The following is a 55,679-nucleotide window of genomic DNA, read 5'->3' as shown; positions in this document are numbered from 1 at the left end:
GATGACACGCCGGTGTGACCTGGGTCGCGCTCGACGCCGGCCCTACAGGTCCTCGGGGGCCAGCAGGAAATCGGCCTCGTCCGCGATCTCGCCGCCCACGGCGGCGTGGATCGCCACCGCCATCTTCCCGACGAGGTCGGCGGCACGCCGGCGGGCGACGACGTGCGCCGCCTGCGGGAACTCCTGGTTCGCCTCGTACAGGTCCGGCGGGTCCCAGCGCACGTGGTAGCAGACGGCGCCCGCGGCGGCCCACGGCAGCTCGCGCACCAGCAGGGGCAGCGTCTCGTCGCCGATCACCTCGACGGTGACGGAGCCGTCGAGGCCGAGGTCGGTCGTCAGGCCGTACGCGTCGAGCACCATCGGCGCCTGCAGGGCCTCGATGTCGACGTCGTCGGCACGCTCGTGGATCGCCTTGCGCACCTCGGGGTCGAGCGGCTCGCCCGGGTACAGGGGCCGGTCCGCGATCCCCGCGGGCGGGCCCTGGTACGGCCGGCCCTCCGTCGCGAGCCGCACCCGCGGGTGCGTGGCCTGCAGCACGCGGTGCGCGGCCTGCGGGTCCAGCCAGATGTCGGAGTACACCGTGAGGTCCACCGCCCGGTCGGGGTCGGGGGTCAGCACGACGCCCGGGCCGGCCGCGCGTCGGCCGCCGTCCGCGTCGTCCCACGCGCCCGCGACGTCGAGCCGCACCGAGCCGCCCAGCCGGCGCGCCGCCTGGAGCAGCCAGGAGACGACCCGCTCCTCCTCGCGGTTCGGCAGCGCCGCGGGGAACGCCCGCCCGAGGCCGTCGCGGTCGCCGCCGAAGCGGGCCGCGTCGTCCCAGCGCTCGCGCGGGCACACGACGTCGAACACCAACGCGGTCCCGCCCGGCAGGCCCGCGTCCACACCCTTGCCCGACGGCGCGTACGGGCCGGAGACGACGCTGTGCCGCGACAGCCGCAGCACCCCGGGCTCCCCCGGGTTCGCCATGCGGCCCACGGGGACGTCCGCGCCGGGCAGGTCCGCCGGGACCACGTCCCAGCGTGTGCCGACGAACCGCGACATCGCGAGGACCTCGATCTCGTCGACGACGACGTCCGACGGCACCCCCAGCAGGTGACGCGCCTGATGACCCTGCGCCGCCACCTGGGGCAGCGGCGGCAGTGCGGGCTGGTTCTGGGCCACTTGGCGGATCTCCTTCCGGGACCGGGGCGCGCCGGTGCCGGCGCGGCGGGACCGAGCGTAGCGACGTCCCGCCCCGTCGCGGAACGGCCCGTCAGGCGCCCCGGTGCCGCGTCCGCGCGCGGCGCTCAGACCTCGCTCCGGTGGAACGACTGCCACGACCGGCTCGCCGTCGGACCGCGCTGCCCCTGGTACCGCGAGCCGTACGCGTCCGAGCCGTACGGGTGCTCCGCCGGCGACGACAGGCGGAAGAAGCACATCTGGCCGATCTTCATGCCCGGCCACAGCGTGATCGGCAGCGTCGCGACGTTGCTCAGCTCGAGCGTGACGTGCCCCGAGAAGCCGGGGTCGATGAACCCGGCCGTGCTGTGCGTGAGCAGTCCCAGCCGGCCGAGCGACGACTTGCCCTCGAGCCGCGCCGCGACGTCGTCCGGCAGCGTCACCGACTCGAACGTGGACCCCAGCACGAACTCGCCGGGGTGCAGCACGAACGGCTCGTCCGGCGACACCTCGACGAGGCGCGTGAGCTCGGGCTGCTCCTGCGACGGGTCGATGAACGGGTACTTGTGGTTGTCGAACAGCCGGAAGTACCGGTCGAGGCGGACGTCGATGCTGGAGGGCTGGAGCATCGTCGGGTCGTAGGGGTCGAGGACGACCCGCCCGGCGTCGAGCTCGGCCCGGATGTCGCGGTCGGAGAGCAGCACGGGGACACGGTAGTCGCGTCGGCGGGCGGGTGCCCCGTCGTCCGGCGCCGGAGCCCGGCCGCGCCTCGTGTACCATGGAGGCCGCGCACGCCGCGGGATCCGACCCCGGCACTCTTCGGTACCTCGCATCGAAGCCAGGTCCGCGCGCCGACGGCGAACCGCCGTCCACGACGATCTCCGCCCGACGAACACCGGGTCGCGCGGAACGAGAGCAGAGCAGAGAGCATCACTTCTTCCACCATCGCAAGGCCCACGTCCGCATCCGCGGCGGAGGGCAGCACCCGACCTACCCCCGTGTGGCGCCGGGCCGACGACGACCTGTGGGTCGCGACGGTCGACGGCGAGTACGGGGGCATGATCACCCGACTCCCGGACGGCTATCACGTGCACGACCGCTTCTCGCGGCCCGTCGCCGTCGTCCCCACCCTCGCCGAGGCGACGGGGCTGCGCGCCCCGTCCCGCCACGGCGTCCCGCGTGCTCGCCGAGCCCGCGCCCACACCGTCCGCACCCGCCCGGGTGCGACGACCGGACCCCGGTTCGCGGGTCCGTCGCATCAACGAGAGAAGACACCATGACCACCGGAACTGTGAAGTGGTTCAACGAGGAGAAGGGCTTCGGCTTCATCGCCCCCTCCGACGGCACCGCCGACGTGTTCGCGCACTACAGCGCCATCGTCGCGGACGGCTTCCGCTCCCTCAACGAGGGCCAGCAGGTCGAGTTCGACGTCACGCAGGGTCCCAAGGGCATGCAGGCGTCGAACATCCGCCCGCTCTGACACCGCCGCCGGCACGCCGTCCGCGGCGTGCCGGCCACCGGTTCGGAGCATCACCCCCGGTTGGGTATGATCGGGGCGCGCACACCGTCAGGGTGCTGCTGCGCGGGTGTAGTTCAATGGTAGAACTTCAGCTTCCCAAGCTGACAGCGCGGGTTCGATTCCCGTCACCCGCTCCACCGCGAGGCCCGGACCGTTCGGTCCGGGCCTTCGTCGTTCCCCGACCGGATGCTCGGCGCGGCACTCTGTGCTCACGACGGCAGTTCGAGCTGCCGCCGTGAGCCCGAACTGCCGCGCCGACGGGACGACGACGGACGGCGACGATACGTTCGCGGGCATGAGTCTCGCGTCCCGCATGCTGCACACCCGCTGGTTCGTGCGCGCTCCGATCGGCCTGTTCCGGGCGGGACTGGGCTTCCTCGCCGGCGGACGGCTGCTGATGATGCAGCACCGCGGGCGCAGCAGCGGGGAGCGGCGGTACGTCGTGCTCGAGGTTGTCGCGCGGCCGGCGCCGGACCGCGCCGTCGTCGTCGCCGGGCTCGGGCCGCGGTCGCAGTGGTTCCGCAACGTGCAGGCCGACCCGCGCGTGCTCGTGTCGATCGGGACGCGGCGCGACGTCCGGTCCCGCGCCGTCGTGCTGGACCCGGACGACGGCGCCGCCGTCCTGCGCGCGTACACCGACGCGCACCCCGGGCCGTGGGCGCAGCTCGGCCCGGTCCTCGCCGAGTGGGCCGAGCCCCTTGCCCGCGAGCGGGGCGAGGCGGACTGGCTGCAGGCCGTGCCGGTGGTCGAGCTGCGCCTCGGGTGAGCGCCCTGGGCGACGATTTCACCCGTTGACCGACGCACCTCACCCCCGGTCCCACGGGCGGCACGACAGGACCGGTGCCTACGCTGCTCGTGCCGATCGCGCCCGCCCGGCGCGCATCCGGAGCCCGGGGGGAACCATGCAGGCACGCGCGATCACCGTCGTCGCCCTCGTCACCGCCGCGCTGCTGGCGGAGCCGCTCGCGGCCGTCGGCGCCCCGGCGACGGCAGCCGCCGTCGTCCCGAGCGCCGCGGTCCCGAGCGCCGTGGCGGACACCCCCGGCATCGACGACGCCCCGCCGGGCGACGTCGTCGACGACACGGTGCGCTGGCAGTCGGCCGTCACCCGGCCGGACCTCGCAGGCACCGCCCTCCGCGCCCGGACGGACCGCACGGTGCACCGGGTGGACGTCGCGGTCGCGACGCCGCGCTGGATGTCGAAGACCCGGGCGGCGCGGCTGGTGCGGGACGCCGACGTGGACGCCCTGCTCGCGAAGGTGTCGGCGTACTGGTCGGAGCAGTCGGGCGGCCGGGTCAGGTTCGTGCGCTCCTCGGCGGTCGAGCGCGTCGACACGGGCGACGGCCGGTGCACCACGACCGGCCGCATCCTCACGCAGGTGAAGCGCGGCGGGCGCGCGCACTACGGCGCCGGGTGGTGGGACTCCACGACCCGCGGCCCGGGCACGCGCGAGCACCTCGTGGTGCTCTTCCCGTACCTCCGGGGCGACTACCCCGGCGGCTCGCGCGAGTCGGAGACCTGCGGCGGCACGCTCGGGCTCGGCTCGCTGCCGAGCAAGGCGAGCCGGGACAACCCCGGCGGCTGGTCGTTCTCCCTGTTCGGCGGCCCGGGCGGTGCGGCCCGCAGCTCCCGATTCACGCACCCGCAGTACGCGACGGCGGTGTCCACGCTGGCGCACGAGCTCGGCCACAACATGGGCCTGGAGCACTCGGGCGTCGGCTGGTGCACGGGGGACGTCCCGGACCGCACCTTCACGTCCTCCCGCTGCGGTGCGGTCGAGGGGCTCGACCCGATGGACCTCATGGGTGCCGACTTCGCCGCCGTCGGCACCGCCCCGCTGTCGGGCGCCCAGAAGAAGCGCCTGGGCGTGCTCCCGTCGTCCGACGTCGTGACCGTCACGAGGAAGGGCGGCGCCCGCACCGTCACGCTCGACGCCCGGCACCGCAGCACCAGCCGGCCCACGCTGCTGCGCGCCGTCGACCCGAAGACCGGGCAGTACTACTACGTGGAGCTCCGCCGCCCGTCGGGGGCCACGTACCGGTACCTCGGCGGCATGCCGTGGCGGGTGGCGAGCGACTACACGGTCTCGTACGGCGTCACCGTGAGCCGTCTCGGGTGGCGGGGATCGACCTGGGCCTATCCCGGCGAGCACCTGATCGTGCCGATGGGCAAGGAGTCCGCCCGGCGCTCGAACCTGCGCGAGGGCTCGTCGTTCACCACCCGCTCCGGCGCGATGCGCCTCACCGTGCGCTCCACGTCCGACGGTGTCGCGAAGGTGCGCGTGACGTTCCCCCGGACCTGACCCGACGCCCGTCGGCGCGTCAGCGACGGGTGCGCGGCCGCAACCGCACGTCGGGCAGCACCGGCGCGCGCAGCGGGCCGCTCGCGTACCCGTGCACCTCGCCGAACCGGCGGCCCGCGGCGCCGTCGGCGTACCGGGTCGGGGTGCCCTCGCCGGAGTCCGCGACCTGCGCCATCCAGTCCGCGCGGGCCCGCGCCACGTCGTCGTGCGTGCGGCCCACGAAGTTCCACCACATGACGACGTCCTCGGTGAACGGCTCGCCGCCGATGAGGACGGCGCGCACGGGCGTGGCGCCCGCCGTCACGACCAGCCTCTCGCGGCCGGGGGCCACGTAGCCGAGCGCGGCGGGCGGCACGGTCTCGCCCTCGAGCGTGACGTCTCCGGCGTCGACGAGCAGGGCGTGCTCGAAGCCCGGGTCCGTCCCCAGCGTGACGCTCCCGCCCGCGGGCAGGTCCAGCTGGGCGCCGACGATCGGCGTGTACGTGCGGGCCGGGGACACCAGCCGCTTCCCCGCGACCTCGAGCCCGCCCATGAACACCTGCACGCGTGCGCCGCCCGGCGTCGCGACCGGGAGGTCGCCGTGGTGCTCGAAGTGCGGCGCGGAGGTCCGGTCGGCCTCGGGCAGCACGGTCCACAGCTGGACGCCGTGCAGCTGGGGCGGGCGGCCCTCGGCGGGCGACTCCTCCGAGTGGGAGATGCCGACGCCCGCGGTCATGAGGTTGAGCTCCCCGGGCCGCACCGTCTGCAGGGAGCCCACCGAGTCGCGGTGCAGGATCTCGCCCGCGAACAACCACGAGACGGTCTGCAGCCCGATGTGCGGGTGCGGCGGCACCTGCATGCCCGCGGACGCCGACACGTCGTCCGGCCCGTAGTGGTCGCAGAAGCACCAGGCGCCGACCAGCGAGCGCTGCCGCTGCGGGATGGTGCGCCGCACGGTCATCGCGCGGGGACCGCCGAGCGGGACGTCGCGGGCGGTCAGCAGCTCGACGCCGGCCGGGCGGTCGCCGGCGGTGCAGATGCGCTCGGCCGGGCGGGTCTCGAGGTTGCTCATGGCCCGAGCGTAGGCCGCGCGGCGCGACGGCGAGAGCACGCGGTCCGGACGTGCCGAGGCCCCCCGGGGCGGCCGGGGGGCCTCGGAGAGAACCGCGTACCCCTGGTCGACGGTCCCGGGGACCAGGGGTGCCGTGGCGACGTCACGACCCCGACCGCTCGCCGTGTCCCGTCGAGGCCTGGTGCGTCGTCGCCTCTGCAGAACCCGTTCTCCACGAACAGCCGGACGCGGGTGGTCTTCCGGCCCCGTACAGACACCTGTGTCGTCACCCACAACCCGCACCGCGGTACGGGACGGCCCGTCGTTCTCCGGTCGACCGTGTCCCGTGGAGCGGGCGGGCGACCACCTTCTCAGGTGATCTCCGACCCGATCTCCGCAAGACCGGTACGCACGTTTCTAGACCTGCTACGGATGCGGTGCAAGGGGTGTGGAGCAGGTTTTCCGGGTGGATCCTCCGGCCACAGGCTCGTCCACAGGGTGACCCACGGATTCCCCACGTCACCCACAGGCCTGTGGAAGAAATTTGTGGACGACGCGCCGGGCGCGACACGCCCCCACCCGCCCGCCGGGACCACGGACCGCCCCTCACCGGCCTGACCCCACACCGCCCGGACCGTCGCGCGACCCGCAGGATCTCGCGGTTTCCGCGGGCATCGGGTCCCGCCGGCCCCGCACCTCCGTACGGCCCCCGGCGAGCGCCCTCACACCGTTCCACCGTGGAACGTCGCAGGTGAAGCGCCACGGGAGAGCGCACCACCGTCCACCCCGCCCTGTGGACAGGGGCTGTGGACAGGGGCTGTGGACGACCCCGCCTCACACCCAGGCGCGCGCGCCCGGCGTCGGGGCCGCTCGCCGCAGCTCCAGCTCGGGCGCCGTGACCTCGAAGCCCGCGTCGTCGACGACGGCGCCGCCCGCCCGGCCGTGCAGCAGCGTCGCGGCCCGCGCCAGCAGGGCACGCGCACGGTCCCGGGCGATCACGTGCAGCCCCGACGGGTCGGAGACCCCCAGCTCGTACGGGTCCTGCGGCCGCCATGCCAGGCGGACGACCGTCGCGGGAACCTCGTCGGGCCACGACCGGTCCGCGAGCGCGCGCGGCAGCCGGCCCGCCGCCTCCTGGGTGACCACGAGGTCGCCGTCGTACGGCGTGCGGGCGAGCACCCGGTGGCCGGGGCCGCCCGGCACCGCCTCGAGGGTCGAGGTGGCGACCACGGCCCGCACCACCTCGAGCAGCTCCCCGGCGGGCACCGGGCGGGCCGGCCAGACCGCCAGGTCGACGGCGGCGCCGGGGTCGGGGTGCAGCACCTGCCGGCCGTCGGCGAGCAGCAGCCCCGACGCGCGTCGGGCGACCGCGACCGCCCAGCCGACGACGCGCAGCTCCTCCCCCACGGGCAGCGCCGCGGCGAACGCCCGCGCGATCCCGTCGCGGTCGTCGTGCACGCCGGGCCGGCCGCCCCGGACGTCGAGCGCGCCGTCCGCGCGGCCCAGCGCCCAGGCCTCGGCCGGGTGCGCGCACCCCAGCGCCGCGGCCGCGTCGGCGTCGAGAGGGAAGGGCCCCGTGGCCCGGTGCTCCTCGCCGAGCCGCAGCACCCCCGCGGACGGCCGGGCCGCGGCCCGCACCCCGTGGAACCGCGCCCCGCCGCCGGTCCGGGACGGTCCGGCGGCGGACGGCGGGGTCAGCCAGCCGACGTCGTCGAACCAGGCCGCAGCCAGCTCGGGCAGGTCGTGGCCCGGGCCGCCGCCGTCGCCGGCCGGACGTGGCACGACGAGCACGTGGTCGGAGGTGTGCTCCGCGGGGACGAGCGCCGGGACCCTGGCCATGGCGCGGACCGTACCGGCCCCGCCGTCACCTGCGTGTCACGACCGTGTTGCGAACGTGTGACCTGCGCAGACGCGAGACGAGGTCCGTCAGGCGCGCACGTCGTGCAGGTGGTGCACGACGTCGTGCAGGAAGTACTGCCCCAGCGTGCGGACGGTGAAGACCGAGCCGTTGGACCGGCGCCCGGTGCGCCCCTCCTCGCCCGGCGCGACGGCGTCGAACGCCGCGGCGACGGCGGCACCGTCGGCGTCGAGCTCGGCGACCAGGGTCGCGACGTCCTGGTGGGCGTAGTCGCCGTCGAGGGCGGCCACGTCCTGGTCCCAGTTCGCGAACGCCGGGTCGTCCTCGGCGAGCATCAGCGCGAGGCGCTCGTCGAAGATGCGGAAGACGTCGCGCACGTGGGCGGCGTACTCGAGCGTCGACCAGACCTCGGGGCGGGGCCGCGCGGCGACGTCGGGGCGGGCGAGGGCCACGCGCCAGCGCGGCAACGTCTCGCGGACGGCCGGCCCGACGTCGGACGGCGCGATCTCGGAGGCCGCGAAGCCGCAGTCCGGACAGGGGCGCTCCAGCACCCAGGTCCAGTCCTTGGTGTCGGGGACGATGCCGTCTGGCTGAGCGGTGGGGTCGGTCACAACCGCACCCTAGCGTCCAGAGGTGCTGACAACGGATGCCTATGATGTCAGCATGCCCAAGATCATCGGGAAGAGCCTGCACGAGCACCGCCAGATGACCCGGCACAAGCTGTTCACCGCCCTCTCGACGCTGATGTCCGAGCGAGGGTTCGACTCCGTGACGCTGGCCGACATCGCGACGGCGGCCGGCGTCGGTCGCACCGCGGTCTACAACCACTTCCCCGACAAGGAAGCCCTGCTGCTCGGGTTCATCACCCACGAGACCGAGCAGTACGCGCAGACCCTGGAGCGGGCGCTCGCCGAGGTGGCCGACCCCGTCGAACAGCTCCGGACGTACATCCGTCAGCAGGCCCAGCTCACCCGCGTCTTCCACCTCGCGCCCGGCCCGGACCTGCGCACCGTGCTCTCGCGCACCACGCAGGCGCGGCTGCGCGAGCACGCCGAGATCGTCGAGTCGATCCTCAAGCGCATCCTGCGCGCGGGGATCGCGGAGGGCGAGTTCCCCGAGCAGGACATCGAGCCGACCGTGCAGCTCGTCAACGCGTGCCTGTCGGGCAGGCTCATCCCGGACGACCCCGCCGCACGGGAGCGCGCGATCCGCGCCACCGAGGCGTTCGTGCTGCGCGCCGTCGGCGCCCGCGTCGCCGTGGCCTGACCGCGCCGCCACGACACCGCGACGCCACGACCGGCGGCGCCTACCAGGCGTCGGCAGGCAGGTGGTGGTGCTCCGGCGGGGGCGGCTGGTACGGCTCCGGAACCGGGGCGAGATGCGCCCGCGCGAACTTCAGCGCGGCCTGCAGGTCGGCGTGCCGCTCGCTCGCGGTGCGCGCCTTGCGCGTGGAGATCTCGACGACGACGTCGCCCGCGTAGTCGCGCCGCGCCAGCTCCTCGAGCACCTTGTCGCACGCCATGTCGCCGCGGCCGGGCACCATGTGCTCGTCGCGGCCGGACGCCGTCCCGTCGGCGAGGTGCACGTGCCGCAGCTTGTCGCCGAAGCCGTGCACCAGCGCGAGCCCGTCCTGACGGGCGATCGCCGCGTGGGAGAGGTCGAGGGTCACGGCGTCGTAGTCGTGTTCGGCCGGGTCCCAGCCGGGCAGGTAGGCCTTCAGCTCGCGGTCGCCGCGGGAGCGCGGCTTCCAGGGGTACATGTTCTCCACCGCGACGGTGACGCCGTCGTCCTGGTGGAGGCTGGCCTCGTTGAGCTCGTGCACGAGGTCCTGGAACTGCCGGGCGTACTTGTACTGCCAGCGGAACGGCGGGTGCACCACGACGGTCGGGGCGCCGAGCTCACCCGCCATGTCGACGGCCCGGCGCAGCTTGTCGGCCGGCGACCGGCCCCACACCCGCTGGCTGACCAGCAGCGTCGGGGCGTGCACGGACCGGATCGGCACCCCGTGCTCGTCGGACAGCCGCTGCAGCTGGGCCGGGTCCTGCGTGGCCGGGTCGGACCACACCATGACCTCGACGCCGTCGTACCCCAGCTCGGCCGCCACCTCGAACGCGAACGCCGCGCGGCGCGGATACACCGAGGCGGTCGACAGCGTCACGGGGACTGCCTGGGCTTCGCGCGGTTCAGCCATGCTCCGCACGATAGCCGCAGGATCTGAACGGACGCTGACAACAGGCTGTCCTCCGGCAGCGCGGAGGATGCCAGGGCGCGTGCCCGATAGGGTCACGGGCATGGTGCGTGCGGTGGTGTTCGACGTCGGCGAGACCCTCATCGACGAGACCCGGATCTGGACCCGCTGGGCCGACCGCCTGGGCGTGCCGGCCCTGACGTTCCTGGGCGTCCTCGGCGGGTGCGCGGCCCTCGACCTGTCGCACCGGCACGCGTTCGAGATGGTCCGCCCGGACCTCGACGTCCCCGCGGAGATCGAGCGGTGGGCGGCGGACGACCCGGCCGGCCTGCGGGAGAACTTCGACGCCGACGACCTCTACCCCGACGTGCGCGAGGCGCTGGCCGCGCTGCGCGCCGCGGGGCTCGCCGTCGTCGTCGCGGGGAACCAGCCGCCGCAGGCGCGCGCCGCGCTCGAGGCGATGGACCTGCCCGTCGACGCCATCCGCACCTCTGACGAGTGGGGCGTGCAGAAGCCCGACCCGGGGTTCTTCGCGAAGGTCGCCGAGCTCTCCGGCGTGCCCGCCGCCGAGATCGCGTACGTCGGTGACCGCCTCGACAACGACGTCCTGCCTGCCGCCGACGCCGGCATGATGCCGATCCTCGTCCGCCGCGGCCCGTGGGGGTACCTGCACGCCGAGCGGCCCGAGGCGGCGCGCACCACCGTCGTCGACTCGCTGCTCGAGCTGCCCGCGCTCCTCGCGGGCTGACCGGCCGCTACGCTCACGCGCGTGCTCACCAAGGCGGCGGTCACCGACGAGCAGGTCCTCGCGCTGCTCGCGCCGCTCGGCGACGTGCGCCGCGTGGCTCCGCTGAGCGGCGGCCTGTTCGCGAGCGTGGTGCGCGCCGACCTCGCCGACGGGCGGACGGTGGTCGTGAAGGTGACCGGCGCGGACACCTCCCGCCTGCTGCGCTACGAGCACGGCGTGCTCGGCACGGAGGCGGCGGTCGACCGGGTCGCCCACGCCGCCGGCCTGCCCCTGCCACGGGTGCTGCACCACGACACGACGCGCGCCCACGTGGACGGCGACGCGCTCGTCACGACCTTCCTCGACGGCGACCTGTGGAGCACCCTCGAGCTGGACGAGGCGACCGCCGCCCGGGCCCGCCGCTCGCTGGGCGGCCTGATGGCCCGCCTGCACCGCCTCGACCGCGACGACGACGCCCCCGACCCGTTCGGCTACCCGGCGCCCGAGGCCGGCCTCGCCGCCGCCACCTGGCCGGAGGCGTTCGCGCGCATGGTGCGCGCCGCCCTCGACGACGCCGCACGCTGGGACGTCGAGCTGCCCGCCGGCCGGCTCCTGGCCGCCGTCGAGCGGCACCACGAACTGCTCGCCGCCGTCACGACGCCGCGGCTCGTGCACGCCGACCTGTGGCCCGGCAACCTGCTGCTCGACCCCGCCGACCGCACGGTGGTCGGAGCGTTCGACGCCGAGCGGGCGCTGTGGGGCGACCCGGTGTTCGAGCTCGTCGGCGCGGACCAGCTCGGCGCCGGCGCCGTGGACGCGGAGCTGCTGGCCGGCTACCGGGACGCCGGCGGGGACCTCGGCGTCGGCCACGGCACGCCGGGTTCGGGCGACCCGGACGCCTGGCAGCGCCTGCGCCTCTACCGGGCGTACTTCGCCTGCCTCCTGGTCGTGGAGATCGTGCCCCGCGGGTACTCCGGCGACTGGGTGGCCGGGTACCAGCGCACTGCGCGCGCCAACCTGCAGCGGGTGCTGGACGAGCTGGAGGCCTGATCAGCCCGTCCAGCCGAGCCGGCCGAGGGCGTTGAGCGTCAGCAGCACACCGAGGATGCCGAGCGCCCAGCCCGTGAGGTCGGCGGCGTTCCTGGACAGCCACCTCTCCAGCCGGGCCAGCAGCGGCTCGACGAACCGGGCTGCGGCGAGCCGCCCGCCCAGCAGGAGCAGCGCCGGCAGCACCATGACCACGCAGTACGCGGCGAGGACGCCGACGCTCGTGCCCGTGCCGAGGTCCGACGTCGTGATGAGGCCGATCGCCGCCAGGTACGGCAGCATCGTCCCCACCTCGAGAGCCACCGCGCCGAGCGCCAGCCCCAGCAGCGGCAGCAGCGACGCGTTCGGTGCCGCGACCGTCGACGTCGGGACGGTCCCGGGCAGCAGGCCCGCCACGGCGCCGTCCGGCGTCGTCGTGCCCGCGGTGCTCGCGGTGCTCTCGGCGCCCGCGGCCGACTCGATCCCCATGGCCCGTGCCCGCCAGCGCACCAGCCGCCCGGGCTTCGCGCCCTGGCGCGCGGCCCGCGCCTCGGCCTTCTTGCCGTCGAAACGCCAGCTGATCGCGAACAGGAAGACGCCGAGGGCGAGCTGCAGCAGCATCACCGGCCGCGAGTCCAGCACGTCGCCGTACCGGTCCAGCAGGGCACCCGCCCCGAGCATCACCGCGATCCCCACCGCGAGGTAGAAGCCCGCGACCGTTCCGAGGTACGCGAGCAGCCGCGCCGGTCGGGGCCGACCGGGCGCCATGAGCAGCCACACGGGGATGAGCAGGGTGCCGAAGCTGGTCGAGTCGATCAGCGCCAGCACGACCAGCGCTCCCGCGAGCACGCCGAGGCCCGCGCCTTCCAGCCCGCCGAGGTCGATGAGGTCCATGCCGACGATCCTCGCGGCCGGCCCGGCGGCCGTCGTCGCCCGAACGACTGATCCTGCACGGCCGACCGGGGGTACACCCTTCGACCGATCCCCCGTCGGGCTCCCTGTGCTGGGATGGTGCGGTGACGACCGACCGCACCGCCCCCACCCTCCTCGGGAGGCTCGTGCGGGTGTGGGGCGGCGACGACCGGCGCGGCGACGTCGCCACTGCGCTGACCCTGTTCGCGCTGGGCTGGCTCCTGCTGGAGGTCGGGCTCGTCGACCTCTTCCGTGGCGGCCCTCTCGGCGCGGTGGTGCCGGAGCCGTGGTGGCGGGTCGCGCTCCTCGCCGTCGGGTGCGCCCTCACGCTCGTCAAGCGCTCTCGCCCGATGCTGGCGCTCGCCGGCGGTGTCGCCGTCACCCTGGTGGACCTGGCGTGGGGCGGCAGCCTCGCGATCCTGCTCGTGCTGTGGGACCTGCTGTTCGCGGCAGCGATGTGGTCCGGCCCGACGGCGCGCCGGTGGCTGTGGGGCACGGCAGTCGCGCTGACCGTCGCGGGGGCGGTCGCCGCCGGCGAGGCGACCCGCGACGCGCGCGCCTTCGTCACGACGGGCCTGAACCTGAGCGCGATCCTGCTGGTCCCGATGTGGTGGGCGGACAACGTGCGGCAGAAGTCCGAGCTGGCCGCCGTGGAACGGTCCCGCGCGGACGAGGCGCGGCGGACCGCGGAGCTGGAGCGCAGGCGCGCCACCGACCTCGAACGGATCGCCGAGCTCGACCGGCACGAGGCCGTGCGCGCGGAGCGGGCGGCGATGGCGCGCGACCTGCACGACGTCATCGCCTCGCACCTGTCCACCATCGCGATCCACTCCGGTGCGGCCCTCAGCACCCCGCCGGACGCTGCGCGCGACCGCGGCGCGCTGGAGCAGGTCCGCACCAGCGCGGTCGAGTCCCTCACGGAGATGCGGTCCATGATCGAGCTGCTGCGCGCCGACGCGCCGCGCGACCCGCTCGCGGCGCCCGGGCGGCTCGACCGCCTCGACGACCTGCTCGCCGCGGCCCGCGCGGACGGCACGGTCGTGACGTTCGAGGACCCGGACGGCATCGCCCGCGCCGACCTGCCCGCCGCCGTCGGGCACGCCCTGTACCGCATCGCGCAGGAGGCCCTGACCAACGCGCGCAAGCACGCGCCCGGGGCGGCGGTGACCGTGCGGCTGGCCCGCGAGCCGCGACCGCGCGGCGGCGCGGTGGTGCTGGGGGTGCGGAACGCCGCACCTCCGGCGGGCCGGGGGGAACTCGTCGACGCCGCCGGGCTGCCGCTCAGCGCCGGGACCGGGATGCTCACCATGCGCGAGCGCGCGGAGGCGCTGGGCGGCACCTTCGAGGCCGCCGCGACGGACGACGGCGGCTGGGCCGTGCGCGCCCGGGTGCCGGCCGGCGCGGAGGCCGGTCGGGAGAACAGGGGGACCCGAGGATGACGACGCCAACGACCCGGGGCGGCGCGGCGGGCGCCGTCGTCCGCGTGCTGATCGCCGACGACCACGCCGCGATCCGCGCCGGCCTGCGGATGCTCCTGGACGCGGCGGACGACGTCGAGGTGGTGGGCGAGGCGGCCGACGGGGACGCGGCGGTGACCAACGCCCGCGCGCTGCGGCCCGACGTCGTGCTCATGGACCTGCGCATGCCGGGCACGGACGGTATCGCCGCCACCCGCGCCATCGCCGCCCAGGGCCTGGCGGACGTCCTGGTGCTCACCACGTTCGACCTGGACGAGTACGTGGACGGCGCGCTGCGCGCAGGCGCCGCCGGGTTCCTGCTCAAGACGGCGGAGCCCGCCGCGCTGCTCGACGCCGTGCGCCGCGTCGCGGCGGGGGACGGCGTCCTCGCGCCCGAGGTGACCCGGCGCGTCCTCGCCCAGCTTGCGGGAACCTCGACGCCCACCGTCGCCGCCGACCCCGCGCCCGGCGCGGCGCCGGACCTCGCCGACGCCCGCCTCGCCGACCTCACCCCGCGCGAGGTCGACGTGCTCGGCGCGTTGGGGCGCGGCCTGTCCAACCAGGGGATCGCGGCCGAGCTGGTCATCACCGAGGCCACCGCGAAGACCCACGTCTCCCGGGTGCTGGCCAAGCTGGGCGTGGTCTCCCGGATGCAGGCGGCGATCGTCGCGCGGGACACTGGCCTGGCCTGACCCGGCCGTCCGGTCAGCCGGCGGGCGCCAGGCCTGGGCTGCGGACCACGCGCGCGGCGTGGGCCGCGGCCGCCGCGAGCGCCTCGGCGAGGTCCGCGCCGCGCAGGTGGGCGTCGAGGAAGCCGGCGAAGAACCCGTCGCCCGCGCCGTTGGTGTCCAGGACGTCGTCCACCGGCTCGGCGGGGACGTCCACGAAACCGTCCGCGGTGAGGGCCGTGGCGCCCCGCGCGCCGTGGGTGCAGACCACAAGCCGGGCCCCGGCGTCGAGCCGCTCGGCCATGAACGACCGGTGGTCGGGCAGGCGGTCGGAGCTGAGGAACACGTGCGTGCCCGCGTCGGCCCACGGGCGGTGGAACTCCGTGGTGCCGTCGTAGTCGTGCAGGTCCACCCACACGTCGCGGCCCCGCTCGGCGGCCGCGACCAGGACGGGGACGGAGTGCGCGGCGAGGTCGACGACGACGGCCGCGGCGGCGTCCACGGCGGCGAGCGTCGCGTCCCAGCCGGGCCCCGCGGCGGGGACCTCGCCGGGCGCGCGCAGGTAGACCGACAGCCGACCGCCGCTGGCGTCCATGAGGTTGAGGTGGCTCTCCGTGCGGCCGTCCGGGGACGGCTCGGCGAGGACCCGCACGCCCGCGTCGGCGAGCACGCCGCGCACGCGCGCGCCCTCGTCGTCGTCCCCGAGCACGGTGCGCAGCACGACGCCGCGGCCCAGGCTCGCGAGATTGAGCGCCTTGCCGGCGGACGTACCGCCGACCGTGTCGTACGCGCCGCGCGCGAACACGGTGTGGGGCGTCGGATCGGGCAGCGCGTCCAGGTGCACGATGCGGTTCCAGGACGCGGGGCCGGCGACGAGGACGTCAGCGGAGCTCGGTGCGGTCACGCCCGGAACACTAGGACACCACGCACACTCGTTCCGGGTCAGGGCCGACGCTCCCGTCAGGTCCCCGACGGGTGCCCACCGGTCGGTCGAGGGGATCGAGCGTCTCCCGGAGCCATCGTGCGTAGGCGCGCGGGTGGGTGGTGTTGCCGTTGTGACCACCGGGGGCCTCCTGCAACCTGAGGTCGAGCAGCGTGGCCAGTGCTGCGGCGGCGAGATGGTCGAAGACGGTCCGTGGCGTGGTGCGCCCGGTGGCCGGCACGATGCGCGTGCTGACGTCCCTCAGTGCCGCGGTGTCCAACGTGTCGTGGACGATCGCGCTGAAGTCGTGGCGGATGAAGTGGTCGAAGTTGGTCACGCGCTGCGCGGTCATCGGCTGAGGCGTCAGGTCGTCTTCGCGGTCCGCTCCTGTCGGGTCGATGCCCAGGGTCCTCGCGATCGCGGGCAGCGTCGCGCCGAGGCCCGCCCGGGCGTACAGGTCCTGGAGCTCGGCGAGCTCGAGCTCATGACGTGCGCGCAGCTCGTCGGGCAGCAGACCCGGGGCGACGGGTTCGTGCGCCACCAGCGTCCGGAGCTGTTCGGGGTGCGCGAGTGCGGCATGCAGGCCGATGACGGCGCCGAGGCTGCAGCCGAGCATGAGCGCGGGTTCGTCGGTGAGGGCCGCCAGCAGGCGATGGACGTCGTCGGCGTGCTCGTCCATGGTCGCGCCCCGGGTGGGGTCGACCAGACGGCTGCGGGACAGCCCGCGTCGGTCGTAGGTGACCACGGCGTAGGAGTCGGCGAGTCGGGCGACGAGGTCGTGGCTGCGGTCGGCGTCGCCCTCGCCGCTCTGGGAGATCAGCAGCATCGGCCCCGTGCCGCAGACCTGGTAGTGCAGGGCTGCGCCGGGGACGTCGAGCGTGCCGGTGGTGACGAACATGGGTGGCTCCCTCTGGTCGCGACCTCGCGCCGCGTCCTCCGTCACCATAGTCCATCTAAATAGATGCATCAATAGAGATATATCCACCTCGATGTAGGGTCCCTCTCGTGAACGGAGTCGAGCTGTTCCTGCTGGGACGCACCCTCATGAAGATCGGCGAAGAAGCCCTGCCACCGCCCCCGGCCGGGACCGCGGCCCGCGGGGGCAGCGACCGCACGGTGCTCGTCGTGGCCAGCGACATCGCCGACCACCCCGACACCACCGTCAGCGAGATCGTTGCCCGCACCGCACTGCCGCAGAGCCAGGTGTCCTCGGCCGTCGCCCGCCTCAGGGAGGCAGGCTCGATCGAGACCGTCACCGACCCGGGCGACCGACGACGGGCCCTGGTGCGCCAAGCCGCCCAGGCGTCCGAACGGGTGGCCCAGGTCCGCGCCGCCGGGATCGACGAGGCACTCGTCGCCGCGCTCGGACCCGACGACACCCACCGACTGCCTGAGGTCTCGCAGGCGCTCGAGGTGCTCTCGCGGAATTTCCGTCGGGGTCGCTAGCGACCGGCGTACCGGCCGGAGAACGGCGCGCCGGTCAGCCGCGCAGCGGCAGGCTGAGCGAGGCGTCGCCGTCGGGCGTGACGCGCACCGGCACGCCCCAGTCCTGCTGCGCCAGGTGGCAGGCGGGGAAGACGTCGGGGTCGGGCTCGCCGTCCGGGCCGAGGGGGACGACGTCGCACGACGCGGCCTTGGCCGTCACGTGCAGCACGCCGTCGGCGACGTCCGGGTTGAGCACCAGCACGCGATCCAGGTCGACGCCGTCGCCCGCGCCGTCGAGCAGCAGCTCCGGCGGGGTGGCGCTCACCCGCAGCTCGGTGGACGGGCCCCAGCGGTCGTCGAGCTTCTGGCCCGGGGCGGGCACGAACGGCACGTCGAGGCGCAGCTCGCCGGGCGCGACCTCCGTCGCCGGGCGCGCCACGCGGTGCGCGCCGGCGTCGAGCACCTCGCCCGCGACGTCCGCCGGCAGCGCGACCCGTGTCAGCCGGTGCGCGGCGGACTCCACGACGAGCAGGCGGACGCCGTCGTCGGACGTCTCGACCAGCACGTCGCTCGGCTCCGCGAGGCCGGTGGCGAGCGTCGTCACGACGTCCGCCGCCGGGTCGTACCGCCGCAGCGCGCCGTTGTACGTGTCGGCGACGACGACGCTCCCGTCGGGCAGCGTCGCCACGCCCAGCGGGTGCTGCAGCAGCGCCTCGCCCGCAACGCCGTCGCGGTGGCCGAAGTCGAATAGCCCCTGCCCGACGGCGGTCGTCACGGCGACCGACCCGTCGTCGACCGGCGTCACCCGGCGCAGGGCCGACGTCTCGGCGTCCGCCAGCCAGATCGCGTCGGCGGCGCCGGGACCGGTCGCCGGCGCCAGCCCGGAGGGCTGCGCGAACCAGGCGTCGGCGCCGGGGCCGTCCTCCAGGCCCTCGTTCATCGTGCCGGCGAGCAGCGCGACCGTCCCCGCCAGCGGCTCGAACGCCCACAGCGTGTGGTTCCCGGCCATCGCGACGACGAACGCGCCCAGCCGCGGCGACCACGCGACGTCCCACGGCGAGCTGAGGCGCACGGAGGCGGCGGGGTAGGCCGTGGCCGGGTCGAACGCGTCGGTCGACCCGACGACGTTCTCCTGCCCGCCCACCATGAACTGCTCGCCCGTGCCCGCCACCGTCCGCACCCGCCCCGTGGCGAGGTCGACGCCGCGGAGGGCGTGGTTCACCGTGTCCGCGACGAGCACGTCGTAGCCGAGCGCGGGGCGCAGCTCGTCCGGCACCCGGCACAGGCCGTTCGGCTCGCTGAACCGAGCCTCGTCCGGGGCCGCGTCGCCGCGGGAGTCGGCGAGCCCGCGCTCGCCGGAGCCGATGCGCCGCACGAGGGTCTCGCCGTCGGGCCCGAGCTCGGCCAGCGAGTGGTGCCCGGCGTCGGCCACGAGCAGGTTCCCGCCCGGCAGCGCGACCGCCTTCGCCGGGAAGCGCAGCGTGCCCGACGTCGGCTCGGGCGGCACGTACGGCCCGTCGCCGCGGTGCAGGGTGCCCTTCGCGTCGTGCTCGGCGACCAGCTCGTCGACGATCGCCTCGATCGCCGACGCGTGCCCCTCCCCGGCCATCTGCGCCACGACGTACCCCTCCGGGTCGACGACGACGAGCGTCGGCCAGGCGCGGGCGGTGTACGCGCCCCAGGTCACCAGCTCCGGGTCGTCGAGCACCGGGTGGTGCACCTCGTACCGCTCGACGGCGGCGGCCAACGCGTCCGGGTCGGCCTCGTGCGCGAACTTGGGCGAGTGCACGCCCACGATCACCAGCTCGTCGCGGTGCCGCTCCTCCAGCTCGCGCAGCTCGTCCAGCACGTGCAGGCAGTTGATGCAGCAGAAGGTCCAGAAGTCCAGGACCACGACCTTGCCGCGCAGGTCAGAGAGGGCGACGTCGCGGCCGCCGGTGTTGAGCCAGCCGCGGCCGACCAGCTCGGAGGCACGGACGCGGGGCAGTCGGGGGGAGCTCACCGATCCATTCTGCGGGATCGTCGGGTCCACCGTGCCCGGCGTCGCGCTCAGGCGGCGTCGGGCAGCTCGACGGCGTTCGCCGCCCTGCGGATGGGCGCCGTCATCGCGGCCATCATCCGGTCCTTGCCGGGCAGCCTGTCCATGACCCGCAGCATCGCGAGCGAGGCGCGCACCTGCCCGCGGGTGCCCACCACCATCCGCGTGATGTTCGCGGGGCCGAGCGCCTGGTTCGCCGCCACGAACGGGCGCATCCGGCGCTCGTAGTCGGCAAACGCCGCCGCCGGGTCGTCGTGCACGTCGAGGGCGGCGGCCAGCACGTACGCGCCGACGAGCGCCAGGCTCGTGCCCTGGCCGGACGCCGCCGACGCGCAGTGCGCGGCGTCGCCGAGCAGCACCGTGCGACCGGTCGACCACCGCTCGGCGCGCACCTGGCTGAGGGAGTCGAACAGCAGGTCGGGCGAGGCGGGCACGTCGGCCAGCAGGCCGGGCACCTCCCACCCCTCGCCGGCGTACGCGTCGGCGAGCAGCCGCTCGCGCCCCTCGCGCCCGAGGTCGCGGTGGCCGAGCGGCGCCGACGACCACAGGAACATCGCCCGCGCGCCCTCCTCCCGCGCCGTGGCATAGACCAGCGCGGTGCGGCCGGGCCCCACGTACGTGACCTCCTCGCGGTCGAGGCCCAGCCGGTTGGGGACGGTCGCTACGGCCACGTAGTACCCGAGGTCGACGACGTGCCGCTCGTCCGGCCCGAGCACCAGGTTCCGCGTCCGGGAGCGGAGCCCGTCGGCCCCGACGACGACGTCGTAGCGCCCCGTGCGACCCGAGGCGAGCTCGACCTCCACGCCCTCGCCGGTGTCCACCAGGGACCGGATCGAGTCGTCGTAGACGTGCTCGGCGTCGGCGGCCCCCTCCCGCAGGAGGCGGTGGAGGTCACCGCGCAGCAGCTCGACGTCGTCGTGCACGCGCCCGCCGAAGGTGTCGCCGTCCATGCTGGCGGCCCGGCGCCCGCGGGCGTCGACGACCGTGCCCGCACGGACCTCCGTGCGCAGCCCCCGCGCCTCCTCGAGCAGGCCCATGCGGTCCAGCACCTGGAGCGCGGCGCCCCGCACGTCGACCTTGTAGCCGCCGGCGCGGGGCAGGGACGCCTGCTCGACGACGGTCACGACGTCGCCGCGGGCGGCGAGCCGGTGCGCGAGGGTGAGGCCGGCGACGCCGCCGCCGGAGACGAGGACGGAGCGGTTCATGGGAGCTCTCCTGACCGGGAGGAAGGTGGCGCGCACCACGCTAGACCCGATTGAGACGATCGTGCAAGACGTTCGTTTCAGACGTTCGAGCTAGCATGGGCCCATGCGCACCACCGACAACAGGGCCGCGCTCCTCGCCGCCGCCCGGACCTGCCTCCGCGACAAGGGGTACGCCCGCACGTCGGCACGCGACGTCGCCACCACGGCAGGCGTGAGCCTCGCGGCGATCGGGTACCACTTCGGGAGCAAGGAGGCGCTGCTCGACGCGGCCCTCGTCGACGCGCTGCGCGACTGGGGCGACGTGCTGGAGTCCATCGGCGCCGAGGACCTCGGGGCAGCCCCGGGCGAGCGGTTCCGCGCGGTGTGGGAGCGCGTCATGACGTCGGTCGCCGACGACCGGGCGCTGTGGGCGGTGCAGCTCGAGCTCGTCGCGGCCGCCGCGCGCGACCCGGAGCGGGCCGCCGCCGTCTCCGCCGACAACGCACACGCCCGCACCGCGCTGGCCGAGCTTTTCGGCGTCCCCGACGCGCGGGGCGCGCTCGTGCAGATGCTGCTGCTGGGGGCGGTGTCGCGGGTGCTCCTCGACCCCGACGACACCGTCGGGGCGGATGAGCTGCTGGAGCAGATGGCCGCGCTGGCGGCGCTGGCCGCCTGAGCGTCAGAACGCGGTGACCGCGCCGACCACCGTCACCTGCACGGGGACGCCGTCCACCTGGGGCGGCACGTCCTTGCGCGCGCTGAGGGAGACGACGTTCACCTGCAGCACCCAGTCCGTCTCGTCGCCGCGCTGGGCGAGCCCGACGCCGCGCACCCCCTCGACGCTCTCGAGCGCCTCACGCAGGGCGGGCTTGGCGGCGCGCGCCTCGTCGATCGTGACCATGGAACACCTCCGACCCCTCCATTGTGCGCCACCCGCCGACAGGACCACAGCCCGGGCGTCGCGACCTGCGCCCCGGCGGGGCTCCTACCGCACGGTCGGCCCCTCGACCGTCACGGGACCCTGGGCCGACCGGCGCTGGATGCGCAGGTCGAGGGTGCTCCTCGACGTCGGGGCGACCGAGATCTGCGCCTCGTCCTCGCCGTCGGCGATCGCGCGCACGTGCAGGTGACCGTCCTTGAGACGCATCGCGAACTGGTTCGTCCCCGCGACGAACCGCACCTCGCGGTCGTCGTCGATCACCGTGGGGGGCAGCGGAAGGCTCTTCGACATGGGTACAGCATGCCTGCCGCGCGGCGCCGGGACGCCTCAGGCCCCTGGCCGACGGTACAGGCATCCGTGTACGGTCGGGTCCGTGACCACCCTCCCGCTCCGCCCCGTCCCGCACGCCCGGCGCGCGCTGCTCGAGCGCCGGGTGCGCTGGATCGTCGCCGCGACGATCGCGTACAACGTCGTCGAGGCGGTCGTGGCCATCGCGGCGGGACGAGCGGCGTCGTCGGCGGCCCTGGTCGGCTTCGGCCTGGACTCCGTGGTCGAGGTGCTGTCCGCGGCCGCGGTCGCGTGGCAGTTCGCCGCGCCGGACCCGCACCGCCGCGAGCGCGTCGCGCTGCGACTCATCGCGGTGTCGTTCTTCGGGCTGGCGGTGTTCGTCACCGTCGACGCCGCCCGCACGCTGCTCGGCGCGGCCGAGCCGGACCACTCCCCCGTCGGCATCGTGCTCGCCGCGGTCAGCCTCGCGATCATGCCGTTCCTGTCGTGGGCCGAGCGGCGCACGGGCCGCGAGCTCGGCTCGGCGTCCGCCGTCGCCGACTCGAAGCAGACGCTGATCTGCACCTACCTGTCGGCGGTGCTGCTGGTCGGGCTCGTCCTCAACGCGACGCTCGGCTGGTCGTGGGCCGACCCGCTCGCGGCGCTCGTCATCGCCGGGTTCGCGGTGCGCGAGGGCGTCGAGGCCTGGCGCGGCGACGCCTGCTGCACCCCCGTCGGCGCGCTCCTCGCGTCGGACGACGACGGGTGCGACTCCTGCGGGGACGGGTGCGACGACGGCTGCTGCGCACCGGACGACGGCGGGGCGGCCGGTCCGCGCTGACCACGCGGCGGCGCCGTCGCCGCCGGCCACCCCGCCGGGTCGCGCAGCGCCGCGACGACGCCTCCAGCCTGCTCCCGGAACCGCGCCGACGGCGACCCCGGGCGCCATGGGATCGATCACGCAGCGCCGTCAGCACCCGCGAGGTAGTACGGGGAACCGCGAGGTAGTACGAGGAACCGCGAGGTAGTACGGGGCACCGCGAGGTAGTCGCCGCGGTACTACCTCGCGGGATGTCGTACTACCTCGGCGCGACCCGTACTACCTCGGCGCGGTGGGACAACGCTGGCGGACGGGACGGCCGCGCGACGCTACGCCGTCCGGGACAAGATGGGTGACATGAGCACCGAGATCCCGTCCCTGTCCCTGAACAACGGCACGTCGATCCCGCAGCTCGGCTACGGCGTCTTCAAGGTCCCGCCGGAGGAGACGCGCGAGCTGGTGCTGACCGCCCTCGAGGCGGGCTACCGGCACATCGACACCGCGCAGATGTACCGCAACGAACGCGGGGTCGGCGAGGCCATCGCCGCGGCCGGGCTGCCTCGCGACGAGCTCTTCGTCACCACCAAGCTGAACAACGCGTTCCACGAGCACGACGCCGCCCTGGAGGCCTTCGACCGCTCCCTCGAGGAGCTCGGCCTCGACCACGTCGACCTGTTCCTCATCCACTGGCCGCTGCCCGCGGTCGGCCGGTTCGTCGAGGCGTGGGGCGCCCTGGAGGAGCTGTACCGCTCCGGCCGGGCCCGCGCGATCGGCACGTCGAACTTCCAGCCGCACCACCTGCGCCGCGTGCTGGCCGAGGGCACCGTGGTGCCCGCCGTCAACCAGGTGGAGATCCACCCGTGGTTCGGCAACGAGGAGGTCCGCGCGTTCGACGCGGAGCACGGCATCGTCACCGAGGCCTGGTCCCCGCTCGGCCGCGGCCGGGTGCTGGAGGACCCGACGCTCGCCCGCATCGCCGCCGAGCACGGGCGCACCCCCGCCCAGGTGGTGCTGCGGTGGCACGTGCAGCGCGGCGACGTCGTCTTCCCCAAGTCCGCGACGCCGTCGCGCATCCGCGAGAACCTGGAGATCTTCGACTTCGAGCTCTCCGGCGACGACATGGCCGCCATCACCGGCCTCGACCGCGGCGAGCGCATCGGCTCGCACCCGGACGAGATGAACAACACCGGCCGCTGACCCGATCGGTGGTCGAGCCTGTCGAGACCCGGGTCTCGACAGGCTCGACCACCGTGACGCGCTCAGACGGCCTTGCGTGTCGCCCGGATGCCGACGACGAGGCCGACGGCGCACGTGGCGGCCGCGGCGACCGCGCCCCACAGGACGGCGGGGTCGGCGAACGTGCCGCCGAACAGCGCGCGCTCGGCGTCGACCATGTAGGTGAGCGGGTTGAACTTCGCCGCCGTCTGCATCCACGACGGGCCCGCCTCGAGCGGCAGCATCATCCCGGACAGGATGAGCAGCGGGAACAGCAGCGACTGCTGCACGCCCCAGAACAGCCACTCGCGGTTCTTCGACGCGAGGGCCAGGGCGTGCGACAGCGCCCCGATCCCGACGCCGAAGACGCCGAGCAGCACCAGGCCTGCGAGCGCGGGCAGCACGTGGAACGTGAACCCGAACGGGATGCAGACCGCGGCGATGATGAGCCCCTGCACCAGCAGCGGTGCGAACTCCTTGAGCGCGCGGCCCACGAGGATCGCCGAGCGGTCCAGCGGCGTCGCGAGCACCCGCTCGTAGGAGCCGGTCATGATCTCGTACAGCAGGTTCGAGCCGGTCATCGAGGTGCCGAACAGCGAGATCATGACGATCACGCCGGGTACGAACCACTGCAGGGTGTCCGCGGTGCTCGCTCCCCCGCCCCCGAAGCCGCCGCCGAACGTGCCGGTGAGCAGCGGCCCGAAGAGGCCCAGGAAGATCAGCGGCTGCAGCAGCGAGAAGATCAGCGTGAACGGGTCGCGCAGCACCAGCAGGATCTCGCGGGTGAACACCGCCCCGGTGTCCGTGACGAACTTGCCCGGCCCGGTGCGCGTGACGATCCGCGGCGCCTCGTGCTGCGCCGTCGTCGTGGTGGTGGTCTGCTCGGTCATGCTGCTGCCTCCTCGCGCAGGCTCCGGCCGGTGAGGTTGAGGAACACGTCGTCGAGGCTCGCCTGGCGGGCGCTCGCCGACGTCGTGGCGATGCCGGCCACCCGCAGCGCCTCGATGACGACGGGCAGCGTCTCGGCCCCCTGCGCCGTGCCGACCCGCACCTGCAGCCCGGCGTCGTGCGCCGTGAGCTCGACGTCGCCCAGGCCGTCGGGCAGCGCGGACCGGACCGCCGCGCCGTCGTCGGTCGCGACGACGACGCTGAGGGTGTCGTCGGCGTACCGGCGCTTGAGGGCGTCGGGCGCGGCGTCCGCGATGATCTCGCCGTGGTCGATGACGACGACGCGCTCGGCCATGCTGTCGGCCTCGTCGAGGTAGTGCGTGGTGAGCACGACCGTCATCCCGTACCGCTCGCGCATCGCCGTGATGTGCCCCCAGAGGTTGGCCCGCGAGTGCGGGTCGAGACCGGTGGTGGGCTCGTCGAGGAACAGCAACGGCGGGTGGTTCATCAGCCCGAGCGCGACGTCGAGCCGGCGGCGCTGGCCGCCCGACAGCGACTGCACGGAACGCTTCTCGAGGCCGCCCAGCTCGAGCGCCGCCATGAGGTCGGCGGCCCGCTCCTGGTAGACCTCGGGCGGCAGCCCGTAGAAGCGGCCCTGGTTGTGGAGCTCGTCGACGACCTTGTAGCTGAAGCCGCCACCGTTGCCCTGCCCGATGAACCCCAGCCGGGCGCGGACCTGCGCCGGGCTCTTGACGACGTCGTAGCCGGCGACGGTCGCCTCCCCCGCCGTCGGCTCCAGCAGCGACGTCAGCATCCGCAACGTCGTGGACTTGCCGGCCCCGTTGGGCCCGAGGAAGGCGACGAGCTCGCCCTCCGCGACGTCGACGTCGATCCCCTTGACCGCCTCGACGCTCTCTTTGCGACGGCTGAACGTCTTGGTCAGCCCTCGTGCTCGGATCATGGCGATTCCCTCTCTCGTACGCTGTACTGGAACTAGTCTGGACGCTAGCCCGGGGGTCCGACAAGACCCGTGGGCGGACCGCACGACAGGGATGGGAGGATGACGAGCCATGTCGAGCACTTCGCCGTCGAGCACCTCGCCGCAGCCGCCGGACGACGGCGTCCCCCGCCCGCCCGAGGTCGTGCGGCGGCTGGCCCTCCTGTGGGACCCGCCGCAGCCGTCGGGCCGCGGCCGCCGGGCCCGGCTGACCCTCGACGACGTGATCGGCGCGGGCACCGCGATCGCCGACGCCGAGGGGCTCGAGGGGCTGTCGATGCGGAAGGTCGCGGGGCGGCTCGGCGTCGGCGCGATGTCGCTCTACACGTACGTGCCGGGGCGCACGGAGCTGCTGGACCTCATGATCGACCGCGCGTTCGCCGAGCTCGCGCTGCCGCCCGCCACGGCGACGTGGCGCGACGGCCTGGCGGCGTACGCCCGCGCGCACTGGGAGCTGTTCCAGCGCCACCCGTGGATCCTGCAGACCAACATGTGGCGCCTGCCGCTCACCCCGTCCGTCCTCGACGCGCAGGAGTGCGGGCTGCGCACCCTCGTGGACACCGGGCTGGCGGAGCGCCAGGTGGTGGAGATCGTCGGGCTCCTCGACGCGTTCGTGCGCGGGCTGGCACGCTCCACCGTCGCGGAGTCCGCGGAGAAGGACGCCTCCGGCCAGAGCAACGATGAGTACTGGACGTCGATGAGCAGCTTCTGGGTGGACCACTTCGACCCGCAGCGCTACCCCACCATGTTGCGGATCTGGGACGCGGGCGGCTTCGACGCCGAGGCCACGCCGTTCGAGGCGTCGCTGGAGCGGCTGCTGGACTCCGTGGGCATGGCGATCGACCGGGCCCGCGCGACTTCCCAACCCGGCGACTCGTCCCTACGATGAACTGGTCCAGACCACCTCTCGTTCGGAGGACACCGTGGAACGCACCGTCGTCGTCGCCATCACCGAGGGCCTGCACGCCCGCCCGGCCGCGCTCTTCGCGCAGAAGGCCGGCCAGCAGCCCGTGCCGGTGAAGATCGCCAAGACCGCCGGCGGCGACGCCGTGGACGCCGCGAGCATCCTCGGGATCATGACCCTCGGCGCCTCGGTGGGCGACGAGGTGGTGCTGCGCACCGAGACCGACGGCGACGAGGCCACCACCGCGCTCGACGCGCTCGTCGAGTTCCTGTCGCAGGAAGCGGTGGCCTGACGGACCGGCCCGCCCGGCCGAGCGGGTTCTTCCACTCGGCCGGCTGGCTGTTCGGCGAGATGCTCGTCGGGGCGCTCGTCGGGCTGGTCGCGGCCTTCGTGCTGTCGGTCGACGCCGTCGAGCTGGCGGCGAACCCTGACGCCGCGCTGGCGTGCGACATCAACGCGGTCATCTCGTGCGGCACGGTCGGCACGTCGTGGCAGGCCAGCCTGTTCGGCTTCCCCAACGCGTTCCTCGGGCTCGTCGCCGAGTCCGTGGTCATCACCGTGGCCGTGGCCGGCCTGGCCGGGGTGCGGTTCCCGCGCTGGTTCATGACGGCCGCCCAGACCGTCTACCTGCTCGGCTTCCTCTTCGCGTACTGGCTGCTCTGGCAGTCGATGTTCGTCATCGGCGCGCTGTGCCCGTGGTGCCTGACGATCACCGTCTCCACGACGCTCGTGTTCGCGTCGATGCTGCACTGGAACATCCTCGAGGACAACCTCTTCTGGCCCGCCCGGCTGCAATCGTGGGCGATGTCGCTGGTGCGGTCCGGCGCGTTCGGCATCCTCACCGCCGCCTGGTTCCTGCTGCTCGCCGCCGCCGTGCTGCTCAAGTACGGCACGGCGCTCTTCGCCTGACGCCGAGACAGAGAGGTCAGACCCTCTCTGTCTCGGCGCTCAGAGACCCAGGGCCTCCAGGACGTCGGCCAGCTCGCGCCGGACGGCGGTGCGCGCGGCGTCGGCGTCGGGCTGCTCCAGCGCGACGCGCGCGAGGTCGCGGCACCGCGCGAACGTGACCTCGGCCAGCACGGCGGCGACGTCCGCGAGCGCCCGCGGCGTCATGGAGAGCGACGTCACGCCGAGGCCCACGAGCACGGGGGCCAGGACGGCGTCGGCCGCCGCCTCCCCGCACACGCCGACCGGCCGGCCGTGCGCGTGCGCGCCCTCGCAGGTGGCGCGCACCAGCTCGAGCACCGCGGGCTGCCACGACGTGGACAGCGCGGCGAGGTCGCCGAGCATCCGGTCGGCGGCCATCGCGTACTGCGTGAGGTCGTTGGTGCCGATGCTGCCGAAGGTGGCGTGCTCGAAGACCCACCGCGACCGCAGCGCGGCGGCGGGGACCTCGATCATCGCGCCGGCCCGCCGCAGCCCGTGCTGCTCGCAGGCGGCGACGAACGACCGCGCCTCGTCGGTGGTGGCGACCATCGGCGCCATCACCCACACGTCGGCGGACTCCGCCTCCGCGGCGGCGGCGATCGCCTGCAGCTGCCGGTCCAGCACCTCCGGGTGCGCGACGGCGGTGCGCAGGCCGCGGACGCCGAGCGCCGGGTTGGGCTCGTCGTCGGCGGTGACGAAGGGCAGCGGCTTGTCCGCCCCCGCGTCGAGGGTGCGCACCACGACCTTGCGGCCGGCGAACGCGGACAGCACGCCGCGGTAGGCGGCGACCTGCTCCTCGACCGTCGGCTCGACGTCGCGCCCCAGGAAGCAGAACTCGGTGCGGAACAGCCCCACGCCCTCGGCGTGCGCGGCGACGGCGGCCTGCGCCGCCTGCGGGTCGGCCACGTTGGCGAGCAGCTCCACCCGGTGCCCGTCGGCCGTGCGGCCGTGGCCGTCGAACTCCCGCTCGACGCGCACGGCGTCCCGCGCGGCCTCGACCTCGGCGTCCGACGGGTCCCGCAGCACGGTGCCGGCGCCGCCGTCGACGACGACGGTCTCGCCGTCGGCGAGGGCGTCGGCCCCGCGGGCGGCCACGACGGCGGGGATGCCGAGCGCGCGCGCCAGGATCGCCGTGTGCGAGGTGGGGCCGCCGCCGCTGGTGACGATGGCGACGACCGCCTCCGGGTCGAGCGTCGCCGTGTCGGCGGGGGCCAGGTCCTCGGCGACCAGCACGAACGGGTGCCCCGGCGAGGGGACGCCCGGAGGCCGCACCCCGGTGAGCTCGGCGACGATGCGGTCGCGCACGTCGCGCACGTCGCGGGCCCGCTCGCTCAGCGGCGGGCCGAGCGGCTCGAGCTGGGCGGCGAGGGCGTTCGCGGCGTCCCACACGGCCCGCTCGGGGGTCGCGGCGGACTCGCGCACGCGCCGTTCGGCGTCGGACGCGAGCGTGGGGTCGGCCGCCATCGCGGCCGTCACGGCGAGCACGTCCGCCGCGGTCCCCGTGGCCTGCGCCGCCTGGGCGGCGAGGCGGTCCCGGACGGCCGACGTCGCGGCGCCCAGTCGGGACACCGCGTCGTCGGCACCGGCAGCGTCGGACGTGTCGAGGGTCGCCTCCGAGGGCTCCGGGACGGGGGCCGGCATCGTCACGACGACGCCGGCCGCCCGCCCGGGGCTCACCGGGGCACCGGTGAGGGTGGTGCTCATCAGACCGCGTCCTTGCCCTTCGCGGGACCGTCGCCGCCGGCCGGAGAAGCGTCGGCGCCGATCGCGACGGCCTCCTTCTGGTCGCTCACGGCCTGGTCGCCGACGACGGCCGCAGCCGCCTCGGGGTCGTCCTCGCGGCCCGGGGTCTTGAGGTTCCACCTCGTGATGACGAACCGGAACAGGAAGTAGTAGATGACCGCGTAGCCGAGCCCGATCGGGATGAGCAGCAGCGGCATCTCGGCGATGCGGAAGTTCAGCAGGTAGTCGATCACGCCCGCGGAGAAGCCGAACCCGTCGCGGATGCCGACCGCGTTGACCAGCGCCATCGAGGTGCCGGTGAGCACGGCGTGGATCGCGTACAGCGGGTAGGCGACATAGACGAACGCGAACTCGAGCGGCTCGGTCACACCGGTGACGAACGCGACCAGCGCCGCGGAGCCCATGACGCCCGCGATGACCTTGCGGTTCTTCGGCTTCGCGGTGTGCACGATGGCGAGGGCCGCGGCGGGCAGGGCGAACATCATGATCGGGAAGAAGCCGGTCATGAACGTGCCGGCCGTGGGGTCGCCGGCGAGGAAGCGGAAGATGTCGCCGTGCGCGACGTTGCCGGCGCTGTCGGTGTACGAGCCGAACTGGTACCACGGCAGCGAGTTGAGCAGGTGGTGCAGGCCGATCGGCACGAGCAGACGGTTGAGCGTGCCGTACACGAACGCGCCGATCACGGTGGAGCCGGTGACGAAGCCGCCGATCTGGTCGTTGAACAGCCAGTCGAAGGCCGGGTAGATGAGCGAGAAGACCACGCCGATGATGACTGCGGCTCCGGCCGTGACGATCGGCACGAACCGCCGACCGCCGAAGAATGCCAGGTACGCCGGCAGCTTGATCCGGTAGTACTTCTGGTACAGCAGCGCGGCGGTGAGACCGATGACGATGCCGCCGAGGACGCCGTAGTTGATGAGCTCCTGCTCCTCCCCCTCGGCGGGCAGGCCCAGGACCGTGGGCGACAGGGCGTCGGTGACGCCCTTGAAGACCAGGTAGCCGATGAGCGCGGCGAGGCCGGTCGAGCCGTCCGCCTTGCGGGCGTAGCCGATGGCGACGCCGAGGGCGAAGATCATCGCCAGGTTGCTGAAGAGCGCGTTGCCGGCGGCCCCGAGGACGTCGGCGACGGGCTGCATCCACGGGAGCGTGCCGGCCACGCCGTCTGCGCCCAGCATGTCGGGCTGGCCGAGGCGCAGCAGCAGCGCGGCGGCGGGCAGCGAGGCGATGGGCAGCATCAGCGAACGGCCGACGCGCTGCAGCTGCGCCAGGCCGGGGAATCCCCGCTTCTGCTTGGTCTCTGCGACCGTGGTCATGGTTCTCCTCCGATGGATGGCCCGGGGGCGGGCGTGTCCTGCAGGCCGTGCCTGCATCGTCCGGCGGCAGTGTCGCGACGTCGGGGCGTCATTGCCGGTGATCCACACGCTGCCACCGGCAGGTTGTCTGGACCACTTGCAGGAAGAGTGGTCTAGACCTCATGATGTGTCAACCCCGCGCTCCGCCGGGGAGACAGCGCACCGGTGACGGCCGAACCCCGATACTGGTCCCGATGTCGCACAGCACGCAGATCGATGCCGATCACAGGGCAGGACAGGACACGAGGATGGTCAGGGACGGCGCTCGCCCCGGCGAGCACAAGTACGTCGCGGTGCGCGCGTACCTCGCCGACCTGGTCACGACCGAGCTCGCCGTCGGCGACGCGATCCCGTCCGAGCGCAGCCTCACCGAGAAGTTCGGCGTCTCGCGGATGACGGTGCGCCAGGCCATCGACGCGCTCGTCACGGAGGGCGTGCTCGAGCGCGCGCAGGGCCGCGGCACGTTCGTCGCGCCGCCCCGCGCCGACTTCGAGATGCGCCTGACCACGTTCGGCGAGGAGGCCCGGCGCCGCGGCCTCACGCCCGGCGCCACGGTGCTGCGGTGCGAGCAGCTGCCCGCGCCCGCCGTCGTCGCCGAGGCGCTGGACCGCGAGACCGGCACCCCGGTGCACCACGTGGTGCGGCTGCGCACCGCCGACGGCAACCCGATGAGCGTCGAGGAGTCCTGGATCCCGGTCGACCTCGCCCCCGACCTGCTCGACGACGGCGTGCCCGACAGCCTCTACGCCGCGCTGCGCGAGCGCGACCTCGACCCCACGTGGGGCGAGGAGGTCATCACCGCCGCCGACGCCACCCCCGAGGAGCTGGAGGCCCTGCAGATGCAGGGCTCCCGCGCCGTCATGCGCACCGCCCGACGCACCTTCGGCGGCGACGCCGCCGTGATGTACTCCCGCGCCTGCTACCGCGGCGACCGGTACAGCGTCTTCGTACCGCTGCGCGAGGCACGGCCCACGCTCGTCCCCCGCGCCCGGCCCTCCGACGGCGACGCCGGCCGCCCCGTCCAGCCTTCCGCACCCCCCGGACGCATCCCCGAAGGGAGCCCCCGATGAGCACGCCCGACCCCGACGCGCAGCTCGCCGCCTCGATCCTCGCCGGACTCGGCGGGGTGGAGAACATCGAGGAGATCGACCCGTGCACCACCCGGCTGCGGTCCCTCGTCAAGGACCCGGCGCTCGTCGACGCCGCGCTGCTCAAGCGCGCCGGCGCCTTCGGCGTGATGATCAACGGGCGGGTCGTGCAGGTCGTCGTCGGCCCCCGCGTCGACACGATCGCGTCCGACCTCGCCGAGCTCATGTGAGCCAGGCCCCGCACCCACCGACCCCCGGAATCTCCACCCGGACCCACCAAGGAGCATCATGAGCAAGGCACAGCAGATCCTCGACGCGCTCGGCGGCGACGACAACATCATCGACCTCGAGCCGTGCATCACCCGGCTCCGCGTCGAGGTCGAGGACCCCGCCAAGGTGATCGACGCCGACCTCACGAAGGCGGGCGCCATCGCGGTCGTGCGCTCCGGCGTCGCCATCCAGGTCATCGTCGGCCCCGAGGCCGACACCCTCGCCTCCGACATCGAGGACCTCCGCTGATGACGGCGCTGACCGTTCTCGCGCCCGTCACCGGCACGGTCGTCGACGTGTCCGAGGTGGACGACCCGGTGTTCGCCGCCGGCCTCGTCGGCCCCGGCCTCGCGATCGAGCCCGACGGCGTCCGCGGGGGCGAGGCGGTCGCGCCCATCGCCGGGACGATCGTCAAGCTGCACCCGCACGCGTTCGTCGTCCAGCACGACGACGGCCGTGCCGTGCTGGTGCACCTCGGCATCGACACCGTCAAGCTCGGCGGCGAGGGCTTCACCACCCACGCCTCCGAGGGCGACGTCGTGCAGCGCGGCACCGTGCTGGTCACCTGGGACCCGGCGGCGGTGCGCGCGGGCGGCAGGTCCGCCGTCTGCCCCGTCGTCGCGCTCGAGGCCACGCCCGACGCCGTCGACCGCCTCGCGCAGGTCGGCACGATGGTCGAGCACGGCGAGGACCTGCTCACCTGGGGCTGAGAACTGCCGAGATAGAGAAGGCTGATTCGCGAGATAGAGAGGCTCGGACGAGGCCGCAACCCGTTGCGGCCTCGTCCGAGCCTCTCTATCTCGCGAATCAGCCTTCTCTATCTCGGCGCGAGGGTGACGCCCAGGGCCTCGAGGACGGCGTCGACGGGGTTGCAGTACGTCAGCCCCGTGCCGTCGGCGCCGCCCGTCTCGGAGCCGGCGAACAGCAGGCCGAGCGCGACGCCGTCCTCGCGGTAGACCAGCGACCCGGAGTCGCCGCCGCGCGAGAACGCGCCGCCGGTGCCCTCCACCTCGATCTGGTTGTCGAAGGAGAGCGCACCGAGCTCGTCCCCGTACCCGACGACGACGTCGTCCATCTCGATGGCCGTGACCCGGCCCTGCGTGTGCGCCGTGGTGCGCCCGATCTTCGCGACCACCTCGCCGCCCGCCGCCACGGCCGTGGTGGTCACCGCGCCCACCGGGTAGGTCGGGTCGATCTCGATCCCCTCGTCCAGGAGGGCGAGGGCCGCGTCCACCGTGGCCGGCTCGCCGGGCGTCAGCGGCACCACCTGCGCGAGGGTGCCGACCCGGTCCCCGGGCGCGCGACCGCCGTCGGCCGGGCCCGGCTGCACGACCACGTCGCCGACCTGCGCGGACGGCGACCCCGCGAGCACGTGGAAGTTGGACAGCACGTAGCGCGCGCCCTCCTCGCCGGCCTTGACCACGAACGCGCCGAGCGTGCCCGCGGTGACGTCCACGTGCGCGATCGAGACCCCGGGCCGCAGGGGCCGCACCCTGTCCGTCTCCCCGAGGGCGCGCGCCGTGGCGACGGGCGGGCGGACCTGCGCGGCGAGCGTCCGGATGCGTCCGGTACGCCGGACGTCGACGGCGTCGCCCGCCTCGGCGGCCAGCCTGCGCACGAACGACCGTGCCGTCGGGACCCCGAGCCGGTAGCGCACCGCGATGCCGAAGCCCCCGTCGCCGTGGGGCGCGAGGCCCAGCGACAGGGTGGGCGCGCGCACCACGTCCGCCGGGGTCGCGTCGTCGCCGACCGCGTACGGGCTGGCGGGCACGCCGTGCCGTTCGGCCAGGTCACGGGCGAAGTCGCTGAGCTGTGCCTTGGTCTCGCGCGCCTGGGTGAGGTCCATGCGGCGAGTCTGGTGCAGACCTGTGACACACCTCGATGTCACAAACCGGCGAGTCGGACATCTCTCCCCGACGTGAGACCCGCACCAACCCTGCTCGCGCCCGACTTCGACGACGTCCGACGCGCCCTCGCCTGGGCGCTGGACCACGACCTCCACGCGCTCCTCGAGCACCGCCAGGTCGCCCACCTCGGCATGGCCGCCCGGCGGCGCGCCGACGCCCTCCTCGTGCTGCGCTGGCAGCGCGCCGCAGCCCGCTGCCCGGGGCTGCCGGGCTGACGCCCCCGGGCGGTCCTGCGCGGCCGGTCAGGCGCGCAGCAGGCGCCCGACGCCGAGCCGTCGACCCCGGGCGGTGACGAGCGCCGCCAGCGCAAGACCGCCCAGCCCCCACAGCACCAGCAGGGTCACGCTCATCCCGAGGCCGCCGGCCGCGGGCACCACCACCGCCGTCAGGGCGTCGCGCGCGGCCCCGATCGGCAGCGCGTCGACGAGTCCCTGCAGCGCGGCGGGCACGGTCGCGACGATGCCCGTCGCGATGAGCAGGACGGCGATCAGCAGGCTGATGCCGCGCCCCAGGTTGCCGAGCCAGCCGAGGAAGCCCTGGTGCACGGCGACGAACGCCACCGACGCGACCGCCCCCACGAGGATCGACCCGACCCATCCCCCCGCGTCGAGCTTCTCGACCGCCGCGAGGATCACGCCGATCAGCGCGCCCGTCCCGGCGCCGACCGCGGCCGGCAGCCAGAACGCCGACAGCGCGAGACGCACCGAGTCGCGCGTGGAGCCCAGGGCCCGCGCCATGACCGGCGGGAACACCGTCATGAGGGCGAGCGCACCCAGCCACAGCGCCACGACAGCGAACAGCGGGCCCGACGCCCCGGTGCTGATGCCCGACGCCGACGGCGCCGCCACCGGCTCCGCGACCACCGACGAGAGCGTCTTGCGCTCGTCGTCCGTGTACGTCGGGATCTGGTTCTTCGCGTCGTCGAGGCCGGAGGCCAGGTCGTCCGCGCCCGACGCGAGCTGGCCCACGCCGCCCGCCAGGTCGCCGGCGCCGGAGGCGATGCCCTCGGTGCCGGTCGCGAGCCGGCCCACCCCCGAGGACAGGTCCGACGCCCCCGACGCCACGCCGGACGCTCCGGTCGCGAGCTGGCCCACACCCGAGGAGAGCTCACCGGCTCCGGACGCCACACCGTCCGCGCCATCCGCGACCTGCGACGCCCCGCCCTGGAGCTGGCGCAGACCCTCGGCGAGATCACGGTTGCCGTCCGCGATGCCCGCCACGCCGGTGGCGACACCCTCCGCGCCGGTGGCGAGCTTGTCGGTCTGGGTCGCGAGCGCGTCGAGCTGCTCGCGCGCGGAGACGACGCCGTCGACCGTGTCCTGCACCGCCGACGAGTTCGTCTGCAGCTCGGTCAGCACGTCGTTCAGCGCCTTGCAGGCCTCCGAGGACGGATTGACGTCGCAGCCGAGAGCGGCGCCCGCGGCCGCGGCGAACTCCTCCGAACGAGCCTGGGCGTCGGCCAGCGACTTCTTGATCGCGGCCACGTCGGGCACGTCCTCGTTGATCTCGGCGACGCCGTCGGCGAGCTGGCGGTTCCCCTCCGCGACCTGGGTCGCTCCAGCCGCGAGGTCGTCGCCGCCCTTCGCAAGGTCGTCGGCGCCGCCCGCGCTCTCACCGATTCCCCGGGCGATGCCTCGGGAGCCCTCGGCGACCTGTCCTGCACCGCCGGCAAGGTCCGACGCCCCGGAGGCCGCGCTGGACGCGCCGTCAGCGAGCTGGCCCGCGCCGTCGGCGAGCTGGCCCGCGCCGTCGGCGGCCTCGTCCGCGCCGTCGGCGAGCTGGCCCGCGCCGTCCGCCAGCTGGTCGGCGCCGTCCTGCGTCTGGCCCGCGCCGTCGGCGAGCTGCACGGCGCCGTCCTGCGCCTGGCCGATGCCGTCGGAGAGGTCGTTGAAGCCGACGAGCACGTTGTCGACGTACGTCTCGGTGAGCGTGCTCGACATGACGGACGTCGCGGTGGCGGCGACCACGCGGGCGAGCGCGTCGTCGGCCACGCGGCCGCCGGGCGGGGTGCTGACGTCGATGGTGGCCTGGCGCGCCTCGGACGGGTCGTCGTTGCCGTACGACGTGGCGGCCGCGGAGAAGTCCTCCGGGATGGTCACGACGGCGGCAAAGGTGCCGTTCGCGAGGCCGTCGGCCGCCGACTCCTCGTCGGTGATCGTCCAGTCGAAGTTCGTCGCGTCCTCGGCAGGCTGCGCGGCCTTCGCGCCCTCGGCGGTCTCGCCGCCGCTGACCAGGCCGGACGCGAGCTGGCGGCCCAGCGGCACGGTCTGCCCCTGGACCTCGACCGGCTCGTCGAGGTTGACGATGGCGGCCGGCACCTGGTCGAGCCGGTCCTGCGGGTTCCACAGCGCGGCGAGCAGCAGCCCGAGCACCATGATCGGCAGCAGCGCGACGGCGGCGATCCGCCAGGGGTCGCGGCGCGCCCGGGTGGCGATGGTCGGGGCGGTCATGCCCGCACCTCCTGCACGTGGGTGTCCTCGTCGATCTCGTCGGTGGCCGCGGGGTCGGGTCCCGCGGGCACGGGGGTGTGCTCGTCGTCGGGCGCGGGGGGCGGCACGTCCGCCCCGGTGAGCGCGCTCGGCGCGCCCCAGCCGGCGCCGACGTCGAGCACGGCGACCTCGCGGCCGGTGCCGTCGTCGAGCAGGTCGGTCGCGGCGACGCCGCTGGCACCCAGCAGCACCGCCGTCCCGCCGCGCTGCGCCCGGGCGAGCGCGGCGGCGAGCGCCTCGCGGGCCGAGCGGTCGGCGACGGCGTCGGTGCGGTCCACGACCACGACCCGGGCGCCGTCGCGCACCGCGGCGTCGACCGTCGCGGCGGGGCGGCCGTGCTCCGCGAAGGCGTCGACGACGGCGACGCGGCCGCGCACCGTCATCGCGCGCTCGGGCAGCACCAGGCCGGTGACCTTCACGGCGCCCGCGTCGGGCGCCATCCGCCCGGCGAGGGCGAGCAGCAGCGCGGACACGGGGGCCGCCGCGTCGCCGTGCACGCACAGGGCGCCGCCCTCGGGGACGCGCACGCTGACAGGGCCGACCACCGGGGCCGGCGAGCCGTCGGGCCCCGCGACCTCGAGGTCGCGCGCGGCGACGGCGTCCGTCGCGTCCGGCTCGGGCCACGACGCGAGCCGCAGCTCCTTCGTGAGGCCCTCGCCCTCGACGTCGAACGTGGGCAGGATGCGGTCGAGCCAGCGCGGCATGTGCCAGGCCCGGTCGCCCAGGAGATGGAGCACGGCGGGCACGAGCGTCATGCGCACGACGAACGCGTCCACGAGCACACCGACGGCGAGGCCGAGAGCGATGGGTTTGAGGGTCATGTCGCCCTCGGGCACGAACGCGACGAAGACGGCGAACATGATGACCGCCGCGGCCGTGACCACCTTGGCCGAGCCGAGGAAGCCCGAGCGCACCGCGCGGCGGGCGTCGCCGCCGTGCACGTAGTCCTCCCGGATGCGGGACACGAGGAAGACCTCGTAGTCCATCGCCAGGCCGAACAGCACGCCCATGAGGATGATCGGCATGAAGCTGATGACGGGGCCCAGCTTGGTGACGTTGAGGGCGTCCGCCAGGACGCCGTTCTCGAACACGAGGGTCACCACGCCGAAGGCCGCGCCGACGGACAGCAGGTAGCCGAGCGAGGCCTTGATCGGCACCCAGATCGAGCGGAACACCATCGTCAGCAGCACGAGCGACAGGCCCACGACGACGAGGCCGAACGGCAGCAGCGCGGCACCGAGCTTGTCGGAGACGTCGATGCCGACCGCGGCGAAGCCGGTGACGGACAGGTCGACGCCGTACTTCTCCAGGTAGTGGTCGTGCTGGTCGCGGATCTCGTTGACGAGGTCCTTGGTCTCCTGCGACGTCGGGCCCCCCTCGGGGATCACCTGGATGATGCCGGTGTCGGCGGACGGGTTCGGCGTGGACAGCGGGACGTCGGCGACGCCGGGCAGGTCGGCGATCTCGTCGCCGAGGTCGTCCATGAGGGCCACGGGGTCGTTGCTGGTGACGATCGAGCCCGTGACGATCAGCGGGCCGTTGAAGCCCTCGCCGAACTCCTCACCCACCAGGTCGTAGGTGACGCGGGCGCTGTTGTCCTCCGGCAGGGTGCCGGCGTCCGGCAGCGCGAGGCGGAGGTTCGTGGCCGGCCAGGCGAGGGCGGCGATGGCGCCCACGACGAGCACGATCGTGAGGACCGGGAAGCGGGTGGCGCCCCGCACCCAGCCGTCGAAGAACCGGTTGCGGTGGACGCCGTCGGCCGGCGCGGCGGCCCGCTTGGCCCTCCCCTTCGCCTTGCGGGCGGCGCGCGGGGCGCGCGGCCGCAGCCGCTCCCCCGAGAACGACAGCAGCGCGGGCAGCAGCGTGAGCGAGACGAGGACGGCGATGCCGACCGCCACGGCGGCGGCGATGCCCATCACGGTGAGGAACGGGATGCCCGCGACCCCGAGGCCCACGAGGGCGATCATCACCGTGAGGCCCGCGAAGATCACGGCCGAGCCCGCCGTCGCGGTGGCGCGCGCGATCGACTCGTCCACCTCGAGCCCGGCCGCGAGCTGCTCGCGGTGCCGGGACACGATGAACAGCGCGTAGTCGATGCCCACCGCGAGGCCGAGCATGAGGCCCAGCATCGGCGTCGTGGAGTTGATCGGGCCGAACACGGTGGCCGTGAGCAGCAGGAGCATCGACACGCCCACGCCCATGAGCGCGTTGACCAGCGGCAGGCCCGCCGCGACGAACGAGCCGAGCGTGATGATGAGGACCACGAGCGCGACGACGACGCCGATCGCCTCGATGATGCTCAGGGCCGGGAACTCGACGCTGAACAGCTCGCCGCCCAGGCTGGCCTGGGACCCGGCCGGGAGTGCGGCGGCGAGGTCGTCGCTCGCGGTGCGCAGCGCGTCCTTGGTGTCCTCGGTGATGACGGACTGGTCGCCGTCGAGCTGGATCGTCAGCAACGTGGCCGTGTCGTCGTCGTTGACCGACGCTGCCATCTGGTCGTCGTACGGGGAGGTGACGGCTGCCACCTGGTCGAGCTCGCCGAGGTCGTCGACCGTGTCCTCGATGGGCCCGCGCATCGCGTCGTCGTCGATCGTGGAGCCCTCGGGCGCGACGACGATGATCTGCGCGGACGACCCGCTGACCTGCGGGAACGTGGCGGACAGGCTGTCGAGCGCGTCCTGCGACTCGGTGCCCGGGATGGTCACGGAGTTGTCGAAGCCCTGGTAGAGCAGGCCGGCCGCGCCGCCGACGACGGCGAGCACCAGCACCCAGCCGATGACGACGAGCCGCCGGGCCCGGGCGGCCCAACGGCCGAGGGAGTACAGGACGGAGGACACAGGCTCTCCCAGGACGACGGAGCAGGGGTTCGATACGGCACTGTATCCGATGCACGAACGTATCCGATACGCCGCTGTATTGGCTAGAGTGGGCCCGGCCGGGCGCGGCGCCCGCACCGGGCCGGTACCGGCAGCATCCCGAGGAGGACCCCCTGACCACCGAGAGCGCGACCCCCGACGAGGCTACGGTCGCCCCCGGGCGCTCGCCCCGGCGCGAGCGCACCCGCGAGCGTCTGCTCGACGCCGCCTTCGAGGTGTTCGCGCAGGTGGGCGTCCAGGCCGCGTCGATCGAGGCCGTGTGCGAGGCCGCCGGTTTCACCCGGGGCGCGTTCTACTCGAACTTCGCGAGCAAGGAGGAGCTGTTCCTGGCCCTCACGGAGCGCGAGGCGCGCGGCCACCTCGGCGCCCTCGAGCAGGCGGTCACCACGGTCGACCCCGCCGCCCTGCAGACGCCGGAGGGGTTCCGCGCCACCGTGCGCGAGGTCATCGCGTCGGTGCTGCCCGACCAGGCCGCGAAGGCCTCCTGGTGCGTCATGGAGCTCGAGTTCGAGCTGCTCGCGCTGCGCGACCCGCAGATCGCCCAGCGCTACGTGGACCAGCAGCAGGTGCTCCGCGGGGAGATGATCGCCGCGCTGAACCGCGTCATGTCCGCCCTCGGCCTCCGCTTCGCCGTCGACGAGCACGTCGCCATCGACCTGCTGCTGGGCGCGCACGAGGCCGGTCAGCGCGCGGCGATGCTCCCCGCCGAGACCGCCCGCAAGGACGCCAGCGCCATGCTCGAGATCCTCGTGGACCTCATCGTCACGCCCGCCTGACCTCCGCCCCTGCCGCACAGGCGGTCGACGCTCAGAGGTACGCGGGCAGCTCCGGCTCGTCGCCCCGCACGTGCTCGCCGAGGAACGCCAGCACCGTCTGGTACCAGACCTTCGCATGCTGGGGCGCGAGCACCCAGTGGTTCTCGTCGGGGAAGTACAGGAAGCGGTGCACGGTGCTGCCGTCGTCGTCCGCGGGCAGGCCGGACTCCGTGAGCAGGTCGCGCCACAGCCGCAGGCCCTCCCCGACGGGCACGCGGTAGTCCTTGTCACCGTGCACGACGAGCATCGGGGTGCGGATGTCGGCGACGGCGCGGTGCGGGCTGTTCGCCTCCGCCATCTCCGGCGTCATCTCGCGCAGCCAGTAGTAGGCCGCGTCGGTGGTGGGGCCGAACTGGTCGAGCGCCCACAGGCTGGCGTGCGTGACGATCGCTCGGAACCGGTCCGTGTGCCCGGCCACCCAGTTCGCCATGTACCCGCCGAACGACCCGCCCATCGCGGCGGTGCGGGTCGCGTCGATCTCCGGCAGGGCCTCGACGGCGTCGGTGATCGCCATGAGGTCGGTGAACGGCGCTCCGCCCCACGCGCCCCAGCCGCGCTGCACGAAGTCCTGTCCGTACCCGGTGGACAGCGCCGGGTCGGGCAGCAGGACGGCGTAGCCGCGCGCCACCATCAGCCACGGGTTCCAGCGCCAGCTCCACGCGCTCCAGGTGCTCAGCGGGCCGCCGTGGATCCACAGCAGCAGCGGCGCCGGGCCGCCCGACGACGCCCCCTCGGGCAGCGCGAGCCAGGCGCGCACGCGCGCGCCGTCCCCCGCCGTCGTCTCGACCTCGGTGAGCGTGCCGGGCAGCGCCGGGGCGGGCACGGGCCCGCGGAGCGCGTCCGCGGCGACGGGCGCGCGCTCGCCCGCCGCGCCCGTCGCGGCGAAGGCGGCGAGGTCGATCCGCACCGGCTCGGCCGGCGCGGCGTAGCTGCTGCGCAGGGCGTACAGCGCGGACCCGTCGGGCGCGACGCGGACGTCGCTGAACGTCGCGTCGTCGCTCGTCACGCGCTCCACCGTGACCGGCTCGCCCGCACCCGGTCCGCCGGTGCCGAACGTCAGCAGGAACACCGGGCCGCGGCCGTCCTCGTCGGCCGTGACGACCAGCCCCGAGCCGTCGGGCAGCCACGCGACCGACGACGGCCAGCGGTCCCAGTCGTCCGCGAGGATCTCCGGTCCGGCGTCGTCCACGCCGAGCGGGACCAGTCCCAGCCGCACGACCGGCGCCTGCTCCGGCGTCGTGATCGTCTCGGAGCCGAACGCGACCCACCGCCCGTCCGGCGACACCGCCGGGGCGAAGACGTCCGCGTCCGGGTCGTCGACCAGCGTGCGGCGCTCCCCGGTCGCGGTGTCCACCGCCACCAGCACGACCCGGCGTGCCGCGCCCGGGTCGGGCACCGCCCAGGTGGTGACGAGCGTGGCGCCGTCAGGGGCCAGGCCCGCCTCGTGCTCGTCGAGCTGGCGCCCCGGCCCCGTCAGCTGGCGCAGCGCGAGCCGCGCGTCCGGGTCGGTCGTGCCGAGGGAGCCGACGAACCGGCGCTCCTGGTCGGGACCCAGGTCGTGGTCCCAGTACCGCACCGGGTAGCCGGTGTGCAGGATCGCCGAGAGCTTGCGGTCGGTGCGCTCCTTGCGCAGCGCCTCGTCCTCGGCGAGCCCCGCCGCGCCCGGCAGCACCGGCGCGGAGACGGACACCACGTCGGCGTCCCGGGCCGCGAGCACCCCGCCGACCCCGCCGGGCGCCGTCGCGACGACGCGCGCCTCCCCGCCGCCCGCGGGCAGCAGCCACAGCGCCGCCTTCGGCTCCTCGTCGTCCTGGTCCGCGTCCGGGTCCGGGCGGGCCGACGTGAACAGCACGTCGCCCGACGCCGCGAACACCGCCGACGACTCGCCCTTGCGGCTGCGCGTCAGCCGCCGCGCCGGGGCGACGCCGGCGGGGTCCACCTCCCAGACGGCGGTCGTCCAGCCGGTGCGCTTCGCGTCGAGCGTCTGGACGGTGGTGACGAGGCGCGTGCCGTCCGGGCTCAGCGCGAGCCCGCCGACGCGCGGGAGCTCCAGGTAGCGGTCGAGGTCGTCGAAGGGCGTGGGGGCGTCGCTGCTCACGCGCCCGGTCTACCACAGCCCGTGCGCAGACGGGCGCACGGGGAACACGGGATGAACGTTCGCTGAACTTGTTCGCGACGGCGTCCCCTGCGGTTGAGCGGGCGTCGCGCGATCGGGCACGGTCTGGTCGTGAGACCGCCGTCGCCCCGCGCCGCCCACCTGCCGCCGCTGCCCTCCACCGCCGACCTGGTCGTGGTCGGGGCGGGCATCGTCGGGCTCGCGCACGCCCTGGAGGCGAACGCCCGCGGGCACTCGGTGCTGGTGGTGGAACGCGACCCTCGGCCCGACGGCGCGTCCGCCCGGCGCTGCGGGCACGTCGCCGTCACCACGCAGGACGCCGCGACCCTGTCCTGCGCGCTGGCGTCGCGCGAGCGCTGGCTGAAGCTCGGCCGGGAGGCGGGCTTCTGGGTCAAGGACACGGGCGCCGTCGTCGTCGCGCGCTCCGCCGACGAGCTCGCCGTGCTGGACGACCTCGTAGCCGCCCGTGACGGCGACGCGCTGCTCCTCGACGCCGCGCAGGCCGCCGAGCGCGCCGGGCTGACGAGCGCGGGTGACGTCGTCGGCGGCGCGTTCCTCCCGCTCGACCTGCGCGTCGAGCCGCGCGACGCCCTCCGGGCGCTCGCCGCCGCGCTCGACTCCCGGCCACGGGCCGACGTCGCCTGGTCGACGACGGCGCTCACCTTCGAGGCCGGCACGGGCCGCACGCTGGTGCGCACGTCGCGCGGCGAGGTCGTGGCACGCCGCGTGCTGCTCGCCGTCGGGCCCGACCTGGACCGGTTCTTCCCCGACGAGGCGGCGCACGCCGGGCTGCGCCCCGACGTGCGGCAGGTGCTGCGGGTCGCGACACCGGGCCGCCGGCACGACGCCGCCGGCCCGGCCGTGCTGGGCGGCACGAGCCTGCTGCGCGACGCCGCCACGGCGCACTCCCCCGCACTCGCGGACGTGCGCGAGCGGCTGCGCACGCACGCCCCCGAGCTGCTCGACGCGGGCGTCCGTCTCGCATTCACCCCGCACGGCGACACGCTGCTCCTCGGCGAGGCCCGCCGCACGGACGCCGACCGGCGCGACGACGGGGGCCTCGACCGGGACCCCGAGCGCTCCGAGGCCGCCGACACCCTGCTGCTGCGCGAGGCCGAGGCCCTGCTCGGCCGGCCGGTCGAGGTGCGGCGGCGCTGGTCGGTGCCCGATCTCGCGGTGCCGCGCCCGCGCCGCGGTCCGTTCGCCGGTACGCCGTTCGTCGTCGCTGACCCAGCGCCCGGCGTCACCACCGTGACCATCGCGGACGGGCTGGGCACGACGACGGCGTTCGGCCTCGCGGCGAAGGTCGTCGACGGCCTGCTGTAGCCCTTGGTGACGTAGCGATCGGTCGTCGTCCGCGCGCCCGACGGCGACCGATCGCTCCGTCACCCGCCCAGCCCGACCCGGATCGCGGCGAGTGCGCGGTCGAGCTCGGCGTCGTCCACGCCGCCGAACCCGACGACGACACCGGTGAGCGGGGAGGTGCGGCAGACGTCGGACAGCAGCGGCAGGTCGAAGCCCGCCCGCCGCGCAGCGTCGCGCGCGGACAGCGCGGCCTCCTGCGGCAGCAGCCAGGTCGAGTACATGCCGGCGGACGTCGCGGCCGGCTCCGCGTGCGGCGCCAGGACCGCGGCGACGCGGGCCGCCCGCTCGGCGTACACGCGCCGCGCCGTGCGCAGGACGGCGTCGAGCCAGCCGTCCCGCAGCAGGGTCAGCAGGGCCCGCTGCGTGGGCCACGCCGCGACGTCGTGCACGACGGCGCGCTGCCGGACCACGTCGTCGAGCAGCGCCGGGGGCGGCACCAGCCACCCGACCCGCAGCCCGGGCGGCGCGGACTTCGACGCCGAGCCGAGGTAGGCCACCCGGTCCCGGCCGAGCGCCGCCAGGGCCGGCACGGGAGCCACGTCGTAGCGCAGCTCGGAGTCGTAGTCGTCCTCGGCGACGACGGCTCCCGTGGCGCGCGACGCGGCGAGCAGCGCGCGCCGGTCGTCGGCCGGCATCACCCGCCCGAGCGGGTGCTGGTGCGCGGGCGTCACGTACGCGGCGGCCAGCCCGCGCAGGGCGACCTCGTCGTGGCGGGCCTCCGCCGGCAGGTCGACGACGGCGCGGCCCGTGGCGTGCGCGGTCGCGACGGCGGCGCGGTAGCCCGGGTCCTCGATGCCCACGGGCCCCGTGGGCAGCACGCCGAGCAGGTCGCGGAACCCGGCCGTCGTCCCGGCGGTGACCACCACCTCGTCGGCGTCGACGACGAGGCCACGGGTGCGAGCGAGCCGCTCCGCGAGCGCCGCCCGCAGCGCGGGCAGGCCGCACGGGTCGTCGTAGCCCCGCGGAGGCGTCGTCGCCGACACCTCCCGCCACGCCCGCCGCCACCCCGCGCGGTGGCGCGGATCGATCCACGGCTCGCCGGCGCTCAGCCGTACGAGGCCGCTGCCCGGGCCCGCGGCCCGGCGCGGCCCGGGCGCGGGACGGGGTACGGCGTCGGCCGCGACGTACGTGCCCGCCCCGCGGCGCGCGGTCAGCCATCCCTCGGCCATCAGCTGGTCGTACGCCTGCTCGGCCACGGAGCGCGCGACGCCGAGGTCCGCGGCGAGCGCACGCGTGCTGGGGAGCCGGTCGCCGCGGCGCAGCGTGCCGCGGGACACCAGGTCGCGGACCTGGCCGGACAGCTGCGCGCCGAGCGGGTCGCGGGCGCCGCGGTCGAGGCGGACGGGGAGCGCGGGCATCGGGACTCCTGGATGACGGGACCGGACGGCGGGACCGGGCGGCACGACCGAGGCGGCCTACCGGACCGGCGGGTGAAGTGGCCTGCCGATTCCGTCAGGAAATGGCTCGTGACGACAGGCCACCCGAGGTCCACGGTAGTGCCATGGACGACGCCCTCTCCCCCACACCTCGGTCCACCGTGCGGCGCGGCCGGAACCGCGCCGTCGCCGACCGGGACGCGCTGCACGCCCTGCTCGCCGACGGGCTCGTCGCCCACCTCGGCGTCGACGTCGGCGAGGGCGCGGACCGGCACCCGGTCGTGCTGCCCTGTGCCTACGCCGTCGACCTCGACGGTCCCGACGACGGCGGCACGCTGTACGTGCACGGCTCGGTGGCGGCGCGCTGGCTGGTCGGGGCCACGGACGCGACCGTCTGCGTCACGGTCACCGAGCTCGACGGCCTGGTGCTGGCGCGGTCCGGCTTCCACCACTCGATGAACTACCGGTCGGCGGTCGTGATCGGCACGGCCCGCCTCGTCACGGACGACGCCGAGCGCGTCCGCGCGCTGGACGCCGTCGTCGACCACATGGCGCCCGGCCGGTCCGCGACCCTGCGCCCCGCCACCCGCAAGGAGCTCGCCGCGACGGCGGTGCTGGCCGTGCCGCTGCGCGAGGCGTCGATGAAGGCCCGCGCCGGCGCGCCCGTCGACGACCCGGCCGACGTCGCCGCGGGCGGCTGGGGCGGGCACGTCCCGGTGCGTCGCGTCGTGGGCGCCGCGGTCCCCGACACCGACACGCGCGAGCCGGTCCCGGCGCACGTCGCCGCGCTGGCGGGCCCGTCCCGGCTCCCGGTGCCGCAGCCCGCCTGACCTGGCGCGCTCCCCGTACTCCCTCGGCGGGATCCGTACTACCTCGCAGGGTCTCGTACTACCTCGGCGGGGTCTCGTCGTCGCGCTCGGCCATCTTGGCGAGCATGGCGTTGTACTCCTCGAGCTCGGCGTCGCCGTCGCGGTCGGCCTTGCGGTCGCGGCGGCGCGCCTCGCGCTCGTCGGACGTCGTCCACTGGATCGCGACGGCGATGGCGAGCGCGAGCGTCGGCAGCTCGCCGATCCCCCACGCGACTCCGCCGCCGCGCTGCTGGTCCTCGATGGCGGGCAGGCCCCAGGGCCGGCCCATGTTGCCGAACCAGTCGGCGACGAGCAGCGAGGTGCCCGACGTGAGCACGACGCCGAAGAACGCGTGGAACGCCATCGTCGCGAAGAGCAGCAGCAGGCGCTGCGGGTACGGGGGGCGCCTGGGGCCCGGGTCGATGCCCACGAGCGCGTTGGCGAACAGGTACCCCACGAGCGTGAAGTGCACGATCATCCACACGTGCCCGGCGTGGTTGCGCAGCGCGAACTCGAACGCGGGCGTGTAGTAGAACGCGATCATGCCGCCGGCGAAGAGCACCGCGGCCACCACGGGGCGGGCGATGAACTGGCCGAACCGGGAGTGCACCAGGCCGAGCACCCACTCGCGCGGCCCGCGGCTGCCGTCCTTGCGGGCCGGGATGGCGCGCAGCAGCAGCGTGACGGGGGCGGCCAGCACGAGGAACAGCGGCACCAGCATCGCCAGGATCATGTGCTGCACCATGTGGCCGCTGAAGATCACGTGCCCGTACACGGCCGGGCCGCCGCTGGTCACCCAGAACATCACGACCATGCCCAGGCACCACGACACCGTGCGCCCCACGGGCCACGCGTCGCCGCGCCGCGCGAGCCGCCGCACCCAGCGCAGGTAGACCACGAGCCCGGCCACGCACGCGAACGCGAGCAGCGGGTCGAGGCTCCACTCGGTGAACCAGCGGGCCATGGTCGGCTCGGGCGGCAGCGCCTGGCCGGTGAGCTGGAAGGCGGGCGTGACGTCGACCGGCACCTCGTCCGGGACGGGCGGGGCGGTGGAGCCGAGCGCCACGGCGACGCCGGAGACGGCGCCGATCACGAGCAGCTCGACGGCGAGCAGCCGCCAGAACAGGCGTCGGACGGCGCCCGCGGAGCCGGCGCGGCCGAGCCGGTCCACGACCCACATCCGGTGCGCGAACCCGAACCCGCCGAGCGCCACCATGAGCAGCGCCTTGACGAGCAGGAGCACGCCGTACGGGGTGAGCAGGTCGCCCCAGGACTCCATGCGGAGCCACGCGTTGAGGATGCCGGAGACGCCGACCGCGGCGAAGCACCACCCGGCGACCGGGGAGAAGCGCGCGACGGCGGCCGCCGCGGTGCGCCCGTCGTCGCGTGCCTCGTCCCGCGTGAGCACGGTGACGAGCAGCGCGCCCAGGCCGCCCACCCACACGGCGGCGCCGACGAGGTGCAGCAGCATCGCGCCGACGGCGAGCTCGTGGTTCGCGGCGCCCGACGCGTGGCCGGTGGTCGACTGCATGGCGAGGGCGGCGAGCGGCAGCAGCGTCGTCCACAGGGCGCCGACTGGTCCGCGCACCGCCATCGCGAGCGCGGACGTGAGCGCGGCGACGACGATGATCGCGAGGTAGAGCCGGCCGAGGTCGAGGTCGGTGACGAACTGCGCGAGGCCCTGCCCGAACGCGGGCGAGGCCGGCGAGGTCCCGGAGATGTTCGCGTACCGCAGCACGAGCTGGAGGACGGCGGCCACCGCCCACACGGCGCTGGCGGCGCCGGCCGTCGTGAGCACCCGCGCCTGGGTGCGGCCCGGCGGCACCAGGCAGGCCGCGACGAGCAGCGCGCCGACCGTCACCGAGACGCTGAGCTCGGTGAGCACGGTCGTGACGGGCAGGCCGTAGCGCACGATCGCGCCCGGGTCGGTGAAGCCGCTGAGGGCCTGGAACGCCCCCGAGTAGGCTCCGCCGCACAGCACGGCGAGGACGGCGACGAGGACGGCTGCGGGCCCGGCGGCGACGAGCCACCAGGGGCGCGGCGGCACGCTCGGGGTACCGCCCGGCCGCTGCACGGCGGGGGCTGCGGAGGTCACCCGTCCAGCCTATGGGCGGTGGGCGGCGCCCCGGGACGACCCGGGTGTGAGATCACCTGCCGTGGGGCACCTTCTTCCCAATCCAACGATTATCGATTAGTGTCCCAGTCGTCCCTCCACACCGGACGTCATCCACAGCCGCAAGGCCGAACTCCGGGCACGCGAAGCAGCGTCCCGGCGGGGCGGCAACCCGAGAGGATCAACGATGATCAAGCACCGCACCCTGGCGAGCGTGGGCACGCTCACGGTCGCCGCCCTCGCGCTCACCGGCTGCGCCGGCTCCGACGACGACGGCGGCTCCGGCGGCACCACCGAGGTGAGCATGCTCGTCAACGTCACGCCGAACCTCACCGAGGAGTACTGGAACGAGCTGGTCAAGCCGTTCGAGGACGCGAACCCCGGCATCGACGTCGTCGTCCAGAACCCGGGTGCCGAGGGCGTGGCCGCCGCCCTCCCCCGCCTGCTCACCGCGGGCGACGCGCCCGACGTCGTCCAGTCGCTGCCGCCGACCACGGACCTCGCCCCCGAGCTCGTCGACCTGTCCCAGTACGACTGGGCGACGTCCGGCCCGCTCGCCGACCAGTACTCGATCGACGGCAAGTACTACATGGCCGGCATCGGGTTCCAGCTGCAGAGCCTCTTCTTCTACAACAAGACGGCGTTCGAGGAGGCCGGGATCACGGAGACCCCGACCACGGTCGAGGAGCTCACCACGGCCCTCGGCAAGCTCAAGGACGCGGGCTGGACGCCGCTGCAGACCGGCGGCGACTGGATGACCAGCCACTCGCTCCAGGCCCTCGGCCTCCCGTCGATCGTCGGCCAGGACCCGGAGTGGTACGCCCACATGAGCTCGGGCGAGGCCACCTTCTCCGACACGTACGGCGACTCGGTCGCCACCTACGCCGACTGGGTCGCGAAGGGCTACGTCCCCAAGGACGCGCTGGGCATCAAGTACCCGGACGCCGAGCAGGCGTTCCTCTCCGGCAAGAGCGCGATCTACCCGATGGGCAGCTGGTTCGCCGGCACCGAGGCGAAGGCGGAGGAGAAGGCCGAGATCGGCGTCTTCCGCGCCCCCGCCGTCGACGGCGTGGCCAGCCCCGCCATGGGCGCGAACATCGCCAGCCCGTACTCGATCCTCAAGACCAGCGAGGACCAGGACGCGGCCGCCAAGCTCGTCGAGTTCCTCGTGACGGACCAGGACGCGGTGGCCAGCCAGCTCGAGGTCGACGGCAACTTCCGCGACGGCTACGAGTACGAGATGGACGACCTGGGCAAGGAGCTGCTGCAGATCGTCGCGGACACCCCTGCCGAGTCGTACACGCCGACCGGCCAGGGCTACGGCGAGCGCACGCTGCCCACCGGCTACTCGGACGAGATCAACGCGCAGACGCAGGCGCTCATCGGCGGCACCTCGGCCGACAAGGTCGACTCCGCGATGGACGACTGGTTCGCCGCCACGATCGGCTGACGATGGCGACCACCGTCCCCCTCGCCCGCGCGCGCCGCCGCCCGGCGGCGCGCGTGTGGCGCGACCGCCTGCCCGGCATCGTCATGGGCGGCCCCGCCGTCCTGGTCTTCCTGGCGATGTTCATCGTGCCGATGTTCCTGGCGTTCGTGCTGAGCCTGACCGACTGGAACGGCTACAGCCTGAACTTCACGTTCATCGGCTTCGACAACTACACGGAGGCGTTCCGCAACCCGCGCACCGTGGACGCGGCGATCTTCACCGCCGTCGTCGCCTTCTGCGGCACGGTGCTGTGCAACGCGGTCGGGCTGTTCATCGCCGCACTCATCGCCGGCAACAGCCGCGCGAACACCCTGCTCCGCACGATCTTCTTCTACCCGTACATCATCAGCTCGCTGATCATCGGGTTCCTCTGGTCCGCGATGCTGTCCCCCGAGGGCGCGGTCAACGGCCTGCTGGGTCACCTCGGCGTCGCGCCGCTACCCTTCCTCACCGAGGTGACGTTCGCCAAGGCCAGCGTGATCCTCACGATCGTGTGGGCGCACTTCGGCTTCAACATGATCCTGTTCCTCGCGGGCATCAAGTCGGTGCCCACCGAGTTCTACGAGGCCGCCACCGTCGACGGCGCCTCGAAGTGGCAGCAGTTCCGCAACGTGACGCTGCCCCTCATCGCCCCGGTGTTCACGGTGAACCTCGTGCTCACGCTGGTGGGCCTGCTCAAGGTCTACGACGTCGTGCTGGCCCTGACCGACGGCGGCCCCGCCGGCTCGACCCAGACGATCGTGTACCAGATCCTGCGGGACTCGTTCGGCCAGTCCGAGCTCGGGTTCGGCGCGGCGCAGTCCGTGATCCTGCTGATCGTCACGGCCGTGCTCGGCCTCGCGGTGACGTTCGCGCGACGCGGCGCGGAGAAGAAGGTGGCCGACTGATGGCGACGACGACGCACCCGACGACCCCCGTGACCCCGCCGGCCGCTCCCCCGGCGCCCGCGGCGCGACCGACGTCGCGCGCCCGGCGCCGCCGCGTGCCGGGCGTGGGCACCGTCCTCAAGTGGGTGGTGCTGGGCCTGGTGGCGCTGGTCATGGTGGTGCCGCTGTACATCATGGTGATCAACGCCTTCAAGCCGCAGGACGCGATCATCTCCTCGCCGCTGGCGATCGGCCCGGACACGTTCAGCCTGGAGTACCTGCAGGCGGCGCTCACCAGCGAGAAGTTCAACGTGGTGCGCGCGTACGGCGTCACGCTGCTGTTCGTCGCGCTGGTCAACGTGTGCGGCATCGCGCTCGCCGCGCCGGTCGCGTACGTCATCGCGCGCGGCCGGTCGAAGTGGCACCTGGGCCTGCTGCTGCTCTTCGTGTCCGGCCTGTTCATCCCGGGCCAGGTGACCCTGATCCCCGTCGTCTTCGTGCTGCGGGTGCTGGGGCTCATCAACACGATCCCGGGCTTCATCCTGTTCGAGACGGCGGCGACGCTGCCGGTGACGATCTTCCTGTTCGCCGCCTACCTGCGCACCGTGCCGCGCGACATCGACGAGGCGGCCGCGCTGGACGGCGCGGGCAAGATCCGGGCCTTCTGGTCGTGCATCTTCCCGATCATGAAGCCGGTGGTCGCGACGATCGTCGTGCTGAACTCGATCAGCGTCTGGAACGACTTCGTGAGCCCGCAGATCATCCTGGGCCCGAGCTCCGGCATCTACACCGTCACGACGGGCGTGTACGCGGCCGTCGGCGAGTTCTCCACCGACTACACGACCGTCTTCCCGACGCTGCTGCTCGCGGTGAGCCCGGCGATCCTGTTCTTCGTGCTCATGCAGCGGCACATCATCGGCGGCCTCGTCGCCGGCGCCACGAAGGGCTGAGCACGCCGACCATGAGCGAGACAAGCGATCCCCGCATCCCCACCACCCCCCTGCACGAGGTCCCGGCCTGGGCCGTGCTGGAGCGCCGCCTGTTCGACGCGACGGAGGAGGCCTGGCGGCTGTTCTCCGACCGCTACACCGGGCCCGACGGCCGCATCCTGCACGCGGGCGGCTTCGAGCACCGCGACGGCGTGGACGACCTGTACGAGCCGTTCTTCAACTGGCCCGCGTTCTACGCCCTGGGCGGCAGCGACGAGATCCTCGCCGCGGCGAAGCGCCACTTCGAGGGCGTGACGGCGCAGCTCACCGAGGGCGGCATGCTCACGGGCGAGTACGAGAACGGGTACGACTGGTTCCACCAGGGCGAGTCGCTGCTGTTCTTCTACGGCCTGTGCGCGGCGGACCCGGGCGACGAGCGGTTCGCCGAGCGCGCCCGCCGGTTCGCCGCCCTGTACACGGACCCGGCGCACGGCAACTACGACCCTCGGCGGAACCTGATCACGGCGCCGCACAACGGCGCGCAGGGACCTCTGGAAGGCCTGGGCACCGAGTGGCTCACCTACCCGGCGTCCCTGGACTACATGGAGGCGTACGGCCTGCCGCTGCACGGGCTGCCCGGCATCACGCGGTGGTCCGACCTGGAAGACCCGGCCCACGCCCGGCTCATGGGCGACGAGCTCCAGCGCCGGGCGGCGGGTGACACGGCCGTCAACCTCGCCGCGACGTCCCTGGTCACCAACCGGTGGCTGTACGACGGCGACGCCGCGTCCGCCGCGTGGGTGGCGCGGTACGTCGACGGCTGGCGGGAGCGCGCCGCCGCGGCGGGCGGCCTCATGCCCGACAACGTGGCGCCCGACGGCGTCGTCGGCGGCCTGCACGACGGTGCCTGGTACGGCGGCCACTACGGCTGGACGTGGCCGCACGGCCTGCACTCGGTGGGCATGAGCACGCTGATCGGCGCGCTCAACGCGTCGTTCGTCTCCGGGGCCTCCGGGCCGCGCGACGACGGGGCGCTCGACCTCGTGCGCACCATGCTCGACACGGCACTGGAGCACGCGATCACGGCGCCCGTCACCGAGACGCCGTTCAGCCTGCGCGGCAGCTGGCTGGAGCGGCTCGGGCCGCACGCCGCCGAGCCCGCCACGCTCGTGCCGTACCGGTTCGGCGCCGACGGCTGGTTCGACTACGGCCCGCTCCAGCTCGACCTGCCCACCTGGCTGTGGTGGTGGACGCGCGACGACGCCGACCGCAAGCGGCTGGACCGGGTGCTCGACGGCATCCCGGGCTCGGACGAGGTGCGGCCGTTCCGCGACAAGGTGGAGGCCGGGCACGAGGGCCCGTGGCTCGCGTTCCTCGACGGCTCGCTGCCGGACTACCCGGAGCGCGCGCTGTCGATGGCGCTCGGCCAGCTCGCCCGCCGCGTGGCGGTGATGGACGCCGAGCCCGTGGACCCCGAGACCGTGCACCTCCACTTCTGGCAGCGCGCCAACCCGGTCGTCACGGAGGTGCTGGGGCAGCTGGTCACCGGCACGCCGCAGACCCTGTACAACGGCGGGCTGCCGTTCGCCGCCGTCGCGTACACCGACGCCGACCGGCAGCGCCCCGGCCTGCCGCCCGACGTCGCCGCCCTGGTCTCCGGCCTCGACCGCGACGCCGACGGCTCCGGCCGCGTCGAGCTCAGCCTCGTCAACCTCTCCCCCACCCGCGCCCGGCGCGTGCGCGTGCGGCCCTCGCGGTTCGGCGAGGACCGCCTGACGGGCGTCGTCGTGCGCGGCGAGGACGGCGGCGTCTGGCCGGGCCGGTCCACGGCGTCGGCCGGCCGTGCCGGCACGCGGACCGCCGCGACCGTCCCGCTCGACGCCCCCGACCTGCTCGTCGAGCTGCCGCCGAACCACCGCGCCGACGTCGTGCTGCTCACCGCACCCGCCGGCAGCGCGCCACGTCACCACCAGCACCACGAAGGAGCCCGACCATGACCGACGCTCTCACCGACGGGTCGCCCGTCGACACCTTGCCCGTCGACACCCTGACCACCGGCGACGGCCTCGTGCGGCCCGAGATCTCCCTGCCCGTGCGCGGAGGAGCGTACGAGCGGGCGAACGCGGAGGCCCTCGAGCGGCTCGGCCAGGTATCGGCGGCGACGGCCTGCGCCAAGCTGCACGGCCTCGGCATCCGGCACTCGTTCGTCGAGGGCCCGCGGCCGCTCAGGCCCGGGTACCGCGTCGTGGGCTCCGCGCTCACCCTGCAGTTCATGCCGCAGCGCGAGGACCTCGCCGCCGGCGACGAGCAGGAGTACGTGGAGCGGCACACGGCCCTGTGGCACGTGCTCGAGGCGGTGCAGCCCGGCGACGTGCTCGTCGTCCAGGCGTACGGGAGCCGGTTCTCCGGCTGCGTGGGCGACATCCTCGCGCGCTACTTCCAGCGCAAGGGCGGCGCGGGCATGGTCGTCGACGGCCGCATCCGCGACTCGGGCAAGATCGCCGACCTCGGCCTGCCCGTGTGGTCCACCGGCGTCACCCCGCACTACGCCTCGCAGTCCGAGCTGTTCCCCTGGGCCTACGACGTGCCCGTCGCCGTCGGCGGCGTGCTGTGCATGCCGGGCGACCTCGTCGTGGCGGACGACGACGGCCCCGTCATCGTGCCGCGCGCGATGGCCGACCAGGTGGTGGCGTCCGCACAGGACCACGAGGAGTGGGAGGTCTTCAGCCGCCGCCGGCTCGACGAGGGCGCCCGCCTCAGCGACTACTACCCGCTGACCCCCGACACCCGAGGGGAGTTCGAGGCATGGCGTTCCGCGCAGGGCTCCGCCCGCTGACCCCGGGCGACCGCGGCGCGTCCGTCCCGAGCGGCATCGCCGCGTCGTCGTTCGGCCTCGGCTGCGCGCCGATCGGCAACCTCTTCACCCCCGTGGCGGAGGCGGACGCCGAGGCGACGGTCGGCCGCGCGCTCGAGCGCGGGATCCGCTTCTTCGACACGGCGCCGCACTACGGCGAGGGCGTCAGCGAGCTGCGGCTCGGGCACGCCCTGGCCGACGTCGACCGGGACGCCGTCGTCATCGCCACCAAGGTGGGCCGCGCGATCGTCGACGCCGCCGGCGCACCCGTGCCCTTGGGCGGCACCGGCGGCCCCGGGGGGACCACGGTCGGCGACCTCAGCCGCGACGGCGTGCTGCGATCGCTGGAGGGCAGCCTCGCGCGGCTCGGCACCGACCGCGTCGACCTGCTGTACCTGCACGACCCGGGGGACGTGGACGAGGCGCTGCGGGGCGCCCTGCCCGCGATGCTGGAGCTGCGGGACCAGGGCGTGGTGCGGGCCGTGGGCGTCGGGATGGGGCGCAACGCCCCCGTGGCGCGCCTGGTCCGCGAGGCCGCCGGCGCGCTGGACGTCGTCATGCCCGCCGGGCGGGTGACGCTGATCGACCGCACCGCCCTGGACGACCTGCTGCCCGCCGCCCGCGAGCGCGGCGTCGGCGTCGTCGCGGCGGGGGTCTACAACTCCGGCGTGCTCGCCGACCCGGTCGCGGCGCCGCTCTTCGACTACCACCCCGCGTCGCCGGACCAGGTCGACCGTGCCCTGCGGATGGCGGCCGCGTGCCACCGCGAGGGGGTCGACCTGCCCACCGCCGCCGTCCGCTGGCCGCTGCGCGTGCCGGGCGTGGAGGCCGTCGTCGTGGGGGCGCGCACCCCCGCCGAGGTGGACGTGTTCGCCGACGCCGCCGACGCCGTCGTCCCCGACCGCCTGTGGACGGAGCTCGACGCGATCGCGAACGCTGCCGAGCAGGCGGTCGACACCGTGATCAGGTCGCATGGCACCGCATGACGGCGTCAACCGCCTGCTCGGCGAGAGGGCTGACGGGGTCGTGGACGCGCACGTGCACCTGTGGGACACGGCGGCCGTGCGGGTCTCGTGGTTCCGGGACGGCCTGGGCCTGCCCGCGCGGGTCGGGCCCGACGACCTGGCCCGCGCCGTCGCGACGTCGCCGGTGCCCGTCCGCGCCGCGGTGGCCGTGCAGGCCGCGGACACGGAGGGCGAGGCGCGCTGGCTCGCACGGCAGGCCGCGTCGCACGCCCCGCTGCCCGGACCGGTCGTGCTGCAGTACGACGCCCGCCCCGACGACCCGCACGCCTGGGCCGGGATGGCGCAGGCGCTGATCGACGACGGCGTCCCCGTCGCGGGCCTGCGGCTCGCCGTCCCGGGCGGCGCCGCGGACCTGTCCGACGTCGCGGGCCTCGACGCGCTCTGCGAGGGCCTCGCGGCGTCGGGCCGCGTGCTCGAGACGCTCGTGCGCCCCGACCAGCTCCCCGCCGTCGCCGCCCTCGCCGGGCGGCACCCGGACCTCGACCTGGTCGTCTGCCACCTCGGCCTCGGCACGGGCGACCCCGACGCGGCATGGCGCGACGCCCTCGCCGCCGTCGCCGCCCGCCCCCGAGCGCACGCCAAGCTGTCGGGCCTCCACACCACGGCTCCCGACGACGCCGGGCGCACCGCCGCCGCCGCCCGTGCCGCCGTCGACCTGCTCGGCCCGGGGCGGCTGCTGTTCGGGAGCGACTGGCCGATGTCCGCACGCGTCGCCCCGTACGCGCAGATCGTCGAGCGCACGGCCGCGGCGCTGCCCCCGCTCGACGACGCCGCGGCGACGGCCG

53 protein-coding genes and 1 tRNA gene (1 of these 54 running past the window's edge) are annotated in these 55,679 nt (G+C 74.7%); 31 read left to right on the top strand and 23 right to left on the bottom strand.

Translation table 11 applies throughout. The annotated features are described in order from the left end of the window. Positions 1-42: 42 nt before the first annotated feature. A complete protein-coding gene (locus tag ACQP6G_RS16200; RefSeq protein ID WP_429765756.1) occupies positions 43-1,161 on the bottom strand; it encodes a hypothetical protein in 1,119 nt (372 codons plus the stop codon). A gap of 125 nt (positions 1,162-1,286) precedes the next feature. After that, positions 1,287-1,862 (bottom strand): dCTP deaminase, encoded by a 576-nt coding sequence (gene dcd, locus ACQP6G_RS16195; RefSeq protein WP_429765754.1) that lies wholly within the window; start codon positions 1,860-1,862, stop codon positions 1,287-1,289. A 572-nt stretch (positions 1,863-2,434) separates the two neighbouring features. Between dcd and ACQP6G_RS16190 the strand changes: the two genes are divergently transcribed. From ACQP6G_RS16190 to ACQP6G_RS16175, 4 genes are all read left to right on the top strand, one after another. Next, complete coding sequence (locus tag ACQP6G_RS16190) at positions 2,435-2,638, top strand: cold-shock protein (RefSeq protein ID WP_429765752.1); 204 nt, start codon at positions 2,435-2,437, stop codon at positions 2,636-2,638. A gap of 102 nt (positions 2,639-2,740) precedes the next feature. Beyond that, a tRNA-Gly gene (locus tag ACQP6G_RS16185) sits at positions 2,741-2,814 on the top strand. A 158-nt stretch (positions 2,815-2,972) separates the two neighbouring features. Further along, positions 2,973-3,443: a nitroreductase family deazaflavin-dependent oxidoreductase gene (locus tag ACQP6G_RS16180; protein ID WP_429765751.1), complete on the top strand. Its 471-nt coding sequence runs from the start codon at positions 2,973-2,975 to the stop codon at positions 3,441-3,443. Between the two features lie 136 nt (positions 3,444-3,579). Further along, a complete protein-coding gene (locus ACQP6G_RS16175; protein ID WP_429765750.1) occupies positions 3,580-4,980 on the top strand; it encodes a metallopeptidase domain-containing protein in 1,401 nt (466 codons plus the stop codon). A gap of 19 nt (positions 4,981-4,999) precedes the next feature. Here ACQP6G_RS16175 and ACQP6G_RS16170 read toward each other — a convergent pair whose 3' ends face one another. The 3 genes from ACQP6G_RS16170 to ACQP6G_RS16160 all read right to left on the bottom strand — a co-directional run bounded on the left by ACQP6G_RS16170 (position 5,000) and on the right by ACQP6G_RS16160 (position 8,479). After that, positions 5,000-6,031: a pirin family protein gene (locus ACQP6G_RS16170; RefSeq protein ID WP_429765748.1), complete on the bottom strand. Its 1,032-nt coding sequence runs from the start codon at positions 6,029-6,031 to the stop codon at positions 5,000-5,002. 813 nt (positions 6,032-6,844) lie between these two features. Further along, complete coding sequence (locus tag ACQP6G_RS16165) at positions 6,845-7,849, bottom strand: hypothetical protein (RefSeq protein WP_429765746.1); 1,005 nt, start codon at positions 7,847-7,849, stop codon at positions 6,845-6,847. Positions 7,850-7,936: 87 nt separating this feature from the next. Beyond that, positions 7,937-8,479: a DinB family protein gene (locus ACQP6G_RS16160; RefSeq protein WP_429765744.1), complete on the bottom strand. Its 543-nt coding sequence runs from the start codon at positions 8,477-8,479 to the stop codon at positions 7,937-7,939. A gap of 52 nt (positions 8,480-8,531) precedes the next feature. Between ACQP6G_RS16160 and ACQP6G_RS16155 the strand changes: the two genes are divergently transcribed. Then, entirely contained in the window at positions 8,532-9,134 is a 603-nt protein-coding gene (locus tag ACQP6G_RS16155) for a TetR/AcrR family transcriptional regulator (protein ID WP_429765743.1), read from the top strand. A gap of 40 nt (positions 9,135-9,174) precedes the next feature. On the opposite strand, the gene ACQP6G_RS16150 is transcribed toward ACQP6G_RS16155, so the two are convergent. Further along, on the bottom strand, positions 9,175-10,059 hold the full coding sequence (locus ACQP6G_RS16150) for a sugar phosphate isomerase/epimerase family protein (protein ID WP_429765741.1): 885 nt from the start codon (positions 10,057-10,059) through the stop codon (positions 9,175-9,177). 100 nt (positions 10,060-10,159) lie between these two features. Between ACQP6G_RS16150 and ACQP6G_RS16145 the strand changes: the two genes are divergently transcribed. Beyond that, positions 10,160-10,804, top strand: a complete 645-nt coding sequence (locus ACQP6G_RS16145) for an HAD family hydrolase (RefSeq protein WP_429765739.1) — start codon at positions 10,160-10,162, stop codon at positions 10,802-10,804. Between the two features lie 21 nt (positions 10,805-10,825). Then, on the top strand, positions 10,826-11,833 hold the full coding sequence (locus ACQP6G_RS16140) for a phosphotransferase family protein (RefSeq protein ID WP_429765738.1): 1,008 nt from the start codon (positions 10,826-10,828) through the stop codon (positions 11,831-11,833). On the opposite strand, the gene ACQP6G_RS16135 is transcribed toward ACQP6G_RS16140, so the two are convergent. Continuing rightward, on the bottom strand, positions 11,834-12,703 hold the full coding sequence (locus tag ACQP6G_RS16135) for a GAP family protein (RefSeq protein ID WP_429765736.1): 870 nt from the start codon (positions 12,701-12,703) through the stop codon (positions 11,834-11,836). It abuts the gene before it with no gap. Between the two features lie 122 nt (positions 12,704-12,825). Here ACQP6G_RS16135 and ACQP6G_RS16130 point away from each other — a divergent pair, with 122 nt between their 5' ends. Together ACQP6G_RS16130 and ACQP6G_RS16125 are read left to right on the top strand one after the other, a co-directional pair. Next, entirely contained in the window at positions 12,826-14,160 is a 1,335-nt protein-coding gene (locus ACQP6G_RS16130) for a sensor histidine kinase (RefSeq protein ID WP_429765734.1), read from the top strand. Continuing rightward, positions 14,157-14,870, top strand: coding sequence for a response regulator (locus tag ACQP6G_RS16125; protein ID WP_429765733.1), 714 nt, complete (start codon positions 14,157-14,159; stop codon positions 14,868-14,870). The genes ACQP6G_RS16130 and ACQP6G_RS16125 overlap by 4 nt, the downstream gene beginning before the upstream one ends. A gap of 13 nt (positions 14,871-14,883) precedes the next feature. On the opposite strand, the gene ACQP6G_RS16120 is transcribed toward ACQP6G_RS16125, so the two are convergent. Together ACQP6G_RS16120 and ACQP6G_RS16115 are read right to left on the bottom strand one after the other, a co-directional pair. After that, the gene (locus ACQP6G_RS16120; protein ID WP_429765732.1) at positions 14,884-15,750 is read right to left on the bottom strand and encodes a carbohydrate kinase family protein; all 867 of its coding nucleotides are present in this window, start codon (positions 15,748-15,750) and stop codon (positions 14,884-14,886) included. Positions 15,751-15,760: 10 nt separating this feature from the next. Continuing rightward, on the bottom strand, positions 15,761-16,666 hold the full coding sequence (locus tag ACQP6G_RS16115) for an alpha/beta fold hydrolase (protein ID WP_429765730.1): 906 nt from the start codon (positions 16,664-16,666) through the stop codon (positions 15,761-15,763). A 107-nt stretch (positions 16,667-16,773) separates the two neighbouring features. Between ACQP6G_RS16115 and ACQP6G_RS16110 the strand changes: the two genes are divergently transcribed. Further along, complete coding sequence (locus tag ACQP6G_RS16110) at positions 16,774-17,214, top strand: MarR family transcriptional regulator (RefSeq protein ID WP_429765729.1); 441 nt, start codon at positions 16,774-16,776, stop codon at positions 17,212-17,214. A 34-nt stretch (positions 17,215-17,248) separates the two neighbouring features. Here the strand turns inward: ACQP6G_RS16110 and ACQP6G_RS16105 are convergent, their stop codons facing one another. Next, positions 17,249-19,195, bottom strand: coding sequence for an NHL domain-containing thioredoxin family protein (locus ACQP6G_RS16105; RefSeq protein WP_429765727.1), 1,947 nt, complete (start codon positions 19,193-19,195; stop codon positions 17,249-17,251). A gap of 47 nt (positions 19,196-19,242) precedes the next feature. Then, positions 19,243-20,436 carry an FAD-dependent monooxygenase gene (locus tag ACQP6G_RS16100; protein ID WP_429765725.1) on the bottom strand — a complete coding sequence of 398 codons (1,194 nt, stop codon included), beginning with the start codon at positions 20,434-20,436 and terminating at the stop codon, positions 19,243-19,245. A 103-nt stretch (positions 20,437-20,539) separates the two neighbouring features. Here ACQP6G_RS16100 and ACQP6G_RS16095 point away from each other — a divergent pair, with 103 nt between their 5' ends. Further along, entirely contained in the window at positions 20,540-21,091 is a 552-nt protein-coding gene (locus tag ACQP6G_RS16095; RefSeq protein ID WP_429765723.1) for a TetR/AcrR family transcriptional regulator, read from the top strand. A 3-nt stretch (positions 21,092-21,094) separates the two neighbouring features. Here ACQP6G_RS16095 and ACQP6G_RS16090 read toward each other — a convergent pair whose 3' ends face one another. Together ACQP6G_RS16090 and ACQP6G_RS16085 are read right to left on the bottom strand one after the other, a co-directional pair. After that, positions 21,095-21,316, bottom strand: a complete 222-nt coding sequence (locus ACQP6G_RS16090; RefSeq protein ID WP_429765722.1) for a hypothetical protein — start codon at positions 21,314-21,316, stop codon at positions 21,095-21,097. An 84-nt stretch (positions 21,317-21,400) separates the two neighbouring features. Continuing rightward, entirely contained in the window at positions 21,401-21,646 is a 246-nt protein-coding gene (locus tag ACQP6G_RS16085; RefSeq protein WP_429765720.1) for a hypothetical protein, read from the bottom strand. Between the two features lie 82 nt (positions 21,647-21,728). On the opposite strand from ACQP6G_RS16085, the gene ACQP6G_RS16080 reads away from it, so the two are divergent. Continuing rightward, the gene (locus ACQP6G_RS16080) at positions 21,729-22,463 is read left to right on the top strand and encodes a cation efflux transmembrane domain-containing protein (RefSeq protein ID WP_429765718.1); all 735 of its coding nucleotides are present in this window, start codon (positions 21,729-21,731) and stop codon (positions 22,461-22,463) included. A gap of 336 nt (positions 22,464-22,799) precedes the next feature. Further along, complete coding sequence (locus ACQP6G_RS16075; RefSeq protein ID WP_429765716.1) at positions 22,800-23,639, top strand: aldo/keto reductase; 840 nt, start codon at positions 22,800-22,802, stop codon at positions 23,637-23,639. 62 nt (positions 23,640-23,701) lie between these two features. Here the strand turns inward: ACQP6G_RS16075 and ACQP6G_RS16070 are convergent, their stop codons facing one another. After that, the gene (locus ACQP6G_RS16070) at positions 23,702-24,547 is read right to left on the bottom strand and encodes an ABC transporter permease (RefSeq protein WP_429765714.1); all 846 of its coding nucleotides are present in this window, start codon (positions 24,545-24,547) and stop codon (positions 23,702-23,704) included. Beyond that, positions 24,544-25,506, bottom strand: a complete 963-nt coding sequence (locus ACQP6G_RS16065) for an ATP-binding cassette domain-containing protein (RefSeq protein WP_429765713.1) — start codon at positions 25,504-25,506, stop codon at positions 24,544-24,546. The genes ACQP6G_RS16070 and ACQP6G_RS16065 overlap by 4 nt, the downstream gene beginning before the upstream one ends. Before the next feature lie 109 nt (positions 25,507-25,615). On the opposite strand from ACQP6G_RS16065, the gene ACQP6G_RS16060 reads away from it, so the two are divergent. Genes ACQP6G_RS16060 through ACQP6G_RS16050 form a run of 3 tightly spaced genes read left to right on the top strand, consistent with a single transcriptional unit; the run spans position 25,616 to position 27,355 of the window. Then, the gene (locus tag ACQP6G_RS16060) at positions 25,616-26,431 is read left to right on the top strand and encodes a TetR/AcrR family transcriptional regulator (RefSeq protein WP_429765711.1); all 816 of its coding nucleotides are present in this window, start codon (positions 25,616-25,618) and stop codon (positions 26,429-26,431) included. 34 nt (positions 26,432-26,465) lie between these two features. Next, positions 26,466-26,738: an HPr family phosphocarrier protein gene (locus tag ACQP6G_RS16055; protein WP_429765710.1), complete on the top strand. Its 273-nt coding sequence runs from the start codon at positions 26,466-26,468 to the stop codon at positions 26,736-26,738. Between the two features lie 59 nt (positions 26,739-26,797). After that, a complete protein-coding gene (locus tag ACQP6G_RS16050) occupies positions 26,798-27,355 on the top strand; it encodes a vitamin K epoxide reductase family protein (RefSeq protein WP_429765708.1) in 558 nt (185 codons plus the stop codon). A 39-nt stretch (positions 27,356-27,394) separates the two neighbouring features. Here the strand turns inward: ACQP6G_RS16050 and ptsP are convergent, their stop codons facing one another. Then, on the bottom strand, positions 27,395-29,077 hold the full coding sequence (gene ptsP / locus ACQP6G_RS16045) for a phosphoenolpyruvate--protein phosphotransferase (protein WP_429765707.1): 1,683 nt from the start codon (positions 29,075-29,077) through the stop codon (positions 27,395-27,397). Next, positions 29,077-30,429 (bottom strand): PTS transporter subunit EIIC, encoded by a 1,353-nt coding sequence (locus ACQP6G_RS16040; RefSeq protein ID WP_429765706.1) that lies wholly within the window; start codon positions 30,427-30,429, stop codon positions 29,077-29,079. The genes ptsP and ACQP6G_RS16040 overlap by 1 nt, the downstream gene beginning before the upstream one ends. Before the next feature lie 287 nt (positions 30,430-30,716). Between ACQP6G_RS16040 and ACQP6G_RS16035 the strand changes: the two genes are divergently transcribed. The 4 genes from ACQP6G_RS16035 to ACQP6G_RS16020 are packed head-to-tail and all read left to right on the top strand — an operon-like array spanning position 30,717 to position 32,536. Further along, positions 30,717-31,538, top strand: coding sequence for a GntR family transcriptional regulator (locus ACQP6G_RS16035; RefSeq protein ID WP_429765705.1), 822 nt, complete (start codon positions 30,717-30,719; stop codon positions 31,536-31,538). Beyond that, on the top strand, positions 31,535-31,786 hold the full coding sequence (locus ACQP6G_RS16030; RefSeq protein ID WP_429765703.1) for a PTS sugar transporter subunit IIB: 252 nt from the start codon (positions 31,535-31,537) through the stop codon (positions 31,784-31,786). Before ACQP6G_RS16035 ends, ACQP6G_RS16030 begins: the two co-directional genes overlap by 4 nt. A 58-nt stretch (positions 31,787-31,844) precedes the next feature. Then, positions 31,845-32,075, top strand: a complete 231-nt coding sequence (locus ACQP6G_RS16025) for a PTS sugar transporter subunit IIB (protein ID WP_429735428.1) — start codon at positions 31,845-31,847, stop codon at positions 32,073-32,075. Next, positions 32,075-32,536: a PTS sugar transporter subunit IIA gene (locus ACQP6G_RS16020; RefSeq protein WP_429765702.1), complete on the top strand. Its 462-nt coding sequence runs from the start codon at positions 32,075-32,077 to the stop codon at positions 32,534-32,536. The genes ACQP6G_RS16025 and ACQP6G_RS16020 overlap by 1 nt, the downstream gene beginning before the upstream one ends. Before the next feature lie 107 nt (positions 32,537-32,643). On the opposite strand, the gene ACQP6G_RS16015 is transcribed toward ACQP6G_RS16020, so the two are convergent. Beyond that, on the bottom strand, positions 32,644-33,672 hold the full coding sequence (locus tag ACQP6G_RS16015) for a chymotrypsin family serine protease (RefSeq protein ID WP_429765701.1): 1,029 nt from the start codon (positions 33,670-33,672) through the stop codon (positions 32,644-32,646). A gap of 72 nt (positions 33,673-33,744) precedes the next feature. Between ACQP6G_RS16015 and ACQP6G_RS16010 the strand changes: the two genes are divergently transcribed. After that, positions 33,745-33,948: a hypothetical protein gene (locus tag ACQP6G_RS16010; protein WP_429765699.1), complete on the top strand. Its 204-nt coding sequence runs from the start codon at positions 33,745-33,747 to the stop codon at positions 33,946-33,948. Positions 33,949-33,975: 27 nt separating this feature from the next. Here the strand turns inward: ACQP6G_RS16010 and ACQP6G_RS16005 are convergent, their stop codons facing one another. Next, a complete protein-coding gene (locus ACQP6G_RS16005; RefSeq protein WP_429765697.1) occupies positions 33,976-36,183 on the bottom strand; it encodes a YhgE/Pip family protein in 2,208 nt (735 codons plus the stop codon). Next, the gene (locus tag ACQP6G_RS16000; protein ID WP_429765695.1) at positions 36,180-39,059 is read right to left on the bottom strand and encodes an MMPL family transporter; all 2,880 of its coding nucleotides are present in this window, start codon (positions 39,057-39,059) and stop codon (positions 36,180-36,182) included. The genes ACQP6G_RS16005 and ACQP6G_RS16000 overlap by 4 nt, the downstream gene beginning before the upstream one ends. Before the next feature lie 266 nt (positions 39,060-39,325). On the opposite strand from ACQP6G_RS16000, the gene ACQP6G_RS15995 reads away from it, so the two are divergent. After that, on the top strand, positions 39,326-39,874 hold the full coding sequence (locus ACQP6G_RS15995; RefSeq protein WP_429765693.1) for a TetR/AcrR family transcriptional regulator: 549 nt from the start codon (positions 39,326-39,328) through the stop codon (positions 39,872-39,874). A gap of 31 nt (positions 39,875-39,905) precedes the next feature. Here the strand turns inward: ACQP6G_RS15995 and ACQP6G_RS15990 are convergent, their stop codons facing one another. After that, positions 39,906-42,011: a prolyl oligopeptidase family serine peptidase gene (locus ACQP6G_RS15990; RefSeq protein WP_429765691.1), complete on the bottom strand. Its 2,106-nt coding sequence runs from the start codon at positions 42,009-42,011 to the stop codon at positions 39,906-39,908. A gap of 129 nt (positions 42,012-42,140) precedes the next feature. On the opposite strand from ACQP6G_RS15990, the gene ACQP6G_RS15985 reads away from it, so the two are divergent. Next, entirely contained in the window at positions 42,141-43,355 is a 1,215-nt protein-coding gene (locus tag ACQP6G_RS15985; RefSeq protein WP_429765689.1) for an FAD-dependent oxidoreductase, read from the top strand. A gap of 59 nt (positions 43,356-43,414) precedes the next feature. Here ACQP6G_RS15985 and ACQP6G_RS15980 read toward each other — a convergent pair whose 3' ends face one another. Beyond that, positions 43,415-44,752 carry an aminotransferase-like domain-containing protein gene (locus ACQP6G_RS15980; RefSeq protein ID WP_429765687.1) on the bottom strand — a complete coding sequence of 446 codons (1,338 nt, stop codon included), beginning with the start codon at positions 44,750-44,752 and terminating at the stop codon, positions 43,415-43,417. A 143-nt stretch (positions 44,753-44,895) separates the two neighbouring features. Between ACQP6G_RS15980 and ACQP6G_RS15975 the strand changes: the two genes are divergently transcribed. After that, a complete protein-coding gene (locus tag ACQP6G_RS15975) occupies positions 44,896-45,600 on the top strand; it encodes a pyridoxamine 5'-phosphate oxidase family protein (RefSeq protein ID WP_429765686.1) in 705 nt (234 codons plus the stop codon). A 58-nt stretch (positions 45,601-45,658) separates the two neighbouring features. On the opposite strand, the gene ACQP6G_RS15970 is transcribed toward ACQP6G_RS15975, so the two are convergent. Then, positions 45,659-47,713: a bifunctional copper resistance protein CopD/cytochrome c oxidase assembly protein gene (locus ACQP6G_RS15970; RefSeq protein WP_429765684.1), complete on the bottom strand. Its 2,055-nt coding sequence runs from the start codon at positions 47,711-47,713 to the stop codon at positions 45,659-45,661. A 205-nt stretch (positions 47,714-47,918) separates the two neighbouring features. Here ACQP6G_RS15970 and ACQP6G_RS15965 point away from each other — a divergent pair, with 205 nt between their 5' ends. The 7 genes in view from ACQP6G_RS15965 to ACQP6G_RS15935 are tightly spaced (at most 11 nt apart) and all read left to right on the top strand, a layout consistent with a single transcriptional unit that may run on beyond the window. Further along, the gene (locus ACQP6G_RS15965; protein WP_429765682.1) at positions 47,919-49,181 is read left to right on the top strand and encodes an ABC transporter substrate-binding protein; all 1,263 of its coding nucleotides are present in this window, start codon (positions 47,919-47,921) and stop codon (positions 49,179-49,181) included. A gap of 2 nt (positions 49,182-49,183) precedes the next feature. Further along, entirely contained in the window at positions 49,184-50,107 is a 924-nt protein-coding gene (locus ACQP6G_RS15960) for a carbohydrate ABC transporter permease (RefSeq protein ID WP_429765680.1), read from the top strand. After that, complete coding sequence (locus tag ACQP6G_RS15955) at positions 50,107-51,036, top strand: carbohydrate ABC transporter permease (protein ID WP_429765679.1); 930 nt, start codon at positions 50,107-50,109, stop codon at positions 51,034-51,036. Before ACQP6G_RS15960 ends, ACQP6G_RS15955 begins: the two co-directional genes overlap by 1 nt. An 11-nt stretch (positions 51,037-51,047) precedes the next feature. Then, a complete protein-coding gene (locus ACQP6G_RS15950) occupies positions 51,048-53,012 on the top strand; it encodes a DUF8034 domain-containing protein (protein ID WP_429765678.1) in 1,965 nt (654 codons plus the stop codon). Continuing rightward, on the top strand, positions 53,009-53,851 hold the full coding sequence (locus ACQP6G_RS15945; RefSeq protein ID WP_429765676.1) for an RraA family protein: 843 nt from the start codon (positions 53,009-53,011) through the stop codon (positions 53,849-53,851). The genes ACQP6G_RS15950 and ACQP6G_RS15945 overlap by 4 nt, the downstream gene beginning before the upstream one ends. Beyond that, positions 53,821-54,855 (top strand): aldo/keto reductase, encoded by a 1,035-nt coding sequence (locus tag ACQP6G_RS15940; protein WP_429765675.1) that lies wholly within the window; start codon positions 53,821-53,823, stop codon positions 54,853-54,855. The genes ACQP6G_RS15945 and ACQP6G_RS15940 overlap by 31 nt, the downstream gene beginning before the upstream one ends. Then, on the top strand, positions 54,842-55,679 hold the 5' portion of the coding sequence (locus ACQP6G_RS15935; protein ID WP_429765674.1) for an amidohydrolase family protein. Its footprint extends 62 nt past the window's final position; only the first 838 of its 900 coding nucleotides appear in the window; it begins with the start codon at positions 54,842-54,844; its stop codon lies off the right edge, out of view. Before ACQP6G_RS15940 ends, ACQP6G_RS15935 begins: the two co-directional genes overlap by 14 nt.

Origin of the sequence: Isoptericola nanjingensis, from assembly GCF_050311635.1 — a bacterium.
Taxonomy (GTDB): Bacteria; Actinomycetota; Actinomycetes; order Actinomycetales; family Cellulomonadaceae; genus Isoptericola; species Isoptericola nanjingensis.
Note: the sequence above shows the minus strand (reverse complement) of the source record. Positions and strands in the feature narration are given on the sequence as shown.

Excerpts from the sequence above, each read along its gene's own strand:
- ACQP6G_RS16190 (WP_429765752.1), top strand. The coding sequence starts at position 2,435 with ATGACCACCGGAACTGTGAAGTGGTTCAACGAGGAGAAGGGCTTCGGC.
- ACQP6G_RS16180 (WP_429765751.1), top strand. The coding sequence starts at position 2,973 with ATGAGTCTCGCGTCCCGCATGCTGCACACCCGCTGGTTCGTGCGCGCT.
- ACQP6G_RS16175 (WP_429765750.1), top strand. The coding sequence starts at position 3,580 with ATGCAGGCACGCGCGATCACCGTCGTCGCCCTCGTCACCGCCGCGCTG.
- ACQP6G_RS16170 (WP_429765748.1), bottom strand. The coding sequence starts at position 6,031 with ATGAGCAACCTCGAGACCCGCCCGGCCGAGCGCATCTGCACCGCCGGC.
- ACQP6G_RS16165 (WP_429765746.1), bottom strand. The coding sequence starts at position 7,849 with ATGGCCAGGGTCCCGGCGCTCGTCCCCGCGGAGCACACCTCCGACCAC.
- ACQP6G_RS16155 (WP_429765743.1), top strand. The coding sequence starts at position 8,532 with ATGCCCAAGATCATCGGGAAGAGCCTGCACGAGCACCGCCAGATGACC.
- ACQP6G_RS16150 (WP_429765741.1), bottom strand. The coding sequence starts at position 10,059 with ATGGCTGAACCGCGCGAAGCCCAGGCAGTCCCCGTGACGCTGTCGACC.
- ACQP6G_RS16145 (WP_429765739.1), top strand. The coding sequence starts at position 10,160 with ATGGTGCGTGCGGTGGTGTTCGACGTCGGCGAGACCCTCATCGACGAG.
- ACQP6G_RS16135 (WP_429765736.1), bottom strand. The coding sequence starts at position 12,703 with ATGGACCTCATCGACCTCGGCGGGCTGGAAGGCGCGGGCCTCGGCGTG.
- ACQP6G_RS16125 (WP_429765733.1), top strand. The coding sequence starts at position 14,157 with ATGACGACGCCAACGACCCGGGGCGGCGCGGCGGGCGCCGTCGTCCGC.
- ACQP6G_RS16115 (WP_429765730.1), bottom strand. The coding sequence starts at position 16,666 with ATGTTCGTCACCACCGGCACGCTCGACGTCCCCGGCGCAGCCCTGCAC.
- ACQP6G_RS16100 (WP_429765725.1), bottom strand. The coding sequence starts at position 20,436 with ATGAACCGCTCCGTCCTCGTCTCCGGCGGCGGCGTCGCCGGCCTCACC.
- ACQP6G_RS16095 (WP_429765723.1), top strand. The coding sequence starts at position 20,540 with ATGCGCACCACCGACAACAGGGCCGCGCTCCTCGCCGCCGCCCGGACC.
- ACQP6G_RS16090 (WP_429765722.1), bottom strand. The coding sequence starts at position 21,316 with ATGGTCACGATCGACGAGGCGCGCGCCGCCAAGCCCGCCCTGCGTGAG.
- ACQP6G_RS16085 (WP_429765720.1), bottom strand. The coding sequence starts at position 21,646 with ATGTCGAAGAGCCTTCCGCTGCCCCCCACGGTGATCGACGACGACCGC.
- ACQP6G_RS16075 (WP_429765716.1), top strand. The coding sequence starts at position 22,800 with ATGAGCACCGAGATCCCGTCCCTGTCCCTGAACAACGGCACGTCGATC.
- ACQP6G_RS16070 (WP_429765714.1), bottom strand. The coding sequence starts at position 24,547 with ATGACCGAGCAGACCACCACCACGACGACGGCGCAGCACGAGGCGCCG.
- ACQP6G_RS16065 (WP_429765713.1), bottom strand. The coding sequence starts at position 25,506 with ATGATCCGAGCACGAGGGCTGACCAAGACGTTCAGCCGTCGCAAAGAG.
- ACQP6G_RS16060 (WP_429765711.1), top strand. The coding sequence starts at position 25,616 with ATGTCGAGCACTTCGCCGTCGAGCACCTCGCCGCAGCCGCCGGACGAC.
- ACQP6G_RS16050 (WP_429765708.1), top strand. The coding sequence starts at position 26,798 with ATGCTCGTCGGGGCGCTCGTCGGGCTGGTCGCGGCCTTCGTGCTGTCG.
- ptsP (WP_429765707.1), bottom strand. The coding sequence starts at position 29,077 with ATGAGCACCACCCTCACCGGTGCCCCGGTGAGCCCCGGGCGGGCGGCC.
- ACQP6G_RS16040 (WP_429765706.1), bottom strand. The coding sequence starts at position 30,429 with ATGACCACGGTCGCAGAGACCAAGCAGAAGCGGGGATTCCCCGGCCTG.
- ACQP6G_RS16035 (WP_429765705.1), top strand. The coding sequence starts at position 30,717 with ATGGTCAGGGACGGCGCTCGCCCCGGCGAGCACAAGTACGTCGCGGTG.
- ACQP6G_RS16030 (WP_429765703.1), top strand. The coding sequence starts at position 31,535 with ATGAGCACGCCCGACCCCGACGCGCAGCTCGCCGCCTCGATCCTCGCC.
- ACQP6G_RS16025 (WP_429735428.1), top strand. The coding sequence starts at position 31,845 with ATGAGCAAGGCACAGCAGATCCTCGACGCGCTCGGCGGCGACGACAAC.
- ACQP6G_RS16020 (WP_429765702.1), top strand. The coding sequence starts at position 32,075 with ATGACGGCGCTGACCGTTCTCGCGCCCGTCACCGGCACGGTCGTCGAC.
- ACQP6G_RS16015 (WP_429765701.1), bottom strand. The coding sequence starts at position 33,672 with ATGGACCTCACCCAGGCGCGCGAGACCAAGGCACAGCTCAGCGACTTC.
- ACQP6G_RS16005 (WP_429765697.1), bottom strand. The coding sequence starts at position 36,183 with ATGACCGCCCCGACCATCGCCACCCGGGCGCGCCGCGACCCCTGGCGG.
- ACQP6G_RS15980 (WP_429765687.1), bottom strand. The coding sequence starts at position 44,752 with ATGCCCGCGCTCCCCGTCCGCCTCGACCGCGGCGCCCGCGACCCGCTC.
- ACQP6G_RS15975 (WP_429765686.1), top strand. The coding sequence starts at position 44,896 with ATGGACGACGCCCTCTCCCCCACACCTCGGTCCACCGTGCGGCGCGGC.
- ACQP6G_RS15965 (WP_429765682.1), top strand. The coding sequence starts at position 47,919 with ATGATCAAGCACCGCACCCTGGCGAGCGTGGGCACGCTCACGGTCGCC.
- ACQP6G_RS15960 (WP_429765680.1), top strand. The coding sequence starts at position 49,184 with ATGGCGACCACCGTCCCCCTCGCCCGCGCGCGCCGCCGCCCGGCGGCG.
- ACQP6G_RS15955 (WP_429765679.1), top strand. The coding sequence starts at position 50,107 with ATGGCGACGACGACGCACCCGACGACCCCCGTGACCCCGCCGGCCGCT.
- ACQP6G_RS15950 (WP_429765678.1), top strand. The coding sequence starts at position 51,048 with ATGAGCGAGACAAGCGATCCCCGCATCCCCACCACCCCCCTGCACGAG.
- ACQP6G_RS15945 (WP_429765676.1), top strand. The coding sequence starts at position 53,009 with ATGACCGACGCTCTCACCGACGGGTCGCCCGTCGACACCTTGCCCGTC.
- ACQP6G_RS15940 (WP_429765675.1), top strand. The coding sequence starts at position 53,821 with ATGGCGTTCCGCGCAGGGCTCCGCCCGCTGACCCCGGGCGACCGCGGC.